We start from the raw sequence: 55,647 nt of genomic DNA on the forward strand, positions 1-55,647 counted from the left end.
CCTGCTCACCAATCGCGTTCCGCCCGGCGTCGATGAGGCCGCCTACGTCAAGGCCGGCTTCCTGACCGCCATCGCCAAGGGCGAGGCCGAGTCGCCGCTGATCGACCGGATCCACGCGGTGAAGCTGCTGGGCACCATGCAGGGCGGCTACAACATCGTCTCGCTGGTCGAGCTGCTGGATGATGCCGATCTGGCAAAAGAAGTCGGCGAGCAGCTCAAGCACACCCTGCTGATGTTCGATGCCTTCCACGACGTGGAAGAGCGCGCCAAGGCGGGCAACGCCGTGGCCAAGGACGTCATCCAGTCCTGGGCCGAGGCCGAGTGGTTCCTCTCCAAGCCGGCGCTGGACGAGAAGATCACCCTCACCGTCTTCAAGGTACCGGGCGAGACCAACACCGACGACCTCTCCCCCGCTCCGGATGCCTGGTCACGCCCGGACATCCCGCTGCATGCCAACGCCATGCTCAAGAACGAGCGCGACGGCATCGAGCCGGAAGTGCCCGGCACCACCGGTCCGCTCAAGCAGATCGAAGCGGTGAAGGCCAAGGGCTTCCCGGTCGCCTACGTGGGCGACGTGGTCGGCACCGGCTCCTCGCGCAAGTCCGCGACCAACTCCGTGCTGTGGTTCTTCGGTGACGACATTCCCAACGTGCCGAACAAGCGCGCCGGCGGCTTCTGCTTCGGCGGCAAGATCGCCCCGATCTTCTTCAACACCATGGAAGATTCCGGCGCCCTGCCCGTCGAGATGGACGTCGAGAAGCTCGAGATGGGCGACGTGATCGACGTCTACCCGTACGAGGGCAAGGTGTGCAAGCACGGCACCGAAGAGGTGCTCACCACCTTCGAGCTCAAGACCCAGCTGATCCTCGACGAGGTGCGTGCTGGCGGGCGCATCCCGCTGATCATCGGCCGCGGCCTCACCGCCAAGGCGCGCGAGTCCCTGGGCCTCGCCCCCTCCGACGTCTTCCGCCTGCCCGAGCAGCCGGCCGACACCGGCAAGGGCTTCACGCTGGCCCAGAAGATGGTCGGCAAGGCCTGCGGCATGGACGGCGTGCGTCCCGGCATGTACTGCGAGCCGAAGATGACCACCGTCGGCTCCCAGGACACCACCGGCCCGATGACCCGCGATGAGCTCAAGGACCTGGCGTGCCTGGGCTTCCAGGCAGACCTGGTGATGCAGTCCTTCTGCCACACCGCGGCCTACCCGAAGCCGGTCGACGTGGACACCCACCACACCCTGCCCGACTTCATCATGAACCGCGGCGGCGTCTCGCTGCGCCCGGGCGACGGCATCATCCACAGCTGGCTCAACCGCATGCTGCTGCCCGACACCGTGGGCACCGGCGGCGACTCCCACACGCGCTTCCCGCTGGGCATCTCCTTCCCGGCCGGTTCGGGCCTGGTCGCCTTCGCCGCCGCCACCGGCGTGATGCCGCTGGACATGCCGGAATCCGTGCTGGTGCGCTTCAAGGGCAAGCGCCAGCCCGGCGTCACCCTGCGTGACCTGGTCCACGCGATCCCCTACTACGCCATCCAGCAGGGCCTGCTGACCGTCGAGAAGTCGGGCAAGAAGAACGCCTTCTCCGGCCGCGTGCTGGAGATCGAGGGCCTCGAGGACCTCACCGTCGAGCAGGCCTTCGAGCTCTCCGACGCCTCGGCCGAGCGCTCCGCCGCGGGCTGCACCATCACCCTGGGTGATGACTCCGTCGCCGACTACCTGAAGTCCAACATCACCCTGCTCAAGTGGATGATCGCCAACGGCTACGGCGACCGCCGTACCATCGAGCGTCGCATCCAGGGCATGGAGGAGTGGCTGGCCAACCCGAGCATGATGCGCGCCGACAAGGACGCCGAGTACGCCGAGGTCATCGAGATCGACCTGGAGCAGCTCAAGGAACCGGTGCTGTGCGCCCCGAACGATCCGGACGACGCCCGCCTGCTCTCCGAGGTCGCCGGCGAGAAGATCGACGAGGTCTTCATCGGCTCGTGCATGACCAACATCGGCCACTTCCGCGCCGCGGGCAAGCTGCTCGAGAAGCAGCCGGCCGGCAGCCTGAAGACCAAGCTGTGGCTGGCGCCGCCGACCAAGATGGACCAGCACCAGCTGACCGAGGAAGGCTACTACGGCATCTACGGCCGCGCCGGCGCGCGCATGGAGATGCCGGGCTGCTCGCTGTGCATGGGTAACCAGGCGCGTGTAGCCGCCAAGAGCACCGTGGTCTCCACCTCGACCCGCAACTTCCCCAACCGCCTGGGCGACGGCGCCAACGTCTACCTGGCCTCCGCGGAGCTCGCGGCCGTGGCCGCGGTCGAGGGTCGCCTGCCGAGCGTCGACGAGTATCGCCGCTACATGGGCGAGTTCGATGCCATGGCCGGCGAGATCTATCGCTACATGAACTTCCACGAGATCGAGGAGTATCAGAACGCCGCTTCCAACGTGATTCCCGTCGCCCAGGAAGCCTGATACCCTCACAGTCGACTCCGATGCTCGCAACATCGAAGGCCGCCGCTCGCGGTGGCCGGAGCCGATGACAGAAGCGCCCCTCCGGGGCGCTTTTTTTGTGTCAGGATGAATTCGCCACTCAAAGGTCAAAATCGACTTCGAGTGCTTCGTTCTCGGTCTGTCGCCTGCGCTCATCGGCCAAGGCAGCCATGCGCACCGGATTTGCTATCGCCTGACGCAAGCTTAATATCCTGGCATCGTCGCCAAAGGTGGCACCGATAACCAACACTTCGCTAACTGGACAGTCATCAAGGCCACCGAAAAGACCCGGCAGCGAATACGTGCTGGCCAGAGAGGACACAGCCATAACGTCCTGCTCATCAAACCAGGCCGCCCGACTGTCATTTGGCCTCAGATAACCATTCTCCCGCGCCTTCTGCCCCAAGCCAAATTGAGATTGAGAGACGCGAGCACGGGCACTCAAACCGCGCATGCAGGCCGCCGTCTTCGGGTCCAGCGGCACTGCCGCCGGAGAGGGTTGGGTATCTTGCGACCACAGCGTCAGCACAATCGACGACTGCTGTTCGATGCCGCCCAGTCTCTCTGGATCAACGGTTGGATAAGTCTCGATGAGCTTTTGTCTCAACAGCGGCCAGGATGGTCCCTTGCCGGGGGGGAACAGCTTCGTACGAGAGACTGCCGTAACCGTGTCTTGGAGAATTGGAGGCTCATGGTAAATCGCCACAAGTTCATGACGATGCGTCGACTCGAGCAGCACACCGTTATGGAAAGCTGCCCAGTCGTTGATCGGCTCTACTCCGGTCTCGCGCACGACACGCTGCCTTGATTCAACGCTGGCCTGATAACGCTGATCCGCATCGATGGCGTCGGCAAGCCTGTCGACAGCAGAGGCGAAGTCTTCACCCAGTCTTATCCCCTTGATAGAAAACTCACCCGGGGTTTCGGCATGCTCATCATCTTCCGGCCGAGACGAGAGTGCCTGCCCTTCGGCGCCGCTCTCTGCCTGCTTCGAAAACACATGCCGGAGGCGCACGCTGTTGTCGTTGATGATGACCTGTCCGCGGCCGGCGTCGAAGAGGATCACCTCTTCAGGCTCATAGCGCAGCCTCATACCGGCGGCAAGCGTCGCTCCCCTGCCGTAGCGAGTGTCCACACCGGAAACCCGCAAAGCGAGCAGAGCATCGAACGCTGGATAGTTTTCGCTGGCCTCCTGAAACTCCCGGGCACGCTCCGGCGACATGGCAAGGAAGAAGCCGCGTCCAGAAGGGCCCGAACTCAACTGTACGTTAAGCACCCGATCAGCCTCGGGTGCACTAGCGCTAAACTCGGGGGAAAGGCCGGTGACAGGCCAGCCCTGACGCTCGAAATCATAGGGGGCTAGTCTTATGCTCGCCTTTACCCAGCGCCGGTCACGGTCGTCCAATCTCGCCCTGATGCCATCAGCCAATGTCTCGACAGCTTCCCTTCTAGCGAAGGCGTCCGACCTCGCAAAGGAGCTGCTTGCCAGCTGCCGACGAATAATCTCCTCCGGGTCCTGTCCTGCAAGCCTGGCTCCCTGCCAGAGCAGCTCCCCTCTCCATGCCAAATCGATACGCTCATGCTTGACGAGAGCCTGCCGCTTGAAGTCGACACTGGCAATTTTCGGTGCTTCCTGCCATGCCAGACGGGAGGAGCTGCGCCGCACTACCAGGCGGGCCGGATGCCCCGCCAGTAACAGTCGCTGCTTTCCATCCGGCAGCCGCACGACCTTCTCCGCCGTCACGGCGACCTCGACAGCGGCAAAGGGGTGATCACCGTCTTGGGGGTTATGGTCGGGTAGCTGCTGGCCGACGTCGTAGGTCTGTGCGTCCCGCGGCAATACTAGCGTCGCCTGGTTGATGTCATGACGCCTCCCCCCCAGGGGAAGCGAGATGACCAGCAGGTTTTCGACAGGCAGGCCGAGTGCCTGCGAGAGCTCGAAGACATCGCCCCGATGGCGCTCCTCCAGAAAGTCCTGCAGACTTCGTTCCCCTGTCGTCAGGCCTTCGCCGTAACTTGCCCTGAAGGAGAACGTCAAACCTGTTTCTTCACCGAAAAGATCTGTAGCCGATAGCTCATCCAGCGCTATTGCCTGGGCGCGGCTCACGATTCTCTCCACTTCGTCGTCACTATCCAGCCACCATGGGCGGTCGAAGTCCTCGAGTTTGCGCGTCTCTGGGGTATAGCGGGCGTCGCTTAGATCCTCATCACGGTAGCGATAGAGCACTTCGGAAAGGTCGCGGCCGGATCGAACCTCCAAGGCGTCCGAGGGATTCGCCACGTAGCTCAGCAGAGGATGGCCGCGATCGTCTTGGGCAACGCTGGCGGTCACCGTGGCCGGAACCGCCAGAGCAAAGCGCGCCCCCCCCAGCCGATTCACCCATTCCTCGGCCATCGAGGGACTCACCGGAATGGCGTCGGGCCGCAGCGGGCTCTCGATAATTACGCGGGCTCGATGACCGCGAACATTCTTGATGGTCTCTCCTCCGCCGCTGAAACATCTCTCTATCGATTGCTCGCTGATGGGAAAACGCCCGTTCTGAAAGTCATAGCTTTCCATGCTTAAGCCACAAATTAGCGTCATCGTGGCGGAGGGCGCCTGGGCCTCTCGCAGCACGGCAGCTCGCGCCTTGACACGCAGCGCTTCCTGGAGGCGTGCAGCTTCAAACTGATTCATGCGCACCGTGTGGGTAAGCATGCCCAATGACTGTTGCGAAGGGGAAACTTTCACTCCGTTCCGGAATAGTCTCTCGACGCGCTCGAAGCGCGAAGCGTCAATACCTGCGTCAGTGAATGCCTGCCGCACCTCCACCAGGGTAAGCGGCTGGCTGCTAACAAAGCGCTGCTCCAGTTCTGTACCCAGCGTCTGATCGGCTACCATTGCGGCTAGCCGTTGCCGCTGACGCTCCTGCCAGTCGCCATCGTCTCTCCATTCTTTGGGTAAGCTTCCCCATGACCCGACGTTCACCAGAAGAAGGCTCTCATCGGCGGCTTGATCCCGGCTGTTTTCCTGTAGAGCGCTTGCTGGAAGACCAGACGAGTCGACGGAAGTCTGCTCGTTGACCATGCTGGTGCGGTGCAGCTGATTCGTGGTGGCCCTTCGCTGCAGCACGGACTGCAGAGACAGCACTAGAGAGCCACTCGGCTGCCCAGTTTGGCGTACCCCTTGATCGGCTTGAAAGGCGCGAATCGCCCGCGCTGTTTTGCTGCCCATCAGACCATCAACAGGCCCGGCGGGATAGCCCAGCCGATTGAGCATCTCCTGGACTCGAGAGATTGTTTCCCTCGACTCTCCGGTTGCATAAACAGAGCGCTGCTGGCGGCCTGCTCGACTAGCTTGCGAGGGCCTGGAACTGGCCTCCTGATGGCTGCTTTGCGCGCGATGTCGCTGTTGCTCCAGAATCCGTTGCTGGTGCTGTCGCTCCACCTGCTGCCTGTACGCCTCTTGGCGCCTAAGCTCTGCTTCCCGCCGCCTGGCCTCCTGGCGGCGGTACTCCTCTTGTTTTCGGGCATTGTCTTCTTGAATAATCGCCCTTCCGACCCCTTCGATCACTCCTCTCAACAGGTCTTCCTGCGCGTGGGCAGGAAAAGAAGCAGTAATGACCAAGATGGAATGAATGAAAAATATCGACATCGATTTCGCGAATATTTCTTTAGCGGACATCGCCCTCACCCCGCACTCTTATCGTTTTTTCCACATCGACCTGCCAGGCCGCTATAGTCGGCATATTTCACGAAAGTCTTGCATCGCCCTAGCCGACCCGGCCAAGCCTGTGTTAAAGAAGACTCCGGCCTGAGCCGAGCTAATCGAAATTTCCACACCTTGAGCAAAGAATCGCTTACCCTCCTTTCCTAGCACCAGCCTTCCAACCAATGCATTGTCAAGTCCACCTAGGTATTCTGTATCGATGGCATAACGCCCCGTACGCCTGTCGGGCAAGGTGATCCAGACGATAAGCGAAGGTTGATGGTGCAGGCTTTCATGCAGAGGAACCGCTCCACCTATCAGCGTAAAGGAAAGATCCGTCTCACCTCTAAAGCAGCCCAACATCAACGACTTTTCGCCGCTTTTCGCCTGATAGAAAACGCGGTCGTCTCGCGCTGATGGCAACTTACTCCAGTCTTGCCCCCACAGCGGAAGCGACAGAAGTAGGGCACATATACCGCACACAAGCTTATAATGCATCGTTTCTCCCTCATGCTGTCTCTAACCGGCTATTGTGATTCCTAAATTCATCACCCCCTTCTGGATTATTCAGCATCAGAAAAATCATTGGAACTAGCATCAGGAAAATAAAACCTACTTCTTAAAACCTGTAAAACAAAGTAATGTAATATTAAACTGGCATTAGGAAGCAAATAAAACAGCATATCCCCCATCAGGCGCCACTGCTAAAAGCAATCTTTTAGCAATCAGAAAACGTTCAATCACACCTTTAAATAAACGGTAGACACAGCCCGTTTGTTGTCAACCCACATCGACCATTAGCTTGGCCTGAAAGCAACGATAGTGGATAATATTTTCTTGAGAATTCAGAGCGTTCTGCCAGAAAACTGATTCCAGCGGGCCATCCGCCAGGCGTAAAAGGTTCTCTCCTATCACTTCGCCCTGAAAGAGCCCATCCGAGTTGAGCTTGAACTCAGGAACGACAGCGTTGCCTTGCGTCTGTGAGAAACCCTCGACAACAGTTGGGTTGATTGAAGCACTCGAAGACAACCCGGTCGCCCAGGAAGCCTGATACCCTCACAGTCGACTCCGATGCTCGCAACATCGAAGGCCGCCGCTCGCGGTGGCCGGAGCCGATGACAGAAGCGCCCCTCCGGGGGCGCTTTTTTTTGGTGCCAGTTCCCTGGCGCCTTCGCCACGGTGCCGTCCCGTGAGAAGCGTCTGCCACCAAAGGGGGCCTGTCGTTGCGATTCGAGCGTGGCATCATCGATGCTTCTCGATAGCAGGACCGACACCACCAGGAGCCATCACCATGAGCCAGATCGTTACCCCGGATATCTGCGACGCCTACCCCGACGTGCGAGTACTCGAGCCGATCTTCGTCAACGCCGGCGGCCTGGAGGCCTTCTATGGCCCGGTTCGCACCGTCAAGTGCTTCGAGGACAACTCCAAGGTCAAGGAGGCCGTGGCCGAGCCCGGCGACGGCGCCGTGCTGGTGGTCGATGCCGGGGGCTCGACCCGCTGTGCCATGCTCGGCGACATGCTCGCCGAGCAGGCCGCCGGCAACGGCTGGGCGGGCGTGGTGATGTACGGCTGCGTGCGCGACGTCGACGTGCTGGCCGAGACCGAGCTCGGCATCCAGGCGCTGGGCGCCCACCCGCGCAAGAGCGAGAAGCGCGGCGAGGGGCAGCGCGACCTGCCCGTGACCTTCGCCGGGGTGACCATCGCGCCCGGCCAGTGGCTCTACGCCGACAACAACGGCATCCTGATCGCCGACGAGCGGCTGGACCTGGAGCGCTGACACTCGCCGAATCATCCCGGCCCCGCGCGCGTGCGCGGGGTCCCCGGCCCTGCCCCGCGTCCCCGGGGGACTCGTGGTGGCGAATGCCCCACCCATTGCCCAGGCGGCAGGCGCGATGCCACCCTGACGGCATCGCAGTCACCCTGGCGCTTCCATGCTGGCCCTGTCACGACTGAGCGGCGACGTGCTGCGCACCCTGCGCGAGCACCTGCGACCGCTGATCGCCTACCACCTCTTCTTCACCCTGCTGGCCTCGAGCCTGCTGCTGCCGGCCGTGGGCTGGACGCTGTCGAGCCTGCTCGGCGAGTTCGGCCGACCGGTGATCACCAACGGTGAGCTGATCGCCCTGTTGATGAGCCCACAGGGCCTCCTGTGGCTGCTCGCCGCGGTGGGCCTGACCTTCCTGGTGCTCTACCTGCAGCAGTCCGGCATGATCCTCGTCGCGGTGCGCCCTCACGGGCAGCACGTGCGCCTGGCCTTCGAGGCGCTCTGGGCGACCCTGCGCCGATTGCCGGCGATCGGCGGCCTGGTCGTGATGCAGGTCGGCACCCAGCTGCTGCTGCTTATTCCCCTGGCCGTCGCCCTGAGCGGGCTGCACGAGCTCTTCCTCGCAGACCTGGACCCCTACTTCGTGCAGCGCGTGCGTCCTCCGGCCTTCTGGGCCTTCCTCGCCAGCGCCCTGGTGCCCGTGCTCGCCTGGACCCTGCTGGCGGGCGGCCTCTACGTGCGCTGGCACCTGGCGCTGACCGTGCTGACCCTGGAGGCGCTGCCTCCCCGGGCGGCCCTCGCCCGCAGCATGCGGCTGACCCGGGGCCAGGGACGCCACATCGCCGCGGCGGTGCTGCTGTTGCTGCTCGGCATCGTCGGCCTGCCGCTGCTCGCCACCGCCCTGTTCGACCGCGTCGTCACGCCGCTGCTGTGGTGGCTGCCCGAGCGCCACGCGGTGCTGATCCCGGCCATGCTCGCCTACCTCACCGCCTACCTGCTCATCACCCTGGCCATCGCCTTCGGCGGCATCGCCGCCAATGCCCTGCAGGCCACCTGCCTGTATCTGCGCCTGGCACACCGCGAGCCACGCCCCGAGCCTCCCCCGCCCGGCAGCCATCCGCGCCGCCTGGCCTGGGCCGTGGAACTCGCCGTGGTGCTGTTCGCCATCGGCCAGGCCTGGCTGATCGTCAACCGCTTCGAGATCCGCGACGAGGTCGAGATCATCGCCCACCGCGGCAGCTCGCTGAAGGCGCCGGAGAACACCCTGGCGGCGCTGGAGCAGGCCATCGACGACGGGGCCGACGGCATCGAGATCGACGTGCGCCTGACCGCCGACGACCGTGTGGTGCTCTATCACGACGCGAGCCTTGAGCGACTCACCGGCGACGAGCGGCGACTCGGCACGCTGCCACGGGCGTCCCTCGACGCCTTCGACGTCGGCAGCTGGTTCGGCGACCCCTTCATCGGCGAGCGGATTCCGGGGCTGGACGAGGCGCTGGCGACGGTGCGGGGACACGCCTGGCTGATGATCGAGCTCAAGCCCGATCCCGGCCGCGAGCTCGACCTGCTCGAGGCGGTGCTCGACGAGTTGCGGCGGGAAGGGGCGCAGCGCCGGGCCTGCCGAGCGCGCGCCGAGGACCGGATCAGCGCCCGGGCCTGTGGCGATCCCGACATCATGAGCGAGATGCGCGTCGCCACCCGTTCGCCCTGGCTGCTGCGCGAGGTGGCGGGGCGCGAGCCTCACCTGGGCACCACGCTGCTGGCGCAGCTGGTGCTGCCGGGCAGCCTGGAGCGTCGCGGCTTCGATGCCCTGGCGCTTCGCCACAACCGCATCGACGAGGAGGAGATCCGCCTGGCCGGCCACTACGGCTACGCGGTGCACGCCTGGACCCTGAATGATCGCAACGCCATGTCGCGACTGATCGACCTGGGCGTGGACGGCATCATCACCGACCGTCCGGCCCTGCTGGCGGCGCTGATCGCCGAGCGTCGACGCCTGGGGGACGGCGCCCTGCTGCTGGTCAAGCTGCGCAACTGGCTGAGGAGCTAGCGGGCCCGCACCGGCCACGCGGGCGGCTTCTCACTCTCCCCGCACGACGCCCTCGCCGCCTGAGGCGGTGGCACCGACGAGGCCCTCCTCGGTGCGCCGGATCGCCTGCAGGCCGCCGGTCGCATCGCGCTCCTCCACCTCGTGACCGAGCTCGCGCAGCGCCTTCAGGGTCGCGGCAGGAAAGCGGTCGGCCTCCAAGAAGACCGCCCCGCCCGTGGTGGAGGCATGCGGCAGATCCAGGGCCTGCTGAACGCCCAGGCCCCAGTCGAGCATCGCCACCAGAGAGCGGGCGGTGTCATGGATGATGGCCGCGCCCCCTCGCGAGCCGAGGCTCGCCACCAGCGCCTCGCCGTCGCGCCCGACGACCAACGTCGGGGTCATGCTGGAGCGCGGGCGCTTGCCGGGCTCCACCCGATTGGCGATGGGCGTGCCCTGATCGTCCGTCGGCGTGAAGGAGAAGTCGGTCAGGGCATTGTTGAGCAGGAAGCCGCCCGGCATGCCGGTGCCCCCGTTGGAGAGAATGCGCGCGCCGAAGGCCTGACCGAGGGAGCTGGTCATGGCCAGCGCATTGCCGTGCTCATCGACGATGCTGATGTGGCTGGTGCCCGCCTCCGGCTGGGCCGGCTGCACGGCCCAGGCGGTGGCCACGACGCCGGGGTTGCCCGGGCTCGCGCCACCGCTGCCCAGGCTCTGCGTGGCCTCGATCAGGGCGGCGCGCTCCTCCAGGTAATCCGGCGCCACCATCAGCGACCAGTCCCCCCCGGGGGCCTCGACGAAGGCCGGGTCGGCGATGTAGCGCCCGCGATCGGCGAAGGCCAGCCGCGAGGCCTCGAGGTAGCGATGCAGCCACTCGACGCCGGGGAGCTCGTCCTCCAGGCCGGCCTTCGAGGGCGGCAGCTGCGCCAGGGTACCGAGGATCTGCATCACGGTCAGGTGCCCCGAGGCGGGCGGCGGAAACCCGCAGACGCGATGGTCCTGCCAGTCGGTACAGAGCGGTTCGCGCTCCTTCGCCGTGTAGGTGGCGAGATCCTCGAGACTCAGATCGCCCGGGATGGTGGGATGGTGCTGCACCCGTCCCACGATGTCCCGGGCGACATCGCCGGTATGCAACACCGAGCTGTCCTGCTCGGCGACTCGCTGGAGGATCACGGCCAGCGCCGGGTTCTTGAGCCGGTGCCCTTCCGGCAGGGGCTCCCCCTGCTCGGTGAAGAAGAACCCCGAGGCCTGGGCATCGTCGCGCAGGGCCTCGGCGTCGGCCAGGCGTCGGTGCAGGGCGGCGCCGACCGCAACGCCGTCATCCGCCAGGGTGATCGCCGGCTCGAAGAGCACGGCCCAGGGCAGGCGCCCGTGTTCGCCGTGGGCTACCTCCAGCATGCGCAGGGTGCCGGGCACGCCGACCGAGCGGCCGCTGGCCACGGCCTTCATGAGCGCCAGCGACTCGCCATCCTGATCCAGGAAGAGCCCCTCCTTGACCGAGGAGGGTGCGGTCTCTCGCCCGTCGTACGCCCTGACCTCCTCGCCGTCGTGATGCATCAGAAAAGAGCCGCCGCCGATGCCGCTGGCGTGGGGCTCGACCACCGTGAGCACCATCTGCGCGGCGATGGCGGCATCGATCGCCGAACCTCCCGCCTCGAGGATCTGGTAGCCGGCGTCGGTGGCCAGGGGGTGCGAGGTGGTCACCGCGAAGCGCTGGAAGGGCCCCGTGGGCGCCGCCTCGCCCTCGGCTTGCGCCGGCGGCATGGCGTCGGGGCGCTGGTACTGGAACGCCGTCTCGGCGCGCACCGTCGGCACCAGCAGCAGCGGGAAGAGGGTCAGCAGCAGCGTCGCCGCATACCAACGGACGCTAGGAATGACCATGGTCATGGCTCCTTGTCTCGACTCGGGGCCATGACAGCATAGGTGAGACCGGCTCGGGCGTCGCGACGCCTAGCGGCGACAGCGCCAGGCCGCCAGCAGGCTCACGGTGGCCAGTGCCAGCAGCACGGCGGCGCTCCAGCCCAGGGCCTCGACCAGGCGATGAAACTCCCCGGGAACCTCGTGGGGGCGAAAGGCCATGCCGTACTCGGCCAGACGGCTGCCGCCATAGAGGAGCAGGGCCAGCAGGCCCAGCGGCAGCGACGAACGCCGCCGGGCCAGCCAGCGGGTCAGGCGCCAGGGCTCCGAGGGGGGGGTGGCCATGGTGGACCGACGGTTTCCCGTGTCCGAGGCCTTGGTCCTGGCCTTGGGGGGTGTCTTGGCGGAGGGCCTGGCGGCGGCCTTGGGCCGATTCGGTGCCCGCCGCGCCTTCTGCCGGGACGCCGCACCGCCCCCGCCGGGCAGGCGGCGAGCCAGCCAGCGGCCCATGCCGACCATCCCCCAGCCCAGGGTAAAGCAGACGGAGAGCGCGAGCCCCCCCATCACCAGCAAGTATGTCATCCCGATCGCTTCCCGCGTCGCCTGTTCAGGGGGCGCCATCTTGCCAAATTCTCGTGGCCCTGTGGGGAGGTATCGTTGCACTCGATCGCTCGGGACCGGGCCGCCTCGCTCAAGGCACCACGATCACGGGGATCGACAGCCGCGCCAGCAGGTCGGGATCCTGCTCGGCCAGCCGCACGAGCCGAGGGCGATGGAGCAGCAGCGCGCCGCTGGTCACCCGCCGGAGCCGGTGCTCGAGATCCCGCGCATCGCTCGCCTCCAGGACCTCCTCGCCCTCGAACAGCCGAGCCAGGCCCTCGGGAATCACCAGGGGAGATTCCGCCCGGGCGTCCGGCTCGGCCAGGGTGCGAAGGGGGCCACGGGCCAGCGGCAACCGCTCGTCCCAGATGATCACCGTGCAGGGCGCCTCGAGCATCAGGGCGCGGCTGGTGGAGCCCAGGCGCACGCCCCAGTGCCCCGAGAAGCCGGCCTTGCCCAGCATCAGGACATCCCCCGGCCCGGCCAGGGCCTGCGCCTCGCTGACGATCCTGCCGTGACTGACCCTGAGTTCATGGCGCAGCTCCCGCCCGGCCACCGCGGCCTCCAGCGCCTCGGTCACGCGGCGGGCCTGGCGCGCCTGGCCGGCCATTAGCTCGTCGCGGGAGAGCCGGCGCGCCCGCCCGGAGACCGCCCCGATCTCACAGGCAAAGGGAAAGCCGGCGCTGCTCAGGAGCTCCTGGTCCTCGACGAACAGCGCCACCAGCTCGGCGTGGCGCGCCGACGCCAGATCCACCGCGGCGGCGAGTGCCGCCAGGCTGTGGCGCGACGCATCGAGCAGGGTCAGCACCCGCACGATCCTGACCTCCTTGCCGGTCGTCCCGGCGCTCGGCTCGTGGCGAAGTGGCCGACGCGGCGAGTCAGGGAGCATCGTCATCCTCCTCGTCCGCCTCCGCGGCCTCACCGTCGGCGAGGCCGCGCTCCGCCTGCCGGGCATGCTTCACCGCCTCACGGAACTGCGCCAGCCGATCGGCCACCCGGGCGTCGAGGCTGCCCTCGGGGAAGCGCCCCCGGGCATAGGGTTCACCGATGGGCAGCTCGGTGAGCAGCGCCAGGGCCTCGTCCACCCGAGTGATCGCGAAGACCCGAAAGCGCCCCTGCTCGATCGCCTCGCGCACCTCGCCCTTGAGCATCAGGTGCTCGACATTGGTGCTCGGCAGGATCACCGCCTGGCCCGAGAGCTCGCCGCGTGAGCGGCAGACATCGAAGAAGCCCTCGACCTTCTCGTTCACCCCGCCCACCGCCTGGACCCTGCCGTGCTGATCGATGGAGCCGGTCACGGCGAAGGCCTGGTCGAGCCCCACGCCGGCGATGGCCGAGACCAGGGCACACACCTCGGCCACCGAGGCGCTGTCGCCCTCGACGCCGCCGTAGGACTGCTCGAAGGCGAGACTCGCCGAGAGCGACAGCGGTTCCAGGGCGGCGTAGCGGCTGGCCAGATAGCGGGAAAGGATCATCACCGCCTTGGCATGGATCCGCCCGCCGGTGCGCGCCTCGCGTTCGATATCGACCACCCGCCCTTCGCCGGGGCGGGCCGTGGCGGTGATGCGCGAGGGCTGGCCGAAGGCGGTCTCACCCAGCTGCATCACCGAAAGGCCGTTGACCTGGCCGACCACGCGCCCCTCGGTGGCGACCATCAGGGTGCCGCGGGTAAACAGCTCGTGGCTGCGCTCACGAACGCGCCCCGCTCGCCAGAGCTGCTGCGCTACCGCCTTCTCGACCTGGGCCCGACCCACCACCCGCTCCCCCGCTTCGCCGGCCCAGTGATCGGCCTCCAGCAGCAGGTCGTGGAGGTCTCGGTGGCGCGCCGTCAGCTTGCCCTGATCGTCGGCCAGGCGGCTGGCGCGCTCGATCACCGCGGCCACGCCCTCCCGGTCCAGGGGACGCAGCGCCGCGGTACGCGCCAGGGTCGCCACCATGCGGGCGTAGAAGGCTTCATGCTCCGGGTCGCGATCGAGCTCGTCCTCGAGGTCGGCCTGCACCTTGAACAGCTCCAGGAACTCGGGGTCGTGCTCGCAGAGCAGGTAGTAGAGCAGCCGGTCGCCGAGCAGCACGATCTTGACGTCCAGCGGTATCGGCTGCGGCTCCAGGGTCACGGTGCTGATCAGGCCGTAGGCCTGCTCGAGGGACTCGGTACGGATCTCGCCGGCCCGCAGCACCCGCTTGAGAGTCTCCCAGGCCCCCGGCTGGGTGAGCACGCCGCGCACGTCCAGCACCAGGTAGCCCCCGTTGGCGCGATGCAGGGCGCCGGCACGGATCAGCAGGAAGTCGGTTAGCAGGGTGCCGTTGTGCACGTGGTGCTCGATGCGCCCCACCAGGTGCTGATGGCTGGGCAGATCCTGGTGGATCACCGGCGCCCCCTCGGCCTCGGCGTTATCCACCAGCAGGTTGATCTGGATGCGGCTGAAGAGCGCCTCCGCGGGAATCTCGGGGTCCTCCTCGATGAACGACTCGGCATTGAAGAGGATCGCCTCGCGGATCGCCTCGAGGTGGGTGATGACCCCTTGCTGTTCGGCGTAGCGCTGCTTGAGCTCGTCGAGCGGCGCGTCGATGGCCGATTCGAGCATCTCGGTGTTCAGCGCGCTGGCCTGCTCACGCAGCTGCTTGGCCAGCCGCGGCATCTGGCGGATCGCCTGGGTGAGCGTGCGCTGCAGCTCCTCGACCTTGTGCTCGATGCGCGCGCGCTCCTCGGACGACAGTTTCTCGAAGGCCTCCGGGGGCATCATCTTGTCGCCCTCGGCCGGCGCGAAGGTGAAGCCGTTGGGCGTGGAGAGCAGCAGGATGCCGTGCTCGCGTGCCTCGCGCCGCACGGCCTCGACGGCATCGCGCTGACGCTCGCCCATCGCCTGCTTCAGCTCATGGAGGCGATTCTGGTACTCCTCGCTCTCGAAGACCGCGGGGATGGCGCTGCGCAGCTCCTCGATCAGGGCGTCCAGATCCTCGCGCAGGGTGCGCCCCATGCCGGCCGGCAGGGAGAGCACCAGCGGCACCGCCGGATCATCGAAGTTGTAGCGATAGCACCAGTCGCCGGGTGGGGGGGTGCGCTTGGCCTGCTCGGCGAGAAAGCGTCCCACCAGGCTCTCTCGATCGTGCCCGGGTGCCCCCAGCACGAAGAGGTTGAAGCCGTCGCTGCGCATCGCGGTGCCGAAACTCAAGGCGTCCCGGGCCCGTTCATGCCCGCTCAGCAGGTCCAGCGATTCGAGCTCGCTGGTGATCTCGAAGGTGAACGAGGCGCTGTCACAGCGTCGATACACCTGGCTGACATCCAGGGGCTCCAGCATGGGGCTCTCCTCTCTACCACATCCACCTCTCCCGCTACCGGCTCGCCGCCGTCGCGAGTCGCTCAGCGCAGGATGTCGTGAATCACCTCGTGGATGATGTCGTTGGTGATATCGACCAGCACGGCATCGGCGCCCACGCGGCGCCACTCGTACCCCTCGTAGTGCGGCAGATCACGGCGCAGGCGGGGATCGAAGTTCTTGGCGATCCCCGGCGGCAGTGGCTTGCCGCGCTCCAGGTTCATGCGGATGCCGGGCGGCAGGCGGTCGCGATCATCAACGTGAAGATAGTCCTGCCCGCGGTGGAAGATATCGCGAATCTCGCGCTCATCGATGCGCAGGCGGCGGTCGTCCCAGTCGTCGTGATCGCGGTCGCGATCCCGGTATCGATCGTCGTCGCGCGTCACCTGGCGATGGCGCTCGCTCTCGCCGGACGCGCCCTGACCCCGCTGGCCCTGGCTGTGCTGCTTCTGGCCCTGCTTGCCCTGGACCATCTCCTGACCGCCCTTGCCGACACCCTGTCCGTTGCCGGGCTGCGCCAGCAGCGGCGGCGCGGCGGCCAGCGCCAGTCCCAGCGCAGCGCCCAGCACCAGCGAAGAGGAGTAACCGGTACGCTTCATGACGACCTCCTTGATGGGGAAACGTACCCGCAGTCTAGTCAGACAACGTGCAGGGCATGTGCAAGAACGGCTTCGCCATCGCGCCAGAATGCGTATCATGGGGCCGTCCGAAATTGCTTACCCCCTGCTGGAGATGTTTGAGATGACCTTGCGTTCGCTGCTCGCTTCCACCGGCCTGCTGCTCGGCGCCGTCAGCCCGCTGGCCCAGGCCGACACCCTGCGCCTGGGCATCGGCGAGTGGGCCACCGGCCAGGCCAGCACCTATGTGCTCAAGGCGGTCCTCGAGGACGCCGGCCATGAAGTGGAGATCCGTTCGGTGAGCCTGGCCGCGATCTGGCAGGGCCTCTCCGCCGGCGAGCTGGATGCCTTCACCGGCGCCTGGCTGCCGGTCACCCAGGCCAGCTACTACGAGGCGGTGGCCGACAGGGTCGACGATCTGGGCCCCAACCTCGACGACGCTCGCGTCGGCCTGGCCGTGCCCGACTACGCCGAGGCGACCTCGATCGCCGACCTGGCCGACGCCGGCGAGGCCTTCGGCGAGCGCATCCACGGCATCGACCCGGGCGCCGGCATCATGGCGCTGACCGAGCGGGCCATGGAGGCCTACGGCCTCGACGACTGGCGGCTGATCGCCGGCAGCGATGCGGCCATGAGCAAGACCCTGGAGACCGCGATGGGCCGCGAGGAGCCGATCGTCGTCACCGCCTGGGCCCCGCATCCGGTGTTCTCGGGGCAGTCGCTGCGCTACCTGGAGGATCCCGAGGGCCTCTATTCCCAGGACGAGCGCATCCACACCGTGACGCGCCAGGGGCTCGACGAGGAGCAGCCGGAAATCACCGCCATCCTGGATCGCTTCGCCTGGAGTGCCGACGACGTCCAGGGCCTGATGGAGGCCAACCAGGCCAACGGCGACTACGAGGCCAACGCCCGCGCCTGGGTCGAGGCGCATCCCGAACTCGTCGCGCAGTGGCTGGGCGAGGCGGACTGATCTGCCGACGGCAGCCCTGCCAGACGACAACGGCACGCTCGACGTGAACGCCCGGCCACTGAACTGGCCGGGCGTTGTCGTCTCTGGCGGCAAGCGGCGAACGACTCGCCTCGAGCCACGCAGGGAGCGCCGCGCCCACGAAAAACCCCGCCTCGAGAGGCGGGGTCGATGACCGCAGGGAGCGGACGCTAGCCTAGCCGAGGGTTTCGCCGGCCAGCATGAACCAGGTCTCGAGTACCGCGTCCGGGTTCAGGGAGACCGAGTCGATGCCCTGCTCCATCAGCCACTTGGCGAGATCCGGATGATCCGAGGGGCCCTGGCCGCAGATGCCGATGTACTTGCCCTGGGCGCGGCAGGCCTGGATGGCCATGGAGAGCAGCTTCTTGACGGCCGGGTTCCGCTCGTCGAAGAGGTGCGCGACGATGCCGGAGTCGCGATCCAGCCCCAGGGTCAGCTGGGTCAGGTCGTTGGAGCCGATGGAGAAGCCGTCGAAGTGCTCGAGGAACTCGTCGGCCAGCAGGGCGTTGGCCGGCAGCTCGCACATCATGATGACCTTGAGGCCGTTCTCGCCCCGGGTCAGACCGTTGGCGGCCAGCAGCTCCACCACCTCGCGGGCCTCGTCGGGGGTGCGCACGAAGGGCACCATGATCTCGACGTTGTCCAGGCCCATCACCTCGCGGACCCGCTTCAGCGCCCGGCACTCCAGCTCGAAGCAGGGACGGAAGGACTCGGAGATGTAGCGCGACGCGCCACGGAACCCGAGCATGGGGTTCTCCTCGCCGGGCTCGTAGAGCTTGCCGCCGATCAGGTTCTCGTACTCGTTGGACTTGAAGTCCGACAGGCGCACGATGACCCGCTGCGGGTAGAAGGAGGCGGCCAGGGTGGAGATCCCCTCGACCAGCTTCTCGACGTAGAACTCGACCGGATCGGGGTAGCCGGCGGTGCGCAGGTCGATGGTCTGCTGCAGGTCCGCGGGCAGGGTGTCGTACTCGAGCAGCGCCTTGGGGTGCACGCCGATCATGCGGTTGATGATGAACTCGAGGCGCGCCAGGCCGACGCCGGCGCTGGGCAGGCTGGCGAAGCTGAAGGCGCGGTCCGGGTTGCCGACGTTCATCATGATCTTGAAGGGGATCTCGGGCATGGCATCGACGCTGGTCACGCGGCGATCGAAGTCCAGCAGGCCCTCGTAGACGTGGCCGGTGTCACCCTCGGCGCAGGAGACGGTGACGTCGCGGCCGTCGGCCAGCGCCTCGGTGGCATCGCCACAGCCGACCACGGCGGGAATGCCCAGCTCGCGGGCGATGATCGCCGCGTGGCAGGTGCGCCCGCCGCGGTTGGTGACGATGGCCGAGGCCCGCTTCATGATCGGCTCCCAGTCCGGGTCGGTCATGTCGGTGACCAGCACGTCGCCGGGGTGGACCTTCTCCATGTCATCCGGGGAGAAGACCACCTTCACCGCGCCGCTGCCGATGCGCTGGCCGATGGCCCGGCCGGCGACCAGGGTGCGGCCCTTCTCCTTGAGCTGGAAGCGCTCGAGCTTGCCGCCCTCCTGCTGGGAGACCACGGTCTCGGGACGCGCCTGGACGATGTAGAGCTTGCCGTCGTCGCCATCCAGCGCCCACTCGATGTCCATGGGACGCTGGTAGTGCTGCTCGATGGTCACCGCCTGGCGCGCCAGGTCCATGATCTGCTCGTCGTTGATGCAGAAGCGCCCGCGGTCGGCCAGCGGCACGTCGACGGTCTCGACCGACTTGCCGGCGCTGGTGTCGTCGGTGTAGATCATCTTGATCAGCTTGGAGCCGAGGTTGCGACGCAGCACCGCCGGCCGCCCCGCCGCCAGGGTCGACTTGTGCACGTAGAACTCGTCGGGGTTCACGGCGCCCTGCACCACCGTCTCACCCAGGCCCCAGGAGGCGGTGACGAAGACCGCGTCGCGGTAGCCGGATTCGGTGTCCAGGGTGAACATCACGCCCGAGGCACCGGTCTCGGAACGCACCATCTTCTGGATGCCCGCCGACAGCGCCACGTTCTCGTGGGCGTAGCCGCGGTGCACGCGGTAGGAGATCGCCCGGTCGTTGAAGAGCGAAGCGAACACCTCGTGCACGGCGCGCTTGATGTTGTCGAAGCCCTCGATGTTGAGGAAGGTCTCCTGCTGGCCGGCGAAGGAGGCGTCCGGCAGGTCCTCGGCCGTGGCCGAGCTGCGCACCGCCACCTTGAGGTTGGGGTGCATGGCGAGGAGCTTCTCGTAGCTCTCGCGCAGGTACTGCTCGAAGGTCGGCGGCAGCGGGGTATCGATGACCCACTGGCGAATCTGGGCGCCGACGCGGGCGAGCTCGTTGACGTCGTCGACGTCCAGGGTCGCGAGGGCCTGGTTGATGCGATCGTTCAGCCCCTCGTGGGAGAGGAATTCCCGGTAGGCGTGCGCCGTGGTGGCGAAGCCGCCGGGCACCGTGACGCCGGCCCCGGCCAGGTTGGAGATCATCTCACCGAGGGAGGCATTCTTGCCACCGACCCGTTCGACGTCCGCCATGCCCAACTGATCGAACCACTGAATGTAATCGTCCATGAGACCTCCCAGAAAAATCGTCGACGAGTGCATCACGCCGGTGGGCCTCGCTCGCGTGGCTCACTCACGGATCTCCCTCGAGAGACCAGGGCATGATGGGATGCTGGCGACTCTACCAGCGACCTTCCATATTCGCCATTGGTCTAACATCGAAGTCACTGGAGGATTTTTACAACAGCTACGGCCTGGGCCCGTTTCCTGTAGTGACAGGCCCGCCACGCCGGCGCCTGACCCTTGTCGCGGCCGCGACCAGCACCGACAATGGGGCTCCACTCGACCGGACGACAACGACCCGCCATGACGCGCACTGCCTTCTTCATCTCCGACGGGACCGGCATCACCGCCGAGAGTCTCGGCCGCAGCCTGCTGGCCCAGTTCGAGAGCGTCGAGATCCGCATGCTCACCAAGCCCTACATCGACTCCCTCGACAAGGCCCGCACCCTGGTGGCGATCATCGAGGCCACGGCGGTGCGCGACGGCGCGCAGCCGATCATCATCGACACCGTGGTCGACGAGGGGATCCGCGCGGTGATTCGCGAGGCACCGGGGTTCAAGGTCGATATCTTCTCGACCTTCCTCAAGCCCCTCGAGGAGGAGCTGGAGGCCCACTCCTCCTACAGCGTCGGCCGCACCCATTCCATCGGCCGCGACGACGTCTACATGGACCGGATCCACTCGGTGCACTTCGCGCTGGACAACGACGACGGGGCGCGCACCCACCAGTACGACCAGGCCGACATCATCCTGGTGGGGGTCTCGCGCTGCGGCAAGACGCCGACCTCGCTCTACCTGGCGCTGCAGTTCGGCATCCGCGCCGCCAACTACCCGCTCACCGAGGACGACCAGGACGAGAACGGCAGCCTCAAGCTGCCCAAGGTGCTGGCGCCGCATCGCCACAAGCTGTTCGGCCTGACCATCGATCCCAGGCGGCTGGCGGCGATCCGCCACGAGCGGCGACCCAACAGCCGCTACAGCTCGATGGATCAGTGCGTCCAGGAGGTCGAGCAGGCCGAGGGGCTCTATCGCCAGCTGCACGTGCCCTACATCGACACCACGCGCTTCTCGGTGGAGGAGATCTCCACGCGGATGATCGCCGAGACCGGCCTCACGCGGCGCTTCTCGCCGCGCTAGCGGATCACCCCTTCCCGCCGCAGCCGGGCGATGTCCTCCCCCGAGAGTCCCATCTCGGCGAGGATGGCATCGCTGTCCTGGCCGAGCCGGGGCGGCGCGACCTCGCTGGTCAGTGCCTCGCCGTCGAAGCGCAGCGGACTCGCCACCTGGGGCACCGCGTGATCGCCCTGGTCGAGGGTCCGCTGCAGGCCGCGATGGCGCACCTGGGGGTCATCGAACACCTCGGTCAGAGTATTGATGGGTCCCGCCGGAATGCCGCGAACCTCCAGCTCGTCGAGCCAGGCATCGCGCTCGCGGCCGAGCAGCCGCGACTGGATCATCGCCACCAGCACCTCCCGATTACCGACCCGAGCGGCATTGGTGGCATAGGCGGGATCCTCCGCCCACTCGGGGTGCCCGAGCAGAGTGGCCAGGCGCGCGAACTGGGCATCGTTGCCTACGGTGAGCACCAGGTGGCCGTCGGCGCAGGCAAAGGCCTGATAGGGCACGATGTTGGGATGGGCGTTGCCATGACGCTCTGGAGATGACCCGCTGGTCAGGGCATTGAGGGCCTGGTTGGCCAGCGTCGCGACCTGGACATCGAGGAGCGCGACGTCGATGTGGCGCCCCCGTCCGGTGCGTTCGCGCTCGTGAAGGGCCGCCAGCACCCCGACCGTGGCATAGAGCCCGGTCATCACGTCGGTGATCGCCACGCCGGTCTTCATGGGCATGCCGTCGGGCTCGCCGGTGAGGCTCATCAGGCCGCCCATGGCCTGGATCATGAAGTCGTAGCCGGCGCGGTGCGCGTAGGGCCCGTCCTGACCGAAGCCGGTGATCGAGCAGCCGATCAGCCGCGGGTTGAGCGCCTTCAGGCTCGGGTAATCCAGGCCGTACTTCGCAAGCCCCCCGACCTTGAAGTTTTCGAGCAGGATGTCGGCCCCCTTGGCCAGTTCCCTGACCAGGGCCTGGCCGCCCTCGCTGGCGATGTCGACCGCCAGCGACTGCTTGCCGCGGTTGGCACACAGGTAGTAGGCCGCCTGGCGCTCGGCCCCGTGATCGCCATCGAGCCAGGGAGGGCCCCAGCCGCGGGTATCGTCGCCGCGCGTGGGATGCTCGATCTTGATCACCCGGGCCCCCAGATCGGCCAGCTGCTGGCCGGCCCAGGGGCCGGCCAGCACCCGCGAAAGATCCAGCACCACGACTCCGTCGAGGGGTCGACTCATCACGGACTCCTTGGCAAGAGAGAGGTCGCGAGCGGCATGATCAGCCGGTGAAGGCCTGGATACCGGTCTGGGCGCGCCCGAGGATCAGGGCGTGGACGTCGTGGGTGCCCTCGTAGGTGTTCACCGCCTCGAGGTTCATGACGTGACGGATGACGTGGTACTCGTCGCTGATGCCGTTGCCGCCGTGCATGTCGCGAGCCACGCGGGCGATATCCAGCGCCTTGCCGCAGTTGTTGCGCTTGATCAGCGAGATCGCCTCAGGCACCAATTGCTCCTCATCGATCATCCGCCCCACCCGCAGCGCGGCCTGCAGCCCCAGGGCGATCTCGGTCTGCATGTCGGCGAGCTTCTTCTGGATCAGCTGGTTGGCGGCCAGCGGGCGGCCGAACTGCTTGCGCTCCAGGGTATAGTCGCGGGCGGCGTGCCAGCAGGCCTCGGCGGCGCCCATGGTGCCCCAGGCGATCCCGTAGCGCGCCCGGTTGAGGCACGAGAACGGCCCCTTGAGCCCCTTCACCCCGGGCAGGCGGGCCTCGTCGGTGACCTCCACGTCCTGCATGGCGATCTGGCCGGTGATGGAGGCGCGCAGGCTGAACTTGCCCTCGATCTTGGGCGCGGAGAGCCCCTGCATGCCCTTCTCGAGGATGAAGCCGTTGACCACGCCCTCCTCGTCCCTGGCCCAGACCACGAAGACGTCGGCGATCGGCGAGTTGGTGATCCAGGTCTTGGTGCCGTTCAGCCGCCAGCCGCCGTCGATGCGCGTGGCGCGGGTGCTCATGCCGCCGGGGTCGGAGCCGTGGTCCGGCTCGGTGAGGCCGAACGCCCCCACCCACTCGCCGCTGGCCAGCTTCGGCAGGTACTTCTCGCGCTGGGCCTCGCTGCCGAAGGCATGGATCGGGTACATCACCAGGCTAGACTGCACGCTCATCGCGCTGCGGTAGCCGGAGTCGACCCGCTCCACCTCGCGGGCGATCAGGCCGTAGCTGACGTAGTTGAGCCCCGCACCGCCGTAGCCGTCGATGGTGGCGCCGAGCAGGCCCAGCTCCCCCATCTCGTTCATGATCTCGCGGTCGAAGCGCTCATGACGGTTGGCTTCCAGCACCCGCGGCAGCAGCTTCTCCTGGCAGTAGTCGTGGGCCGTCTGGCGGACCATGCGCTCCTCTTCGCTGAGCTGGTCGATCAGGCGGAAGGGGTCGTCCCAGGTGACGGGGGTGATCTGGCTCATGGGGCATCCTCGAGTGGCGTGTCTTAATTTCTACATTTTGAACAAATGTAGACCAATAGCGCCTCACTGCCAAGCCTGATGCTCCCTGACCGCCTGCCGTCGTGACCGCGATGGGGCCCGGCAGGCACCGCTGTCAGGCGGCCCGAGGCCCGAGCTGGCGGCGGATCTGCCACCAGGCCAGCAGCCCGACCAGCAGGTTGGCCGCCAGCAGGCCGGCAAACACCCCGCTGCTGCCGGCCAGGCGACCGCCCAGCCAGGCCAGCGGCACGGTGAGCACGAACAGCCGAACCACCGACAGGCGCATGGCCAGCGCCGGGCGATGCAGGGCATTGAGCGACGAGACCGCGAGGATCACCACCCCCTGGGCGCCCAGCCCCAGGGGCACCCACCACAGGAAGCTGCGCAGCACCCCGGCCACCGCGTCGCTCTCGGCATAGCCCGCCACCAGCCAGGGCGCCAGCCCCTGCAGCGCCCCCCAGACCAGCAGCTGCCAGGCCAGCACGAAGACGAAGCAGCCGAAGATCGCCCGGCGTACCCGGTCGTGCTGGCCGGCCCCGGCGTTCTGGCTGACCAGCGGTGACAGGGTCATCGAGAGCGCCAGCACGACGATCTGGGAAATCGCCTCGATCCGGCTGCCGACGCCGTAGCCCGCCACGGCGGGATGGCCATGACCGGCGATGATGCGGGTCACCATCCCCAGGGCGATGGGCGTGAAGACGCTGGTGAGCGCCGCCGGCCCGGCGATGCGACCGAGCTCCCGCCAGGAGGCGACCAGTCCCTCGAGATCGACACCGGCCAGGTCGAAGAGCGCGCGCAGTTCGCGATGACAGGCCACCACCATCGCCATCAGGCCCCAGCTGATCACGGTGGCGAGTGCCGCCCCGCTGACGCCGAGGGCCGGGAAGGGCCCGGCCCCGAAGATCAGCCACCAGTCGAGCAGCACGTTGATGCCGGCGGCCAGCGCCATCATCAGCCCCTGGGTGGCGGTGTTGCCATGGGCGCGCAGGATGCTGTTGAGCACCCGCGGGACGATCATCGCGGCCGCGCCCAGGTACCAGATGCCCATGTAGTCGCGGATATGCGGCATCAGCACGTCGTCGGCGCCCATCAGGCGAAACAGCGGCTCCAGGGTCGCGAGTCCCAGCAGCGTCATGATCACCCCCACCACTACGGCCAGCAGGGCCGCATCGGTGGCGCGTCGGCGCACCGTCTCGGGCTCGCCCTGCCCCAGCCGACGGGCGACCACCGCCGAGGTGCCGATGCCCAGGCCAATGGCCAGGCTGATGACCGTGAAGACCACCGGGAAGGTGAAGGAGACCGCCGCCAGTTCCTCGGTGCCGAGCCGGGAGATGAACCAGGCATCCACCAGGTTGAAGCTCATCATGGCGAGCATGCCGACCACCACCGGCAGGCTCTTGCGCAGCAGGGTGGCGGCGATGGGCCCCTCGAGCAGGTCGCGACGCGCGGGGCGCGACGACTGGGGAGCGGAGGACGGGGAGGGGCTGGAAGGCGGTGCGCTCATGGGGACTCTCGACGAGAAACGGGCACGAAAGTGTGCCCGTTTTCGCCATGACCGTGTAGGCATGGGGCGCGGAACGCGCCTCGCGGTGTGACCCGCGAGTGCTACTTCTTGCCCTGCTCCTCACCCTGGCGATAGAGGGTCTGGATGCTGGAGAAGTCGCGCTGGCCACTGCCCTGGGCGCTGTGCAGGGCGAAGAGATTGCGCGCCTGGGAACCCATCGGCACGCTGGACTTCGAGCCCAGCGCCAGCTCCCAGGCGAGCCCCAGGTCCTTGGCCATCAGGTCGGTCAGGAAGCCGCCCTGGTAGTCCCGGGAGGCCGCCGAGCCCTCCATCACCCCGGGCCAGGGGTTGTAGACGTTGAGCGCCCAGTTGCCACCGCTGCTCTGCTTCATGATCTCGGAGAGCACCGCCGGATCCATGCCGTTCTTCACGCCCAGGGCCAGCGCCTCGGCGGTGCCCGACATCAGGATACCCAGCAGCATGTTGTTGCAGATCTTGGCCACCTGGCCGGCGCCGATCTCGCCGGCATGGAAGATGTTCTTGCCCATCGCCTCGAGCAGGGGCTTGCCCTGCTCGAAGCCGGCCGCATCGCCGCCGACGATGAAGGTCAGGGTGCCGGCCTTGGCGCCCCCCACCCCGCCGGAGACCGGGGCGTCCAGGTAGGTGAAGCCGCGCTCGGCGGCGGCGGCACCGACCAGGCGGGCATCGTCCGGTGCGATGGTCGAGGAATCGATCAGCAGCGGCCTGCCGTCCAGGGCGTCGAGCAGGCCCGGCGCGCCGTCGCGCCCGAGATAGAGGCTCTGCACGTGGGCGCCGGCCGGCAGCATGGAGATGACCACCTCGGCGCCCGAGGCGGCGGCCGGGGCGCTGTCCGCGCGGCTCGCGCCCTCGGCTTCGAGGGCCTGGATGGCCTCCTCCACCAGGTCGAAGACGGTCACATCGTGCCCGGCCTTGAGCAGGTTGATGGCCATGGGAGAGCCCATGTTACCGAGGCCGATAAAGGCGATGTTCATTGGCGTGGTTCCTGTGTCGTTGTGAGTTGTTCAGGGCAAGCGGGCATGACGGCCCGCGCGACGCTCTCAGCCCACGCGATGACCGAGGCCCAGGTCGCGCAGCGGGTGTGTCTCGGCGGACCAGCGTGAGCTCATCAGCGCCTGGATATCGCCCTCGGGCACCTCGGCCACCGCCGCGTGGGACCAGCGTGGCGACTTGTCCTTGTCGATCAGCAGGGCGCGCACCCCCTCGACGAAATCCCCCTCCCGGCAGCACTGCACGGAGAGGCTGAGCTCCTCGCGGAAGGCGTCGGCGAGGCTCGAGTGGGCGTGGCGCTCGAGCATCCGCCACACCAGCTGGGCACTCACCGGGCAGCCGGCCTCGAGCCGCGCCCGGTTGGCGGCGAGCCAGGCGTCCTCGGTGGTGTCACGCAGGATGCGCTTGACGGCGCTCGCGGCATCGACGCGCCCAACCAGCGACTGGAGATGGTCGAGGTGTGGCCACACCTGCGCCGGCGGGGCCGCCCCGCGATCCTCATGATCATCGAGCACCGACTGCACGCCGGCACGCAGGGCCCGCGGGGCACGATCCCCGTAGTCGGCTTCCTGCAGCGCGCCGAGCAGCGCCTCGCGCCGTTCGCGGGGAATGAAGCGATCGGCCATGCCCAGGTCGAGGGCGTCCCTGGCATTGAGCTGGGCGCCGGTCAGGCCCAGGTAGGCGCCAATGCCTGACGGCATGCGCCCCAGGAACCAGCTCGCGCCGATATCGGGATAGAGACCGATGGTGATCTCGGGCATGGCGATGCGGGTGGTTTCGGTCACCAGGCGCTGGAAGCCGCCGGCCATCAGGCCCAGCCCCCCGCCCATGACGATGCCGTCACCCCACACCATCAGCGGCTTGGGATAGGTGTGGATGCGGTGGTCGAGGCGATACTCCGCGGTGAAGTAGGTCTCGGCGAAGAGGCCGTCACGCCCGGCACCGCGGTTCTCACCCTCCTCGGTCAGCGAGCGGTAGAGGGCCACCACGTCGCCGCCGGCGCAGAAGGCCTTGTCGCCGCTGCCCTCGAGCCACACGGCTACCACGCTGCGGTCGACCGCCCAGGCGTCGAGCTTGGCCTCGAGCTGGCGGATCATCTCCAACGACAGGGCGTTGAGGGACTTCGGGGCATTCAGGGTGGCCACGCCGATACGGCCGCCATCGCGGGTGGGCAACTCGTCGAAGAGCACTGCGAGGTCCGACATCCGGGGATCTCCTGGATCTGATAAAGGGGGGTAACGGTTACTGGAGCGACTCGATGACACCGTCGGCCAGCAGGCGGCGGGCGACGATCAGGCGCATGATCTCGTTGGTCCCCTCTAGGATCTGGTGCACTCGGGTGTCGCGCACCAGCCGCTCCAGGGGGTATTCACGAATGTAACCATAGCCGCCATGCAGTTGCAGGGCCTCGTTGCAGACGTTGAAGCCCATGTCGGTGGCGAAGCGCTTGGCCATGGCGCAGTGGGCGGTGGCCTCGGGGTCATTCTGGTCGAGACGCCAGGCGGCGTGGCGGACCATCAGCCTGGCCGCGGTGAGCTCGCTGGCCATGTCGGCGAGCTTGAACTGCAGGGCCTGGAAGCTCGCGAGGTCGCGACCGAACTGCTTGCGCTCGGCCATATAGTCCCGCGACAGGGTCAGGGCCTGCTGAGCGGCGCCCAGCGAGCAGCTGGCGATGTTCAGCCGCCCGCCGTCGAGCCCCTTCATGGCGAACTTGAAGCCCTCGCCTTCGGCGCCGAGGCGGTTGGTGACCGGCACCCGCACGCCATCGAAGCTCACCAGGCGGGTCGGCTGGCTCTTCCAGCCCATCTTCTCCTCGTTCTTGCCGTACTCGATGCCCGCGGCATCCGCCGGCACCACGATCGCCGAGACGCCGCCAGCGCCGCTGTCGGACTCGCCGGTACGGGCCATCACCACCAGCACCTCGGTGGCACCCGCCCCGGAGATGAACATCTTGCTGCCCGAGATGACGTACTCGTCGCCGTCGCGAACCGCCTTGGTGCGCAGGCTCGCCGCGTCGGAGCCGGCACCGGGTTCGGTCAGGCAGTAGGAGCCCAGCGCCTCACCGGCTACCATGGCGGGCACCCAGGCCTCGCGCAAGGCATCATCGCCCCAGCTGGCGATCATCCAGGTGACCATGTTGTGGATGGTCAGGAAGGCGGTGGTGGCGATGCAGCCCTGGGAGAGCTGTTCGAAGATCAGCGAGGCCTCGAGCCGCGAGAGGCCCAGGCCGCCGTGCTCCTCGGGGGTATAGATGCCGAGAAAGCCCGCCTCACCCGCCCGGCGGATGACATCCACCGGGAAGTGGGAGGTCGCGTCCCAGTCGGCCGCATGGTCGGCAAGCTCGGCGCGGGCGAAGTCGGCGGCGGCCGCGGCCAGCGCCTTCTGATCATCGGTCAGGGAGAAGTCCATGGGGGTATCCCTCTTGTTCGGCTATGGGTGTGTGTGACATATCGAGGTGGGGGCCGCGCCGTAACGCCCGAGGGCCGGCCGTCGCGACGCCCGGCAGGCGCCATTGACCACTCCGGCCGGCGGAGCCCCAACCTAGCACTTGCTAGGTTTATCCCATATCACCCCATGGTCGAACAAGCACTTTACGTTAACGTCAACCTCGTCTAGTGTTGCCAGACGAGGTGGGAAACCGCCGGTTCACCACCCGGTCACAGGATCAACGTCATGACACAGCCAACCTCCCCGGACACCGCGAGCGGCCAGGACGCCCTGCCGCGCCAGCACCGCCAGTACACCATCGGTGAGCTGGCGAGAATGTTCGAGGTCACGCCACGCACCATCCGCTTCTATGAGCAGGAGGGCCTGCTGGCCCCGCGCCGCGAGGGGCAGAAGCGCATCTATCACGAGAAGGATCGGGTGCGCCTGAAGCTGACCCTGCGCGGCAAGCGCCTGGGCTTCTCGCTGGGCGAGATCCGCGAAGTGGTGATGATGTATGACGCCATGCCCGACGGTAATGCGCGCCAGCTGCGCCGGCTGCTGGAGATACTGGCCGACAAGCGCGCCAACCTCGAGCGCCAGCTTGAGGACATCCGCCTGATGCGCATGGAGCTCGACGACGTGGATCACCGCGCCCGGGAGGTCCTGCGCGGCCTCGGCCACGAGGCCTGAGCGCCCGCCTCGATCGACCACCGACAACGACGTCATCCTGCGTTTCACGTACACCGCCACAGGCCAACAACAAGACGAGAAACTCCATGACACGCCAACACCCTTCGATCAGCTACGTCAGCGGTATCAGCGACACTCCCCTCAAGGGCCAGACCATCGGTGACTGCTTCGACGACACCGTGGCGCGCTTCGCCGAGCGCGACGCCCTGATCAGCCGTCACCAGGGGCTGCGCTACAGCTGGAAGGAGCTTCAGCAGGCGGTCGACCAAGCGGCTCGCGCCCTGCTCGCCCTGGGGGTCAAGCAGGGCGAGCGCGTCGGCATCTGGTCGCCCAACTGCGCCGAATGGGCGATCACCCAGTTCGCCACCGCGAAGATCGGCGCCATCCTGGTCAATATCAATCCCAGCTACCGCACCCATGAGCTCGAATATGCGCTCAAGCAGTCCGGCGCCACGACGCTGATCCTGCAGGGCGCCTTCAAGAGCTCCGACTACGTGGCGACGCTGGCCGAGCTGGCACCGGAGCTGCGCGACGGCAGTCCCGACACCTTCAAGAGCGCCAGGCTCCCCGCGCTCGAGCGGGTGGTGTGCCTGGACGCCGACCGCGCCCTGACCGGCATGTTCAGCTGGCAGTCGATGCTGGCCCACGCCGACGAGGTCTCCGCGGAGCGGCTCGCCGAGGTCCAGGCCGGCCTGCAGTTCGACGACCCGATCAACATCCAGTACACCTCGGGCACCACCGGTGCGCCCAAGGGCGCCACCCTCTCCCACCACAACATCCTGAACAACGGCTTCTTCGTGGCGCGCACCATGAACCTCGACGAGACCGATCGCATGGTGATCCCGGTGCCGCTCTATCACTGCTTTGGCATGGTGATGGGCAACCTCGGCTGCGTGACCCACGGCGCCACCATGATCTATCCCGGCGACGGCTTCGAGGCGGGCGAGACGCTGCGTGCGGTGGCCGAGGAGCGCGCCACCACCCTCTACGGGGTGCCGACGATGTTCATCGCCGAGCTGGAGCACCCGGAGTTCGAGAGCTTCGACCTCTCCTCCCTGCGCACCGGCATCATGGCCGGCTCCATCTGCCCCATCGAGGTGATGCGCAAGGTCATCGACAAGATGCACATGCAGGACGTGACCATCTGCTACGGCATGACCGAGACCAGCCCGGTCAGCTTCCAGACCCAGACCGATGCCCCGCTGGAGAAGCGCGTCACCACGGTCGGCACCATCCACCCGCACCTCGAGGTCAAGCTGGTCAGCCCGGACACCGGCGCCGTGGTGCCCCGCGGCGGCACCGGCGAGCTCTGCACGCGCGGCTACAGCGTGATGCTCGGCTACTGGGAGAACGAGGAGGCCACCGCCAAGGCCATCGATGCGGCGGGCTGGATGCACACCGGCGACCTCGCCACCATGGACGACGAGGGCTATGTGGCGATCGTCGGGCGCATCAAGGACATGATCATCCGCGGCGGCGAGAACATCTACCCGCGCGAGATCGAGGACTTCCTCTATACCCATCCGGCCATCTCCGACGTGCAGGTGATCGGCGTGCCCGACGAGAAGTACGGCGAAGAGGTGATGGCCTGGGTCAAGCTCAGCGAGGGCGAGAGCCTGGACGAGGAGGGCCTCAAGGCCTTCTGCAAGGGCCAGATCGCCCACTACAAGGTGCCGCGCTACGTGAAGTTCGTCGACGCCTTCCCGATGACCGTCACCGGCAAGATCCAGAAGTTCAAGATGCGCGAGGAAGCCACCCACGAGCTGGGCCTGGCCTGAGTCTCGATGCCATGAACCGCTGAGCGGCACGAAAAAACCCCGCGGCCCGATGGTCCGCGGGGTTTTTCATGTGACGCGCGACGTGTGGTTCAGCGCATCCGCAGCGGCCGGATCAGAGCCCCTTGGGCGCGTAGATCCCCGGCGCGTTGCGCCAGTAACCCTTGTAGTCCATGCCGAAGCCGAACACGTAGCGGTCGGCGACCTCCAGGCTGCAGTAGTCCGCCTTGAGCCCCGGCACCGCCTTGCGCTCGTGCTGCTTGTCGACCAGCACCGCGGTGGAGATGCTCGCCGCCCCGGCCTCGCGGCAGTAGTCGAGGATGGCGGCGAGGGTCGCCCCCTCGTCGAGGATGTCGTCGACGATCACCACGTGGCGCCCGGCCATGGGCACCTCCGGGGAGACGCGCCAGAACAGCTCGCCGCCGCGGATGCCGCCGCGATAGCGCGTGGCATGGAGATAGTCGACCTCGACCGGAAAGCCCAGGCGGGTCAGCAGGTGGCCGGTGGTGATCAGCCCGCCGTTCATCACGCAGTAGAAGACCGGCAGCTTGTCACCCAGGTCGCGGGTGATCTCGTCGGCCATGCGGTCCAGGGCGAGCTCGACCTCGGACTGCGAGATCAGGCAGTCGGCGTTGTCCATGAGCTCGCGCATGTCGTCCAGCGACGGGTGGAAGGTATCGAGTGTGGGCATCGGTTAGCGACTCGTCATCGGCAAGTGAAATCGGTGTAGAGCGGCGGACAGGCGTCAGCTGGCCGCCAGGGCTTCCAGGTGGGCGTGGACGCGGCGCCAGCGCGACAGCGCGCCCAGCGCCTGCAGGTCGGGGCGAGCGCGGGCATAGCGCAGTCGGGAGAGGCGCCGTGCCTGGTGGCCGTGACAGGCCTCGACGACCTCGAGGGCCGCGGCGCGATCGTTGCAGACCAGCAGCATGTCACAGCCCGCCGCCAGCGCCGCCCGGGCCCGCTCTCCCGGCGTCCCGGCGGAGGCCGCGCCGGCCATGCTCAGGTCGTCGGAGAAGATCGCGCCCTTGAACCCCAGGCTCTCGCGCAGCATCCCCAGCCACGCCGGCGAGAAGCCGGCCGGGCGATGATCGAAGGCGGAGTAGACGACATGCGCCGGCATCACCGCGTCGAGGCGCGGGGCCAGCCGGGCGAAAGGCACCAGGTCATGGTCATGCAGCGCCTCCAGCGGCCGCGCATCCACCGGCAGCTCGTGATGGGAGTCGGCCGCGACGCCACCGTGGCCGGGGAAGTGCTTGCCGACGCCGACCATGCCCGCCTCATGCAGGCCGTCGAGGAAGGCGCGCCCCATGCGTGCCACGGCCTCGGGGTCGGCGGAGAAACTGCGATCCCCGATCACGCTGGAGGTGCCGCCGTCGACGTCGAGCACCGGTGCGAAGGAGAGATCCAGGCCGCAGGCGGCCATCTCCATGCCCAGCAGCCAGCCGGCATCCTGACAGAGCCGCAGGGTGACCTCGGGCTGCTCGGCGAAGCCACGGCCCAGGCGCCCCATGGCCGGCAGCCGCGTCACGCCCTCGCGCAGGCGCTGGACACGACCGCCCTCCTGGTCGACCGCCAGCAGCAGGTCGGGGCGGATGCGGCGGATCTCGTCGCTCAGGGCGCGGACCTGGGCCGCCGAGGCGATGTTACGGGCGAACAGGATCACCCCGCCGACCTCGGGACGCGCCAGCAGCTCGCCCTCTTCGGGGGTCAGGCTCTGGCCCTCCAGATCCAGCATCACCGGTCCGAGCATCTGGGTCATGATCGTGCCCCTGGAAGTAGAAAGGGAGCAGATTCTAGACCAAAGCCGGACGCCAGGACAGCCCGTGAGGCAACGCGCAGAAGCCGGGCAATCGCGATCGTCCCCCGATACAATGGCGCTTTGGAACCGACCGGACAGGAGTCACCCTTGCTCGCCGACCTCCCCCCCTCGCTGCTCTGGCCACTCGCGGCCGTCCTGGGCCTGTGCCTGGGCAGTTTCCTCAACGTGGTGATCACGCGACTGCCGGTGATGCTAATGCTGGGCTGGCGCGCCGAGGCCCGAGACGCGCTGGAGCTCGAACCGGAAGCGACGCCACGCTTCAACCTGTTGACGCCCCGTTCGCTCTGCCCTCGCTGCGAGGCCCCCATCGCCTGGCACGACAACATCCCGCTGCTGGGCTGGTTCAAGCGCCGCGGGCGCTGCGCCAGCTGCGAGGCGCGCATCAGCCCCCAGTACCCGCTGGTCGAGCTGGCCGGCGGCGTGCTGGCGCTGACGGTGCTGGCACTCTTCGGCCCCACGCTGCAGGCCCTGTTCATCCTCGGCGCCTGCCTGGTGCTGCTGGCCATGGCGGTCATCGACCTGCGCACCCAGCTGCTGCCCGACGTGCTTACCCTGCCGCTGCTGTGGGCGGGCCTGCTCTATCAGCTGCTGTTCCAGCCGCTGCTGCTGCCCTCGGCGGTGATCGGCGCCATGGCCGGCTATCTGGTGCTGTGGAGTTTCTACTGGCTGTTCAAGCTGGTCACCGGCAAGGAGGGCATGGGCTATGGCGACTTCAAGCTGCTGGCGGCCCTCGGCGCCTGGCTGGGCTGGCAGACCCTGCCGCTGGTGCTGATCCTCTCCGCCGGGGCCGGGGCGCTGGTGGGCATCCTCATCCAGCTCGCGGTACCGCGTCTGCGCGGCGCCCCGCTACCCTTCGGGCCCTGGCTGGTGATGGCCGGCTGGCTCGCCCTGCTGGCGGGCGAGCCGCTGATGGCACTTTATACCGGGCTGCTCTATTGACCCCTCGAGATCCATGACACCGCACAGGAGACGACGATGATCATTGGCGTGACGGGCGGCATCGCCTCGGGAAAGTCCACGGTGGCGCGCGCCTTCGCGGCGCTGGGCATTCCCTGGGTGGATGCCGACGACGTGGCCCGCGAGATCGTCGAGCCCGGCGAGCCGGCCCTGGCCGAGATCGCCGACCATTTCGGCGCCGCGGTGATCACCCCGGACGGTCGCCTCGATCGTCGCGCGCTGCGCGAGATCGTCTTCGCCGACGAGGCCCAGCGTCGCCGCCTGGAGGCGATCACCCACCCGCGCGTTCGCGAGCGACTCACCGCCCACCTGGCGAGGCTCGAGGCCCAGTCGGCGCCCTATGTGCTGCTGGTCTCGCCGCTACTCTTCGAGTCGGGCCAGGCGGCGCTGGTCGACCGCTGCCTGGTCATCGATGTCCCCGAGTCGGTGCAGATCGCGCGCACCGCGGCGCGGGACGACGTGGACGAGGCCCAGGCACGCGCCATCGTGGCCGCCCAGATGCCGCGCCCGGCACGCCTGGCGCGCGCCGACGACGTGATCGACAATGCCGCAGGCGAGGACGCCCTGGCGCGTCAGGTGGCCGAGCTCGACCGACGCTACCGGGACGCCACCGACTTGCCTCCCGCGCCCTGAATCCCCATCCTTTCCCGACATTCCGTCCAGGACGATATCGCATGAGCCCGCACGACACCGCACGCCCCCTGGAAGTCGCCTGCCCACAGTGCCGCAAGAAGGTAGTGTGGCGCGAGGACAACGCCTACCGACCCTTCTGCAGCAAGCGCTGCCGCCTGCTCGACCTCGGCGCCTGGGCCGACGAGTCTCACCGCATCGCTGGCGAGCCGGCCATGGACGAGACCGATCTCGACGCCCTGCTGGCACGCGCCGACCGGGACGGTGACGCCTCGTGACACATGGCGGCCAACGCCCCGAATACCGGCTGCTGGCCGAGCTGGAGGCCGTATTCGATCGCCTTCTTGAGCAGATCGACGCCCTGGTGGTGCACTGGGAGGCCTCCCGCGGGGTGGCCTGGTCCTTCGACCACGAGACGGCCGACGCCGCCTGGCTGCGCCGGAGCCTGCTGGATGTCTGGTATCAGGATGGCCAGGACGGCCGGGCGACCCGCGCCCATGTCGGCCTGGTGGCCGCCGACGAGCGGGTGATGGAGGCAGCCCACGAGGTCAATGCCACCAAGCAGGCGTTCGCCGCGCTGCTCGCCGAGATCCGCCGCGAGGTGCCCTCGCTGATTCCGGAGATCAAGGCGGTGCTGCCGTTCAGGCACCCTGCCCTGCACGACCACCTGCGCGGCACGGGCCTGGCGCGGCTGCACCTCAAGCAGTGCTGGCGGTCGATTCCCCTCGCCGAGGCGCCGCTGGCTCGCGTTCGGCTCGCCTGGTACTCGAGCGGACGCTCGATCAAGCGGCTGACGGTGCGCGAGGCGGAGCGGAAGCTGCTGGCACTGGACAGCGACGCGCCCCATATTCGCATCCAGCTGCGCCAGCTCGCCGGCATCCCCGACGGCGAACCGCTGGCCCAGGTGCAGACGCAGGCCCCGCTGATGCGCGCCAATCTCTTCTACCGCGAACCGCTCGAGGATGGCCGCTCCCGGCGGGCCATGAACGTCGCCCTGCCGCTGTTCGTGCCGAGCCCCGAGGGTCGCCTGCCCGACCACAACTGCCCCCCGCCGACCCCGCCCGCTTCGCGGACCCGGGCGCGTCGCCGCGACGAGCGGCTGGAAGACGAGGCGTTCCTGCCGAGCCTGAGGGTCTATCGCTACCGGTGAGGTATCCGCCTCGCCTCAGGCGAGGTGTCCGAGGGACTTCAACGTCTGCAGCAGTCGACTCACCTCGTCGGCCGACTGAGTGTACTCGCTCATCAGCGCCGTCAGGCGCTCTTCGAAGAGGCGCTGGCGCGCCGTCTCATCCTGCGGCTCGACTGCCACACCCTGCGTCTGGCCTTCTGAAAGCTCGGTTGCGCCGCTGGGACCCTTCGGCTTGCTGTCGGCAGCATCGAGACCGCGCAATGCTTCGGCGAAGGCATCGTCGAGTTCGCGGAACTTGCGCAACTTTTCACGCTCGTCCACGGGCTGTCGGGAGTTATGCTGTTTCATGTGTTTCCAATAGCGTCGAGGCGACGGCCGGGCGGGAAGACGGTGTTACGGGCCCTCGCCGTTAATCGGGGATAAAATAATTATACCGCCTAAGACAGAGCGAATCACCTTCCCGGTCTCCAGCAATGCCTATAAGGCACTCGATGACACCGCGGCCCGAAACGACGACGCCGCCCCGAGGGGCGGCGTCGTGAAGGCGATGGTGACGAGGATCACTCCTCGACGCGCACCAGCCAGGACTCGACGGCGTCGGAGCCGTGCTCGTCCTTCCACGCCTTGAGCGTCTTCTGGTTACCGCCGCGGGTTTCCACCACTTCGCCGGTATGGGGGTTCTTGTAGATCTTCAGCTTGCGCTTGCGACGGGTGCCGCCGCTGGCCGGAGACGCCGCGCTGGCCTGGGCGGCCGGCTTGGGATTGAGCAGCGCGATGACGTCGGCGGCGCTCTTGTCGAACTCGCGCATCAGCGCTTCGAGCTTTTCCTTGAACTCGAGTTCGGCCTTGAGGCGATCATCATTCTGCAGCTTGTCCAGTTCGGACTGGATTTGCTTCAGTTGCTGTTCCATCTGCATGTAGTTGCTGAGCAGCGATGACATCTAAAAATTCCTTATTAGACATTAGGGGATGCAGGGCATTATTGCCTGTTTAAACTTCTTTGGCAAGAGTATGAACATTCATTCCCAGTTCAGCAAATAATAGTCTCAAATACTGCGAATCAACATGCAGGCACCTTGCCCGACAACTTGAAGATAGCCCTATTTAATAAGGAACGCTGAATGTTTTGTGGCGATTTAGACGACGCGAAGCCCCCACCGACGATACCTCACAACACCCAGCATCGAGGCCACAAACAGAAGACGCCGCCCCGAGGGGCGGCGTCTTGTCGACCGATAGGCGGGACGTATCCCGCGGGAATCAGTCCTGACCCATCTGCTGCTTGATGAGGTCACCGATGGTGGTGGCACCGGACTCGGTGCTCTCTTCACGCAGCTTCTTGAGGTTCTGACGGGTGTCGTCCTGATCCTTGGCCTTGATGGACAGGGCGATCTGGCGGTTCTTGCGATCGACACCGATGATACGGGCCTCGACGCTGTCGCCTTCGTTCAGCGCATTGCGAGCATCCTCGACGCGGTCGGCACTGATCTCGGACGCCTTGAGTACGGCGACGACATCGGTGGCCAGCTCGACCTGGGCTTCCTTGGCATCGACCTCGACCACGCGGCCGGTGACGATGGAGCCCTTGTCGTTGACGGCCAGGAACTCGGAGACCGGGTCGGTATCGAGCTGCTTGATGCCCAGCGAGATGCGCTCACGCTCCGGATCGATGGAGAGGATGACGGCTTCCGCCTCGTCGCCCTTCTTGAAGGAGCGAACGGCTTCCTCGCCGGTGTCGGTCCAGGAGATGTCGGACAGGTGCACCAGGCCGTCGATACCGCCTTCCAGGCCGATGAAGATACCGAAGTCGGTGATCGACTTGATGGTACCGGTGACGCGGTCGCCCTTGTTGTAGCGCGCGTTGAAGTCTTCCCACGGGTTGGTGGTGCACTGCTTGATACCCAGGGAGATACGACGACGCTCCTCGTCGATGTCCAGCACCATGACGTCCACATCGTCGCCGACCTGCACGACCTTGGACGGATGGATGTTCTTGTTGGTCCAGTCCATCTCGGACACGTGGACCAGGCCCTCGACACCCTCTTCCAGCTCGGCGAAGCAGCCGTAGTCGGTGAGATTGGTGACGGTGGCGTGCACCTTGGTGCCTTCCGGGTAACGATCCTTGATGTTGACCCACGGATCTTCGCCCAGCTGCTTCAGACCCAGGGAGACACGGTTACGCTCGCGATCGAACTTGAGCACCTTGACGGTGATCTCGTCGCCCACGGCCACGATCTCGCTCGGATGCTTGATGCGCTTCCAGGCCATGTCGGTGATGTGCAGCAGGCCGTCGACGCCACCGAGGTCGACGAAGGCGCCGTAGTCGGTGAGGTTCTTGACGATACCGATGATCTGCTGACCTTCCTGCAGAGTGGCCAGGAGGGCCTCACGCTCGGCGCTGTTCTCGGCTTCGAGCACGGCGCGACGAGAAACGACAACGTTGTTGCGCTTCGGGTCGAGCTTGATGACCTTGAAGTCGAGTTCCTTGTTCTCCAGGTGGGTGGTGTCGCGCACGGGGCGGACGTCCACCAGGGAACCCGGCAGGAAGGCACGGATGGAGTCGACGTCGACGGTGAAGCCGCCCTTGACCTTGCCGTTGATCACGCCCTTGACGATCTCTTCCTTCTCGAAGGCGGCTTCCAGCACCTTCCACGCTTCGGCACGCTTGGCCTTCTCGCGGGACAGGCGGGTCTCGCCGAAACCGTCTTCGACGGCTTCCAGGGCGACATGCACCTCGTCACCGACGGCGATGGAGAGCTCGCCGTTCTCGTCGCGGAACTGAGCCGCGGGGATCTGGCCTTCAGATTTCAGGCCGGCATTGACGGTGACCCAGTCGCCGTCGATGTCGACGATGGTAGCCGCGACGATGGCGCCCGGCTCCATGTTGATGTCCTGGAGAGACTGTTCAAACAGTTCAGCAAAGCTTTCGCTCATGATGTTCCTACGTGATCAACGTTGAGTACGGCGTTTCCGCCATCTCCGCACCACCAGCGAGTGCGGGCCTTATTTACCAAACCCCCGGGGATGTTGGCGCTGGTTCGACCTGGCCCGGCTTTCGGCACATGAGAGTGCCGGACCACGTCATCACATCTTCCCGGGGACGCCGCAAGGGAGTTTCAGGTGGCGGATGCCAGACCACGCTCGGTCAGCAGTTCCGTCAGCCGATCCACCACTTCCGGTATCGTCAGGCGCGTGGTGTCAAGCGTAATGGCGTCATCGGCCGGCTTGAGCGGTGCCACGCTGCGCTGCATGTCGCGTGCATCGCGCGCCTGAATCTCCTTCAAAAGACTCGATAGACTAGCATCGCCCCCCGCTTCCTGCAACTGACGCTGACGGCGGTGGGCCCGCTCCTCCGCGCTCGCGGTGAGGAAAATCTTGAGGGGGGCCCCGGTGAAGACCACGGTGCCCATGTCCCGCCCGTCGGCGACCAGCCCCGGGGGCTTGCGAAAGTCGTGCTGCCGCTGCAGCAGGGCCTGGCGCACCGCCGGCAGGGCCGCGACCCGGGAGGCCGCATCACCCACCTGCTCGGTGCGAATGGTCGTGGTGGCCTCCTCGCCCTCCAGCAGCACGCGGGTCGTGTCTGGCTCGGCGACGAAGACCACGTCGAGGCCGCGGGCGACCTCGGCGATCCGCGCCTCGTCATCCAGCGGGACCTCGTGCTTGACCGCCGCCAGGGCGGTCAGGCGATAGAGCGCGCCGCTGTCCAGCAGGTGCCAGCCCAGGCGCTCGGCGACCAGGCGACTGATGGTGCCCTTGCCGGCCCCGCCGGGGCCATCGATGGTGAGAACCGGTGCCGCGCTGCTCATGATGCCTCCTGCTCCTCGAGGGTCAGCCCGACGCGACGCGCCAGGTCGATGAAGCCGGGGAAGGAGGTGGCGACGTTGGCACAGTCGTCGATCTCGATCGGCTCGCCGGCGCGCAGCGCCGCGATGGCAAACGACATGGCGATGCGGTGATCCCCCAGGCTATCGATGCGCCCGCCGCCGTAGTTGGCGCCTTCCGGACGACCTCCGCCGACGATGTCGATGCCGTCCTCGAGCAGGCTATGCTCGACCCCGATGATGGCCAGGCCATCGGCCATGGCCTTCAGGCGGTCGGACTCCTTGACGCGCAGCTCCTCGGCCCCGCGCAGCCGGGTCGTGCCCGTGGCGTTGGCGGCGGCGATGAACAGCGCCGGGAATTCGTCGATGGCGAGCGGCACCTGATCCAGGGGAATGTCGATGCCCTCGAGCGGCGCATGGCGAATGTGCAGGTCGGCGACCGGCTCGCCGCCCACCTCATGCTCGTTCTCGAGGCGCAGATCGGCGCCCATCAGCCGCAGGATATTGATCACCCCGACGCGGGTCGGGTTGATGCCGACGTGCTCGAGCACCAGGTCCGAGCCCGGCGTGATCGCCGCCGCGACCAGGAAGAAGGTCGCCGAGGAGATGTCCGAGGGCACGTCGATGGGCGCGGCGCTGAGCCGGCCTCCCCCCTGCAGCCAGCAGGTGTCTCCCTGGCGCTCGACCGCGTAGCCGAAGCCGGCCAGCATCCGCTCGGTGTGGTCGCGGGTCGGTGCCGGCTCGCGCACCCGGGTCTCGCCCTCGGCGTAGAGACCGGCGAGCAGCAGGCAGGACTTCACCTGGGCGCTGGCCATGGGCATGTCATAGGTGATGCCGGTGAGCGACTCGCCGCCGTGAATGTGCAGCGGCGGACGGCCGCCCTCGGCGGTATCGATCCGGGCCCCCATCAGGCGCAGCGGATCGGCGACCCGCCCCATGGGCCGCTTGGTCAACGAGGCGTCGCCGGTGAGCTCGGTATCGAAGGCCTGGCCGGCCAGCAGCCCCGCGAACAGGCGCATGGCGGTGCCGGCGTTGCCGACGTAGAGTGGACCGGCGGGCGCCTTGAGGCCATGCATGCCGACGCCGTGTACGGTCACGCGCCCCTGGTGGGGCCCCTCGATGGCCACGCCCATCTCACGAAAGGCCTGCAGCGTGGCCAGGCTGTCCTCGCCCTCGAGGAAGCCCTTGACCTCGGTGACCCCCTCGGCCAGCGCCCCGAGCATGATGGCGCGATGGGAGATCGACTTGTCGCCGGGCACGCGAATCCGCCCGGCGACGGTGCCGCCGGGACTCGCCCGGAAGCACAGCTTGCCGTGTTGTTGCATCTGATACTCCGCCTGATAACTGGTCTGGTTGAGCAGGGATTCGAAATAGTGCCGGGCATGGCTGGCGCGATCGAAGGTCGCCAGCATGGCGTCGCCGTCGCCGCTCTCCACGGCGCGGCGCAGGCGCGCCACCCCCGCCTCGAAGTCGTCCAGGGAGGCGAGCACCGCGTCGCGATTGGCGATGAAGATGTCCCGCCACATCACCGGATCGCTGCCGGCGATGCGGGTGAAGTCGCGAAAGCCGCCGGCGGCATAGCGGAAGATCTCCAGCCGCTCGTCCTGGCGGGCCAGGGTGTCGACCAGCGAGAAGGCCAGCAGGTGCGGCAGGTGGCTGGTGCGGGCCAGCACCTGGTCGTGACGCTCCACCGCCATCTCCAGCACCTCGGCCTGGCAGCACGCCCAGAGCCGCCGCACCCGGGCGATGGCGGCCGGGTCGGTATCGGGCTCGGGGGTCAGGATCACCTTGTGGCGGGCATAGAGGGCCGGATCGGCGGCGGCCACACCGCTCTTCTCGGAACCGGCGATGGGGTGGCCCAGCACCAGGTTGGTCGGCATCCGCCCTAAGGCGGCGATGGCCGAGCGGCGAATCGCCGCCTTGGCGCTGCCCACGTCGGTGACCACGACATCGGGCGCGGCCCTCTCCAGGCAGCCGGCGAGCTCGCGCATCACGCCACCCATGGCCATCACGGGCACCGCCAGCACCACCAGCGACGCCCCCTCGACGAGCGCTTCGAGGCGAGTGTCGCCGCGATCGATCAAACCCATCTCGATGCCGCGGGCGATCTCCCCGGCGTCGGGATCGCAGGCCACAAGCTCGCCCTGACCGCCGGCCCCGTAGCCGGCGGCGCCCTCTTTTGCCGCCCCGTCGCCGGCGGCGGCTTCTTTCGCCGCCCCGTAACCGGCGGCACGGAGAGCGGCGGCCAGCGAGCCGCCGATCAGGCCGAGCCCGACGATCAGGATCCGCGCCTCGCGCACCTCACCCGCCATGCCTAGAGCACGCCGACCGGGTAGGAGCCCAGCACCTTCACTTCGGCGGCCCGCAGCTTGACCTCTTCGAGCATGGCCGCGACCTGGGGCTCCTCGCGGTGGCCCTTGAAGTCGATGAAGAAGACGTAGTTCCACACGCCGCTGCGCGACGGGCGCGTCTCGAGACGCGTCATGTCGATATGGTGGCGATGGAAGGGCTCGAGCAGGTCGTGCAGCGCGCCGGGCTGGTTGCGCATCGCCACCACCAACGAGGTCTTGTCCTCGCCGGAGATCGGCACGTCCTGGTTGCCGATGATCAGGAAACGCGTGGAGTTGTCCGGGCGATCCTCGATCTTCTCGGCCAGCTTGGAGAGGCCGTAGAGCTTGGCCGCCATGTCGCCGGCGATGGCCGCGCTGTGCCACTCGGTCTTGACCAGGCGCGCCGCCTCGGCGTTGGAGGAGACCGGCACCCGCTCGGCGTGGGGGAAGTGGGCATCGAGCCACTTGCGGCACTGGGCGAAGGACTGGGGATGGGAGTAGACCCGCGACACCTTGTCCCGGCGCGTGGTCTCGCCCACCAGCAGGTGATGGTGGATGCGCAGCACCACCTCGCCGCAGATGCGCAGGCTGGAGTCCATGAAGGAGTCGAGGGTGTGGTTGATCACGCCCTCGGTGGAGTTCTCCACCGGCACCACGCCATAGTTGACGGCGCCGGCCTCCACCTCGCGGAACACCTCGTCGATGGCGGCCATCGGCAGGCTGATGGCGCTCTCGCCGAAGTGCTTGAGCGAGGCCTGCTGGGTGAAGGTACCCTCCGGCCCCAGGTAGGCGACCTTGACCGGCCGCTCGAGGGCGAGGCACGCCGACATGATCTCGCGAAACAGCCGCGCCATCTCCTCGCTGTCCAGGGGGCCACGGTTGAGCTCCATGACGCGACGCAACACCTGGGCCTCACGCTCGGGGCGGTAGAAGACGCCGCCGGGCTCGTGTTCGGCCTTGATCTCGGCGACCTCCTGGGCACAGGCGGCGCGCTCGCTGATCAGGCGCAGGATGTCGTTGTCCAGGGCATCGATGCGCTGCCTGAGCGCCTCGAGACTGACGGATGGCTCGGTCATGGAGTTATCCCTTGCGTTTCTCGAAATCGGCCATGAAGGCAATCAGCGCGTCGACGGCGGCCTCGGGCACGGCGTTGTAGAGACTCGCCCGCATGCCGCCGACGCTGCGATGCCCCTTGAGGTTGAGCAGCCCCGCCGCCTCGGCCTCGGCCAGGAAGGCCGCATCGAGGCTCGCGTCGGCCAGCACGAAGGGCAAGTTCATCCGCGAACGATTGCCGAGCGTGATGGGGTTGGCGTAGAGCGCGCTTTGATCGATCGCCGCATAGAGCTTGGCGGCCTTGCGTGCATTGAGGGCATCCATGGCGGCCAGCCCGCCGATATCGTGCTTCAGCCACTCGAACACCAGCCCGGCCAGGTACCAGCTGTAGGTCGCCGGAGTGTTGACCATGGAGCCGGCCTCGGCCAGCGCCCGGTAGCCAAGGAGCGACGGCATGTCGTCGCGGGCGCGATCCAGCAGGTCGTCACGCACGATCACCACCACCAGGCCGGCGGGCCCGATGTTCTTCTGGGCTCCGGCGTAGATCACCCCGAACCGGGAGACATCGAGCGGCCCCGAGAGGATGCTCGAGGACATGTCGCAGACCAGCGGCACCTCGGTGCCATCGGGGCGGCGCGCCTCGGGAATGTAGTCGAACTCGAGCCCGCCGATGGTCTCGTTGGCGGTGTAGTGCAGGTAGGCCGCGTCATCGGAGAGCACGATCTCCTCCTGGCGCGGCACCGCGCTATGACCGTTGCCCTCGCTGCTGGCGGCGACATGCACGTCGCCGACCAGGTGGCGGGCCTCGGCGATCGCCTTCTTGCCCCAGATCCCGGTATGCAGGAAGTTGGGGCGACCGCCACGGCCCAGCAGGTTGTAGGGCACCGCGGAGAACTGCAGGCTCGCGCCACCCTGGGTGAACAGCACCCGGTAGTTATCCGGGATGGCCAGCAGCTCGCGCAGGTCCGCCTCGGCCCGCTCGGCGATGGCCACGTACTCCGGCGAGCGGTGGCTCATCTCCATCACCGAGAGGCCGCGCCCCTGGTAATCCAGCATCTCGTCCCGGGCACGCTCCAGCACGGCGGACGGCAGGGCCGCCGGGCCGGCGCAGAAGTTGTAGTGACGTGTCATCAGCGTTGTGTGTCCTTATTCCTCGCCGGTCTCGCCGCCGGCATCCGCCTCACCGGCCGCGGACTCGTCGTCGCCCGTCGACACGGCGTCTTCCTCGACCTCCGCCTCAGGCGCTTCCTCGGGCTCGTCGACCCGCACGGTCTTGACCAGCTTCTCGTCGTTGCCCAGGCGGATCAGCATCACGCCCTGGGTGTTGCGCGAGGTGGTGGAGACCTCCTCGACGCGGGTGCGCACCAGGGTGCCGCGGTCGGTGATCAGCATCATCTCGTCCGCGGAGTACACCTGCATGGCCGCCACCAGGGCGCCGTTGCGCTCGCTGGTCTGCATGGCGATCACGCCCTGGCCGCCGCGGCCGCGCAGCGGGAACTCCTCGAGGCGGGTGCGCTTGCCATAGCCGTTCTCGCTGGCGGTGAGGATGTAGATCTGGCCGCCGTTACCAGCCTCGACGGTCGCGCCCTCCTCGCCTTCGACCTCGACATCGGCCTCGGCATCGATCTGCTGGCTCTGCGGGATGATCAGGCTGATCACCTCGGCGTCCTCGAGCAGGCGCATGCCGCGCACGCCGCGGGCGGTACGGCCCATGGCGCGCACGTTGCCTTCCTCGAAGCGGATCGCCTTGCCGTTGGACGACAGCAGCATCACGTGATCGGAACCCGAGGTGATGGCCGCGCCGACCAGGCGATCGTCCTCGTCGAGGTCGATGGCGATCAGGCCCACGCTGCGTGGCCGCGAGAACTGCTCGAGGCTGGTGCGCTTGACCGTGCCCTTGGCGGTGGCGAAGAAGATGTAGCTCTGGGGGTCGTAGTCGCGCACCGGCAGGATGGCGTTGATCGCCTCGCCCTCGTCCAGTGGCAGCAGGTTGACCAGCGGCTTGCCGCGGGAGCCGCGGCTGGCCACCGGCATCTCGTAGACCTTCAGCCAGTAGACCTTGCCGCGATTGGAGAACAGCAGCACGGTGTCGTGGGTCGAGGCCACCAGCAGGTGCTCGATGACGTCCTCGTCCTTCATGGCCGTGGCCGACTTGCCACGACCGCCACGGCGCTGGGCCTGGTAGTCGGAGAGCGGCTGGGTCTTGGCATAGCCCGTGCGGGACACGGTGACCACCATGTCCTCCTCGGCGATCAGGTCCTCGAGGCGCAGGTCCAGGTGGCTGGCCTGGATCTCGGTCTTGCGCGGATCGCCGAACTGGTCGCGCACCGCGATCAGCTCCTCGCGGATCACCTCGAGCAGGCGATCGGCGGAGGCCAGGATGGCGGTGAGTTCGGCGATCTTCTCGAGGATCGCGAGGTACTCGTCGAGGAGCTTCTCGGTCTCGAGCCCGGTCAGACGGTGCAGGCGCAGCTCGAGGATCGCCTGGGCCTGAGCCGGCGACAGGCGATAGTCGGTGCCGGTCTGGCTGAGGCCGAAACCCTCCTCCAGGTCCTCGGGCTTGCACGAGGTGGCCCCGGCCCGCTCGAGCATGCCGGTGACCTGCCCCGGCTGCCAGGAGGCGTCCAGCAGCTTCTCCTTGGCCTCGGAGGCGTTCGGCGAGGACTTGATCAGCTCGATCACCTCGTCGATGTTGGAGATGGCGACCGCCAGGCCCTCGAGGATATGGCCGCGCTCGCGCGCCTTCTTCAGCTCGAACAGGGTGCGCCGGGTGACCACTTCGCGGCGGTGGCGAATGAAGGCCTCGAGGATCTCCTTGAGGTTCATGATCTTCGGCTGGCCGTCCTCGATGGCGACCATGTTGATGCCGAAGACGGTCTGCAGCTGGGTCTGGGCGAACAGGTTGTTGACCACCACCTCGCCGGACTCGCCACGCTTGACCTCGATCACCACCCGCAGGCCGTCCTTGTCGGACTCGTCGCGCAGCTCGGCGATGCCCTCGATCTTCTTGTCCTTGACGAGTTCGGCGATCTTCTCGATCAGCCGCGCCTTGTTCACCTGGTAGGGCAGCTCGCTGACGATGATGTGGTCGCGACCGGTCTTGTCGTCATGCTCGATGGTGTGACAGGCGCGCACGTAGATGCGGCCGCGGCCCGTGCGGTAGGCCTCGAGGATGCCGGCGCGGCCGTTGATGATGCCGCCGGTGGGGAAGTCCGGGCCGGGGACATGCTCGATCAGGTCGTCGACGCTCAGGGTGTAGTCGTCGATCAGCGCCAGGCAGGCGTTGATGATCTCGCCCATGTTGTGGGGCGGGATGTTGGTCGCCATGCCCACCGCGATGCCCGACGAGCCGTTGATCAGCAGGTTGGGCACCTTGGTCGGCAGCACGTCGGGGATCCGCTCGGTGCCGTCGTAGTTGTCGACCCAGTCGACGGTATCCTTATCGAGGTCGGCCAGCAGCTCGTGGGAGAGCTTGGCCATGCGGACCTCGGTATAACGCATGGCGGCGGCGCTGTCGCCGTCGATGGAGCCGAAGTTGCCCTGGCCATCGACCAGCACGTGGCGCATCGAGAAGTCCTGGGCCATGCGCACGATGGTGTCGTAGACGGCACTGTCCCCGTGGGGATGGTACTTACCGATGACATCGCCCACCACGCGGGCGGACTTCTTGTATGGCTTGTTCCAGTCGTTGCCGAGCTCGTGCATGGCGAACAGCACGCGCCGATGCACCGGCTTCAAGCCATCGCGCACGTCAGGCAGCGCACGGCCGATGATCACGCTCATCGCGTAATCGAGGTACGACTGCTTGAGCTCGTCCTCGATATTGACTGGCAGAATCTCTCTGGCGATGTCACCCATGGGTCGTCGAATCCTTTGCACTGCAACAGGTTGGCGCGTCACGTGGCCGTGACATGGCGCGCAATAACAGCCTTACATCATACCATCCCGGATGCTGATAAGGGAGCTAGGCGAGCACCAGCTGCGCCATGGCCTCACGGATCTCGCCATCGATAGTCACCGCCCTGCCGGTCGCCACATCGAGCAGCACGAAGGTGATGTCGGCACTGGCCACCGCCTTGCCGTCGGCCACGCGACGGATCTCCTGATGGATGCGGGCACGGCGCGTGCCGATCTCGGAGAGTCGGGTCAGCACCTCCAGGTCGTCACCGGCCACCGCCGCGCGCCGGTAGTCGATGTTGAGGTTGACCGCGACGAAGGCCAGATCCCCGCGGGCCAGGAAGCTCGCCAGGCGGGGGCGCTCATCGAAGTAGGCCCAGCGCCCTTCCTCCAGGAATTCCAGATAGCGCGCGTTGTTGACGTGGCCATAGCCATCCAGGTGATAGCCCCTGACGCGCAGGGTGGTACGGGAGAGGCGAGAATCCATGCAGACGGCTCCTGGGCTTGAAAATTTATCGGCGAGCAAGGCGTCGATTCTAGCCAGCCGGGCCATCGACGTTCAAACCACCGTTTGAACACGCCGTGGCGGCGATGGCCTCGAGTGCTGGCACCCACGCCGCCCTTTGGCCATAATGTGCCCCCTTTTCTCCCGGGAAATGCGCCATGTGGTTCAAGCACTTGCATCTCTACCGCCTGCACGACGCCCCCGAGCTGGATGCCACCAGCCTGGAAACCGCCCTCGGTGAGCAGGCCTTTCGTCCGCTGGGCGGCAGCGAGGCCCGCCGCCTGGGCTGGTCCGCGCCGGCCGGACGCGCCGGCACGCAGCTGCTCCACGAGCTGCAGGGTCAGCGACTGCTGACCGCGCTGCGCCAGGAGCGCATCCTGCCCGCCTCGGTGGTCCGCGAGGAGGTCGAGGAGCGCAGCGAGGCGATCGAGGCCAGCGAGGGCCGCAAGCTGCGTCGCCAGGAGAAGCTCACCATCAAGGAGCAGGTCTACGAGGAGCTGCTGCCCCGCGCCTTCGTGCGCAGCCAGAAGGTCGACCTGTGGTGGGACAGCCGCCGCCAGTTGATCGCCATCAACTCAAGCTCGCGCACCCGCGCCGAAGAGCTGCTCGACCTGCTGCGCGAGACCCTGGGCAGCCTCAAGGTGACCCCGCTGGCCAGCCAGACGCTGCCCATGCGCGCCATGACCACCTGGCTCGGCGACCCCGGCTCGCGACCGGCCGACCTGGTGCTCGGCGACCAGGTGGAGCTAAAGGCCAAGGGCGACGACGGCGTGCTGCGTGCCCGCCAGGTCGACCTGGATAGCGACGAGATCCAGCAGCTGCTGGAGAGCGGCCGCCAGGCCAGCAAGCTGGCCCTGTCGATCGAGGGCCGGCTAAGCTTCGTGCTGCATGACGACCTGGCGATCAAGTCGCTGCGCTTCGACGATGCCCTCATCGACGAGGCCTCCCAGGCCGACGACGGCGATGATGCGCTGGTGCGGCTGGAGACCGACTTCATCCTGATGACACAGGCGCTGGCCGAGAATATCGAGCGCCTGATCGAGTGGCTGGGTGGCGAGGCCGGCAGTGCCGGCGACGCCCCGAGCGCCTGATCGCCCACGACCACAGCCTGGAACACATGACCGAGACACAAGACACCCCCGCAGCCGATCCCTGGGCCGAGATTCGCCCCTATCAGGACGCCGAGGTGGCCGAGGTGCTCGAGCGCCTCGTCCACGATGGCGAACTGCTGGACGCCCTGACCCGCTATCGGCTGCCGCGCCTCGCTCGCTTCCTGCCGCGGCTGTCGCGGACGCTGGCGAGCTTCGCCATCCGCCGTGAGACCCGCGACGTGAGCAGCGTGCACGACTTCCAGATGCGCATCGCCAGCTACATGCAGCGCATGCTCAGGAACTCCACCGACGACTTCCGGGTGGAGGGGCTGGAGCGGCTGGACCCGAACACCGGCTATCTCTTCATCGGCAACCATCGTGACATCTCGATGGATCCCGCCTTCGTGAACTACGCGCTCTATCTCGCCGGGCGAGACACCGTGCGCATCGCCATCGGCGACAACCTGCTCAAGAAGCCCTACGTCAACGACCTGATGCGGCTCAACAAGAGCTTCATCGTGCCGCGCAGCGCCCGGGGCAAGCGCGCCATGCTGGCCGCCTACCAGCAGCTCTCCGCCTATATCCGCCATTCCATCCTCGAAGACAACCACTCGATCTGGATGGCCCAGCGCGAGGGGCGTGCCAAGGACGGCATCGACCGGACCGACCCGGCAATCATCAAGATGCTGACCATGGCCCGGCGCGGCGAGGATCGCCAGGCCGGCATCGGCGAGGCCGTCGCCGAGCTGCGCCTGGTGCCCGTGTCGATCAGCTACGAGTACGATCCCTGCGATCTGCAGAAGGCCCGCGAGCTGCAGGCCCTCGAGGACAGCGGCAACTACGAGAAGAGCGAGTTCGAGGACATCAGCTCGATCGTCGCCGGCATTACCGGCCACAAGGGCCGCGTGCAGCTCACCTTCGGCACCCCGCTCTCGGCCGATCTCGCGGGCCCCGAGGAGGTAGCCGCCGAGGTCGATCGCCAGGTGCTCGCCGGCTACCACCTCTTCCCCAGCCACTACCTGGCCCTCGAGGCGCTGGGCGAGGCCCCGGAGCTGCTCGCGATGAGTGAGGTCAGCGACGCCGACCGCGCGCGCTTCCAGGCGAGACTGCAGACGGTGCCCGAGCAACTGCGTCACTGGTGGCTGACGCAGTACGCCAATCCGGTGCTCAACAAGGCCGGACGCTGCCCGTGAGCCCCGCGGCATGAGGAACGAGTCATCGCACGCGAGTAACGCGCCGATGCACGGGCACGGCGGCGCGCCGGACCGCGCCGCCCAGACCCGCGAGGCCCATCGTGTCACGCTGATCGGCGCCGTCATCGACTTCGCCGTGGGCGTCGCCAAGATGGTCGCTGGTTTCATGGTGGGCTCGGCGGCACTGGTGGCCGATGGCATCCACTCCTTCTCCGACATCCTGACCGACCTCTTCGTGGTCGCCGCCATGCATTTCGGCCGCCAGGAGCCCGACAGCAACCACCCCTACGGTCACGGCCGCATCGAGACCCTGGCGACGCTGTGGCTCGGCAGCGTGCTGATCTTCGTCGCCGGCGGCATTGCCTGGGCGAGCATCGGCCGGCTGCTCGAGGGCGAGCCGATCCCCGCCCCGGGGTTCTGGGCCATCGGCATCGCCGTGATCGCCCTGCTCGCCAAGGAGTGGATCTTTCGCTACACCATGCGGGTCGCCCGGCGCGTCAATTCGCGGCTGCTCGAGGCCAATGCCTGGCACTCACGCTCCGATGCGCTCTCCACCGTGGTGGTGCTGGTCGGCCTGGTGGCGGCTCAGGTCGGCGTGGGCTGGATGGATGCCCTCGCCGCCATCGTGGTGGGCATCATGGTCGGCCAGGTCGGCGGACGACTGCTCTGGGAGTCCGGCCGCGAGCTGATCGACACCGCGCTGCCCGCCGAGGAGCGTGACGCCATGCAGCGCGCGGCCGAAGAGGTATCGGGCGTGCGCAGCGTACACGACCTGCGCGCCCGCAAGCTCGGCAGCGACATCCTGCTCGACCTGCATATCGTGGTGCCCCCGCGGGTCACGGTGTCCGAGGCTCACGAGATCGGCAACGAGGCCAGTCGCCGACTGCGCGAGGCCTTCCCCAACCTGCACGACGTGACCTTCCATATCGATCCCGAGGACGATGCGGGGGAAACCGAACACAGCCTGCGCCCGGGCCCGCCGCTGCGCGCCGACGTCGAGGGCGTGCTCGACCAGGCCTGGCACGACCTGCCGATCTGGCACGCCCGCGTCGATCTGGATCTCCATTACCTGGACAATCAGGTCGACGTCTCGCTCTACGTCGACGCCCTGCCGCCGGGGCAGGATCTCGACGCGGCGGCGACGGCGCTGCGCCAGGCCGCCAGCCGGCTCGACTGGGTCGGCCGCCTGCGGGTCTGGCTCGGTCCCGGCAAGGGGTAGGCCCGGCGCCTCCCCCACTCGCATTAGGCGCCTGCTCCCCCTAGACTTGAGCAAGTGCTCATTCAGGCCAACCCCATGTCTCCCCCGTCATACCGGACACTCGACTCGCCCGGGCGTCGCCGTTTTGTGGCGGGGCTGGGTGGCCTGTGGCTGCTCGCGGGCCTAGGGCTTGGGCCGTCGCCGGCTTCGGCCAGGCTCGCGCCACAACGGCTGCGCCGCACCATGCAGGCCGAGTACGGCGCGCCGGGTGTCGCGTCCCTCGAGGCGTGGTTCGCGCTGCTCGACCGGTTGCGTCCGGCCAACCTGGAAGAGCAACTGCGCGGGGTCAACGACTTCTTCAACCGGCGCGTTCGCTGGCTCGATGACATCGACATCTGGCGCCAGGAAGACTACTGGGCCACGCCGCTGGAGACCCTGGGTCGCGGCCAGGGCGACTGCGAGGACTTCACCATCGCCAAGTACGTCACCCTCAAGGAGCTGGATGTACCGGAGGACGAGCTGCGCCTGATCTACGTGCGCGCGCGCATCGGCCGCAGCAGCGCCACCCAGGCGCACATGGTGCTGGGCTACTACGAGACGCCCGCGGCAGACCCGTTGGTGCTGGACAATCTGGTGCCCTCGATCACCCGCGGCTCGCAGCGCACCGATCTCGATCCGCTGTTCAGCTTCAACGGTCGCGGCCTGTGGGCGGCCGGCTCGTCGCAGTCCCGCGCCGACCCGGTCGCCCGACTGTCGCGCTGGCGACGCGTGATCGATCGCATGCAGCAGCAGGGATTCATTCAAGGGGAGTAGGACATGTCACTCATCAAGCAGCTCTGGCTGATCGTCGTGGTACTGCTGCTGCTCGCCTTCGGGGGCAGCCTGTTCATCGGGGTCAACGCCAGCCGGGCCTACATCGAGCAGGAAGTGCTGATCAAGAATGCCGACAATGCCAGCGCCCTGGCGTTGACGATGAGCCAGATGCCCAAGGACGAGGTCACCCTGGAGCTGCTGGTCTCGGCCCAGTTCGACACCGGACACTACCGGCGGGTGGAGCTGCGCTCCCCGGAAGGCGAGATCATCGAGCAGCGCATCGGAGCGGAAGCCATCAGCGACGTGCCGGCCTGGTTCGTGGACCTGGTGCATATCGAGGTCCCGCCCGGCCGCGCCGTGGTCCAGGACGGCTGGCGACAGCTCGGCACCCTAGTGCTGGAAAGCCAGCACAGCTTCGCCTACCGCTCGCTGTGGCAGAGCACCCTGAACCTGGTGGGCTGGTTCGGGCTCGCCGCGGTGATCAGCCTGCTGCTCGCCTGGTGGATCGTGCGCCAGATTCGCCGGCCTCTGGGTGCCGTGGTCCAGCAGGCCCGGCAGATCGGCGCGCGTCGCTTCACCACCCTTCCCGCCCCGCGCACCCGCGAGCTGCGAGAGGTGGTCGAGGCCATGAACCATCTCTCCGGTGCGGTACGCACCATGCTCAGCGAGGAGAGCAAGAAGCTCGACCAGCTACGCCAGCAGCTGCAGCACGACCCGGTGACCGGTGTGCTGCAGCGCGAGGCGTTTCTCTCCCAGCTGCAGTTCCACCTGGATAGCCAGGATGCGCGGGCCAGCGGCGCTCTGGCACTCGTGCGACTGGCCCACCTGGCCGAGATCAACGAACGACTGGGGCGCGCCGAGACCGATGCCCTCCTCCATGAGGTGGCCCATGGCCTGGAGCAGTTCGCCATGGCGCACGGCGGCGGCATCGTGGGCCGGCTCAATGGCAGCGACTTCGTCATGCTGCTCCCCGGAAAGGTCGACCTGGAACGGCTACGCCACGATCTCGGCAGACGCCTCACCGCGATGCGCGAACACGCCCGGAGCCCGGTGGACCTGCCCGGCGCGCTGATCGACTATGCCCAGGGCGATCAGCGCGGCATGCTGCTGGCCAGCCTCGATGGCACGCTATCGGCGGCCGAAGCGCGCAGCGACGCGGGGCTGATGATCGCCGAGGGCCCGCAGCGGCGCAGCCTCTTCACCAGCCACGACGAATGGCGACGCGCCCTCCAGGTCGCCATGGCCAAGGGCGTCTACCTGGCCCACTATCCGGTACTGGGTGCGACGGGCGAGCTCCTGCACTTCGAGTGCCCCTCGCGCCTGCGCCTCGCCAGCGAATGGCAGCCCGCCGGCGTCTTCATGCCGTGGATCTCGCGCCTGGGACTCGACAGCCAGCTCGACCTGGCGGTGATCGATGAAGCCATTCGCGACATCACCCAGCGCGGCAAGCCGCTGGGCATCAACCTGTCGGCGGCATCGATCCGGGACGTTCACTTCGTCATGGAACTGCAGGCCCGACTCAAGGCGCGGCCCGACGTCGCCGAACTCCTGTGGCTGGAGCTTCCCGAAGCCATGGCCATCCACGACCTGACGAGCTTTCGCAGCCTGTGCCACGCCCTGCAGCCGCTGGGCTGTCGGATCGGCCTGGAGCACGTGGGCGCCTCCTTCACCCGGATCGCCGACCTGCAGGACCTGGGCCTCGCCTACCTCAAGCTCGACCGGACCCTGGTCAGGGGCATCGACCGGGTCGCCGAGCAGCAGACCATCCTGCGCGGCATGGCCACGCTCTGCCATTCGCTGGGCATCCTGGCCATCGGCGAGGGCGTCGAGCACCGGGAAGAGGCCCGCGTGCTCTTCGAACTGGGCCTGGATGGCGCCACCGGACCGGGCATTCGCCAGCACGAGAAGCCGGCGGATTGACCATAAAAAAAGAGCCGGCGTCCTCATGGACGCCGGCCCTTCTTGTGGTCGAGCGATACGCAACAGGATCAGATCACGCCACTCTCGTCATCACTGCCGGAGACCAACTGCAGGCCATTGAGGCGGCGTCGCAGGGTCTGGCGCTCCATCACCTTCTCCTGGGCCGGCTCCGGCAGGTCGGTGAAGCTGATCACCCCCTTGTCCATCAGCAGCTCGATCACGTCCTCCAGCACCCGCACGAAGGCGAGATCCGAGGCCTGGAAACGCGCCGCACTCTTGCCGACATCACCCTCCATCAGGAAGGCCAGCAGCTCCGGCGAATCCGCCGCCAGGAATTCCGGGCACTCCGGCGTCTCCTCCCGGCTGACCAGCTCGATGCGCTCGTCACTGTCTCGCTTGATGTACATGAACAGCTCCTGGAACGTCCAGTTCTTAAGCCTACACGGCAGCGCTGAAGGGGATAAACCATCGCCCAGCCAAGGCCGGGCGATGGGATTTGGAAGCAACACTAAGATCAATCGATGTCTAGCTGACCATTTTCGATCATATTTTGAATGATGGCAGCAGGATCGTCAAAGCCAGTTACAAGATCCACATCTTGCAGGACAATGGTCTGATCAACCTCGTTTCCATCACTGGGGGTTCCCTTGAAATCACCAGAAGAACTGACCTCGATCACTGTGTTGTCACCATCCAGTGAAACCTTGAGATAGCTGGTAAGATCGACATCTTCAGATTCCTCACCCTGCAGGAGCTCGCGCAGATCCAGGAAGTCACTGCCATTGTCACCAAAGCCTATGATGGTTGTCAGCTCACTTACACCAGCATCCGCCAGTGTGAAGGCGAATACGTCGTCACCCTCCGTGGAAAGGAGTGGTGTTTCCCCATCGGACTCTTCTGTTGCTTGCACATCAGGCTCAGTCTGTTGAAAAGATTGCTGATCAGATGGAGCATTGAGCTCCTGTGGGGCCTCTGGGCTCACCTGAACATGAATAGTTCCAGAAATCGCATCACCATCACCATCGACGGCATTTACCGAGAAAGGAAGTTCCTGCCCAGGAGCTGCCACTAGGTCAATGGTTTGCAATGACGTAATTTTCAACGATGCTGGACTACTGACGACAGTCAGCTCAATTGCTGTAAATGGCGCAGTCGGACTTATCACAAGCTCTGGCGCAGCGTTTGAGGAAACCGTATCAGACTCTAATAGAGTAGTTCCATTGTAGAATTGATAGTCGAAAGTAGCTCCCTGAGGAGCCTTAAGACCAAAAACAAGTTGGTCTACATCTTGGGCATTGTCAAAAGTAAACGTGATGGCTTCGTTAACTGTCAGACTGTTGGAATCGCCAGCCAAGCCCGTAGTACTGGGATTAATATCCGCATTTGTGCCAGTAGGTGTCGCAACTACGTCACCAAAGTCATAGCCTGAGCCTGGGGAACCCGCAACAACTCTATCAAAAGCTACATCAGTTTCAACAGTTCCAGCCTCCGCGTCCAGAAGCACGAATTTGTACTGGCCATCCTCACTGAGAGAGAGCGTAAAGATATCGTTCACGCCATCATTGGCTGTAAGTACCACAGTGCCGTCAGCAAGTGTCGTGGAAGTATAAGTTATACCAGTAAGCACAGGTCCGGTTAGAGTGATGCCACCCCAGCCATCGGCACCTGGTAGGAAACCAGTGTTCTGATAACTGTCAGTCGCATCATCAACATTCAATACCACGAGACCGGCAAAGGTACTCATTGATGGCTCATCGTCATCGAAGCTGACAATAAGACTATTTGACGCTGTGCTGTTGTCGGAGTCCGTCACCGTGTAAGTGAGCACGGCATTGGGATCCGTCTCATTCTCGTTGTTAGGGCCCTCAGCATGGAGCACGTTGCGGGCTAGCGCTACCGTGTAGGCGCCGGTGGTCGCATTGTCGACGGTGACCGTGAACAGCGTCTCGCCAACGCGGCCAGTGTCGGGGCTGTCGGTGATCGTCGCGGTCAGGACACCACTGGCCCAGCCGTAGAGGACGTCTTCCTGGCCAATGGTGCCCGCTTCTCCATCCATGACGGCAAAGTCCACCATCACCGGCACATCACCGCCTGTGGTGATCGGCAGCAGGTCGCTAAAGGTCGCCGACGCCGTCGTGGGATCGTCGAAGGTGCCGCCGACAATGCCGCTATCAAGACCCTCATCGTCCAGCGCCGCCGAACCCTGGCTCGCCGTAGGAGCATCATCATCATTGTCCACGATCGTCGCCGTACCGGTGTCGCTGACCGTGCTTGTGCCGTCGCTCAGCTCGGCGGTCAGCTGGTAGGTCTCGTTCGGCTCGTCGACGTTGTCGTCGAGGGTCTGAGTACGGACCTGCACTTGCTGATCGCCGCCCTGCGGCAGGCTGATCGGCGCACTGTAG

The 55,647-nt window shown here is 66.9% G+C and carries 43 protein-coding genes (1 of these 43 only partly in view); 16 read left to right on the forward strand and 27 right to left on the reverse strand.

Translation table 11 applies throughout. The features are described 5' to 3' along the window. Positions 1 to 2,464, forward strand: partial view of a bifunctional aconitate hydratase 2/2-methylisocitrate dehydratase gene (gene acnB / locus ACGTNG_RS14875; RefSeq protein ID WP_394797527.1) — the 3' portion only. Its footprint begins 140 nt before the window's first position; only the last 2,464 of its 2,604 coding nucleotides appear in the window; its start codon lies off the left edge, out of view; the stop codon is at positions 2,462 to 2,464. Positions 2,465 to 2,582: 118 nt separating this feature from the next. Here acnB and ACGTNG_RS14880 read toward each other — a convergent pair whose 3' ends face one another. Together ACGTNG_RS14880 and ACGTNG_RS14885 are read right to left on the reverse strand one after the other, a co-directional pair. Beyond that, positions 2,583 to 6,146 carry a peptidoglycan-binding domain-containing protein gene (locus ACGTNG_RS14880; protein WP_394797307.1) on the reverse strand — a complete coding sequence of 1,188 codons (3,564 nt, stop codon included), beginning with the start codon at positions 6,144 to 6,146 and terminating at the stop codon, positions 2,583 to 2,585. 51 nt (positions 6,147 to 6,197) lie between these two features. Continuing rightward, positions 6,198 to 6,668 (reverse strand): hypothetical protein, encoded by a 471-nt coding sequence (locus tag ACGTNG_RS14885; protein WP_394797308.1) that lies wholly within the window; start codon positions 6,666 to 6,668, stop codon positions 6,198 to 6,200. 793 nt (positions 6,669 to 7,461) lie between these two features. Between ACGTNG_RS14885 and rraA the strand changes: the two genes are divergently transcribed. After that, a complete protein-coding gene (rraA, locus tag ACGTNG_RS14890; protein WP_394797309.1) occupies positions 7,462 to 7,950 on the forward strand; it encodes a ribonuclease E activity regulator RraA in 489 nt (162 codons plus the stop codon). Between the two features lie 154 nt (positions 7,951 to 8,104). Further along, positions 8,105 to 9,988, forward strand: coding sequence for a glycerophosphodiester phosphodiesterase (locus ACGTNG_RS14895; RefSeq protein WP_394797310.1), 1,884 nt, complete (start codon positions 8,105 to 8,107; stop codon positions 9,986 to 9,988). Between the two features lie 30 nt (positions 9,989 to 10,018). Here the strand turns inward: ACGTNG_RS14895 and ACGTNG_RS14900 are convergent, their stop codons facing one another. The 5 genes from ACGTNG_RS14900 to ACGTNG_RS14920 form a co-directional block, all read right to left on the reverse strand. Continuing rightward, entirely contained in the window at positions 10,019 to 11,845 is a 1,827-nt protein-coding gene (locus tag ACGTNG_RS14900; RefSeq protein WP_394797311.1) for a gamma-glutamyltransferase family protein, read from the reverse strand. A gap of 69 nt (positions 11,846 to 11,914) precedes the next feature. Next, positions 11,915 to 12,403, reverse strand: coding sequence for a hypothetical protein (locus ACGTNG_RS14905; RefSeq protein WP_394797312.1), 489 nt, complete (start codon positions 12,401 to 12,403; stop codon positions 11,915 to 11,917). 109 nt (positions 12,404 to 12,512) lie between these two features. After that, positions 12,513 to 13,310 (reverse strand): universal stress protein, encoded by a 798-nt coding sequence (locus ACGTNG_RS14910; protein ID WP_394797313.1) that lies wholly within the window; start codon positions 13,308 to 13,310, stop codon positions 12,513 to 12,515. Then, positions 13,300 to 15,720, reverse strand: coding sequence for a Lon protease family protein (locus ACGTNG_RS14915; RefSeq protein ID WP_394797314.1), 2,421 nt, complete (start codon positions 15,718 to 15,720; stop codon positions 13,300 to 13,302). Before ACGTNG_RS14915 ends, ACGTNG_RS14910 begins: the two co-directional genes overlap by 11 nt. Before the next feature lie 62 nt (positions 15,721 to 15,782). Further along, positions 15,783 to 16,337: an anti-virulence regulator CigR family protein gene (locus tag ACGTNG_RS14920; RefSeq protein ID WP_394797315.1), complete on the reverse strand. Its 555-nt coding sequence runs from the start codon at positions 16,335 to 16,337 to the stop codon at positions 15,783 to 15,785. A gap of 142 nt (positions 16,338 to 16,479) precedes the next feature. Between ACGTNG_RS14920 and ACGTNG_RS14925 the strand changes: the two genes are divergently transcribed. Further along, complete coding sequence (locus tag ACGTNG_RS14925; RefSeq protein ID WP_394797316.1) at positions 16,480 to 17,325, forward strand: glycine betaine ABC transporter substrate-binding protein; 846 nt, start codon at positions 16,480 to 16,482, stop codon at positions 17,323 to 17,325. 193 nt (positions 17,326 to 17,518) lie between these two features. On the opposite strand, the gene ppsA is transcribed toward ACGTNG_RS14925, so the two are convergent. Further along, on the reverse strand, positions 17,519 to 19,891 hold the full coding sequence (gene ppsA / locus ACGTNG_RS14930; protein WP_394797317.1) for a phosphoenolpyruvate synthase: 2,373 nt from the start codon (positions 19,889 to 19,891) through the stop codon (positions 17,519 to 17,521). 297 nt (positions 19,892 to 20,188) lie between these two features. Between ppsA and ppsR the strand changes: the two genes are divergently transcribed. Further along, positions 20,189 to 21,022 (forward strand): posphoenolpyruvate synthetase regulatory kinase/phosphorylase PpsR, encoded by an 834-nt coding sequence (gene ppsR / locus ACGTNG_RS14935; RefSeq protein ID WP_394797318.1) that lies wholly within the window; start codon positions 20,189 to 20,191, stop codon positions 21,020 to 21,022. Here ppsR and ACGTNG_RS14940 read toward each other — a convergent pair. The 6 genes from ACGTNG_RS14940 to ACGTNG_RS14965 all read right to left on the reverse strand — a co-directional run bounded on the left by ACGTNG_RS14940 (position 21,019) and on the right by ACGTNG_RS14965 (position 28,406). After that, complete coding sequence (locus ACGTNG_RS14940; RefSeq protein ID WP_394797319.1) at positions 21,019 to 22,224, reverse strand: CaiB/BaiF CoA transferase family protein; 1,206 nt, start codon at positions 22,222 to 22,224, stop codon at positions 21,019 to 21,021. The two genes, ppsR and ACGTNG_RS14940, sit on opposite strands and share 4 nt — an antisense overlap. Before the next feature lie 40 nt (positions 22,225 to 22,264). Further along, the gene (locus ACGTNG_RS14945; protein WP_394797320.1) at positions 22,265 to 23,446 is read right to left on the reverse strand and encodes an acyl-CoA dehydrogenase; all 1,182 of its coding nucleotides are present in this window, start codon (positions 23,444 to 23,446) and stop codon (positions 22,265 to 22,267) included. Positions 23,447 to 23,579: 133 nt separating this feature from the next. Beyond that, positions 23,580 to 24,968, reverse strand: a complete 1,389-nt coding sequence (locus ACGTNG_RS14950; RefSeq protein ID WP_394797321.1) for an MATE family efflux transporter — start codon at positions 24,966 to 24,968, stop codon at positions 23,580 to 23,582. A gap of 101 nt (positions 24,969 to 25,069) precedes the next feature. Beyond that, entirely contained in the window at positions 25,070 to 25,981 is a 912-nt protein-coding gene (gene mmsB, locus ACGTNG_RS14955) for a 3-hydroxyisobutyrate dehydrogenase (protein WP_394797322.1), read from the reverse strand. A gap of 66 nt (positions 25,982 to 26,047) precedes the next feature. After that, entirely contained in the window at positions 26,048 to 27,202 is a 1,155-nt protein-coding gene (locus tag ACGTNG_RS14960; RefSeq protein WP_394797323.1) for an enoyl-CoA hydratase/isomerase family protein, read from the reverse strand. 37 nt (positions 27,203 to 27,239) lie between these two features. Beyond that, entirely contained in the window at positions 27,240 to 28,406 is a 1,167-nt protein-coding gene (locus tag ACGTNG_RS14965) for an acyl-CoA dehydrogenase family protein (protein WP_394797324.1), read from the reverse strand. 264 nt (positions 28,407 to 28,670) lie between these two features. On the opposite strand from ACGTNG_RS14965, the gene ACGTNG_RS14970 reads away from it, so the two are divergent. Continuing rightward, the gene (locus ACGTNG_RS14970; protein ID WP_138179698.1) at positions 28,671 to 29,114 is read left to right on the forward strand and encodes a MerR family transcriptional regulator; all 444 of its coding nucleotides are present in this window, start codon (positions 28,671 to 28,673) and stop codon (positions 29,112 to 29,114) included. 86 nt (positions 29,115 to 29,200) lie between these two features. Then, positions 29,201 to 30,892: an AMP-binding protein gene (locus ACGTNG_RS14975; protein WP_394797325.1), complete on the forward strand. Its 1,692-nt coding sequence runs from the start codon at positions 29,201 to 29,203 to the stop codon at positions 30,890 to 30,892. A 112-nt stretch (positions 30,893 to 31,004) separates the two neighbouring features. Here ACGTNG_RS14975 and ACGTNG_RS14980 read toward each other — a convergent pair whose 3' ends face one another. Next, positions 31,005 to 31,580 carry a hypoxanthine-guanine phosphoribosyltransferase gene (locus ACGTNG_RS14980; RefSeq protein ID WP_394797326.1) on the reverse strand — a complete coding sequence of 192 codons (576 nt, stop codon included), beginning with the start codon at positions 31,578 to 31,580 and terminating at the stop codon, positions 31,005 to 31,007. A gap of 54 nt (positions 31,581 to 31,634) precedes the next feature. Then, positions 31,635 to 32,648, reverse strand: a complete 1,014-nt coding sequence (nagZ, locus tag ACGTNG_RS14985) for a beta-N-acetylhexosaminidase (protein ID WP_394797327.1) — start codon at positions 32,646 to 32,648, stop codon at positions 31,635 to 31,637. Between the two features lie 147 nt (positions 32,649 to 32,795). Here nagZ and ACGTNG_RS14990 point away from each other — a divergent pair, with 147 nt between their 5' ends. From ACGTNG_RS14990 to ACGTNG_RS15005, 4 genes are read left to right on the forward strand one after another with little or no spacing between them, the layout of a single operon-like run. After that, positions 32,796 to 33,647 (forward strand): prepilin peptidase, encoded by an 852-nt coding sequence (locus ACGTNG_RS14990; protein ID WP_394797328.1) that lies wholly within the window; start codon positions 32,796 to 32,798, stop codon positions 33,645 to 33,647. Between the two features lie 36 nt (positions 33,648 to 33,683). Continuing rightward, entirely contained in the window at positions 33,684 to 34,298 is a 615-nt protein-coding gene (gene coaE, locus ACGTNG_RS14995) for a dephospho-CoA kinase (RefSeq protein ID WP_394797329.1), read from the forward strand. Positions 34,299 to 34,339: 41 nt separating this feature from the next. After that, positions 34,340 to 34,573, forward strand: coding sequence for a DNA gyrase inhibitor YacG (gene yacG / locus ACGTNG_RS15000; protein ID WP_394797330.1), 234 nt, complete (start codon positions 34,340 to 34,342; stop codon positions 34,571 to 34,573). Beyond that, the gene (locus ACGTNG_RS15005) at positions 34,570 to 35,445 is read left to right on the forward strand and encodes a DNA replication terminus site-binding protein (protein WP_394797331.1); all 876 of its coding nucleotides are present in this window, start codon (positions 34,570 to 34,572) and stop codon (positions 35,443 to 35,445) included. Before yacG ends, ACGTNG_RS15005 begins: the two co-directional genes overlap by 4 nt. A gap of 15 nt (positions 35,446 to 35,460) precedes the next feature. Here ACGTNG_RS15005 and ACGTNG_RS15010 read toward each other — a convergent pair whose 3' ends face one another. From ACGTNG_RS15010 to ACGTNG_RS15050, 9 genes are all read right to left on the reverse strand, one after another. Beyond that, positions 35,461 to 35,772, reverse strand: coding sequence for a hypothetical protein (locus tag ACGTNG_RS15010; protein WP_394797332.1), 312 nt, complete (start codon positions 35,770 to 35,772; stop codon positions 35,461 to 35,463). A 212-nt stretch (positions 35,773 to 35,984) separates the two neighbouring features. Beyond that, positions 35,985 to 36,365 (reverse strand): histone-like nucleoid-structuring protein, MvaT/MvaU family, encoded by a 381-nt coding sequence (locus ACGTNG_RS15015; protein ID WP_394797333.1) that lies wholly within the window; start codon positions 36,363 to 36,365, stop codon positions 35,985 to 35,987. Positions 36,366 to 36,684: 319 nt separating this feature from the next. After that, positions 36,685 to 38,358, reverse strand: a complete 1,674-nt coding sequence (gene rpsA / locus ACGTNG_RS15020; RefSeq protein ID WP_394797334.1) for a 30S ribosomal protein S1 — start codon at positions 38,356 to 38,358, stop codon at positions 36,685 to 36,687. Positions 38,359 to 38,540: 182 nt separating this feature from the next. Beyond that, a complete protein-coding gene (cmk, locus tag ACGTNG_RS15025) occupies positions 38,541 to 39,230 on the reverse strand; it encodes a (d)CMP kinase (RefSeq protein WP_394797335.1) in 690 nt (229 codons plus the stop codon). After that, complete coding sequence (locus ACGTNG_RS15030; protein ID WP_394797336.1) at positions 39,227 to 41,557, reverse strand: bifunctional prephenate dehydrogenase/3-phosphoshikimate 1-carboxyvinyltransferase; 2,331 nt, start codon at positions 41,555 to 41,557, stop codon at positions 39,227 to 39,229. Before ACGTNG_RS15030 ends, cmk begins: the two co-directional genes overlap by 4 nt. Before the next feature lie 2 nt (positions 41,558 to 41,559). Then, positions 41,560 to 42,651, reverse strand: coding sequence for a prephenate dehydratase (pheA, locus tag ACGTNG_RS15035; protein WP_394797337.1), 1,092 nt, complete (start codon positions 42,649 to 42,651; stop codon positions 41,560 to 41,562). A gap of 4 nt (positions 42,652 to 42,655) precedes the next feature. Then, a complete protein-coding gene (serC, locus tag ACGTNG_RS15040; protein ID WP_394797338.1) occupies positions 42,656 to 43,759 on the reverse strand; it encodes a 3-phosphoserine/phosphohydroxythreonine transaminase in 1,104 nt (367 codons plus the stop codon). A 15-nt stretch (positions 43,760 to 43,774) separates the two neighbouring features. After that, the gene (gene gyrA, locus ACGTNG_RS15045) at positions 43,775 to 46,486 is read right to left on the reverse strand and encodes a DNA gyrase subunit A (RefSeq protein ID WP_394797339.1); all 2,712 of its coding nucleotides are present in this window, start codon (positions 46,484 to 46,486) and stop codon (positions 43,775 to 43,777) included. A 106-nt stretch (positions 46,487 to 46,592) separates the two neighbouring features. Continuing rightward, entirely contained in the window at positions 46,593 to 47,012 is a 420-nt protein-coding gene (locus ACGTNG_RS15050) for an acyl-CoA thioesterase (RefSeq protein ID WP_394797340.1), read from the reverse strand. Positions 47,013 to 47,188: 176 nt separating this feature from the next. Here ACGTNG_RS15050 and ACGTNG_RS15055 point away from each other — a divergent pair, with 176 nt between their 5' ends. The 5 genes from ACGTNG_RS15055 to ACGTNG_RS15075 all read left to right on the forward strand — a co-directional run bounded on the left by ACGTNG_RS15055 (position 47,189) and on the right by ACGTNG_RS15075 (position 53,245). Further along, entirely contained in the window at positions 47,189 to 48,121 is a 933-nt protein-coding gene (locus ACGTNG_RS15055) for a recombination-associated protein RdgC (protein ID WP_394797341.1), read from the forward strand. Positions 48,122 to 48,147: 26 nt separating this feature from the next. Next, positions 48,148 to 49,314 carry a 1-acyl-sn-glycerol-3-phosphate acyltransferase gene (locus ACGTNG_RS15060; protein ID WP_394797342.1) on the forward strand — a complete coding sequence of 389 codons (1,167 nt, stop codon included), beginning with the start codon at positions 48,148 to 48,150 and terminating at the stop codon, positions 49,312 to 49,314. A gap of 46 nt (positions 49,315 to 49,360) precedes the next feature. After that, positions 49,361 to 50,533: a cation diffusion facilitator family transporter gene (locus ACGTNG_RS15065; protein WP_394797343.1), complete on the forward strand. Its 1,173-nt coding sequence runs from the start codon at positions 49,361 to 49,363 to the stop codon at positions 50,531 to 50,533. A 75-nt stretch (positions 50,534 to 50,608) separates the two neighbouring features. Next, the gene (locus tag ACGTNG_RS15070) at positions 50,609 to 51,325 is read left to right on the forward strand and encodes a transglutaminase-like cysteine peptidase (protein WP_394797344.1); all 717 of its coding nucleotides are present in this window, start codon (positions 50,609 to 50,611) and stop codon (positions 51,323 to 51,325) included. A gap of 3 nt (positions 51,326 to 51,328) precedes the next feature. After that, positions 51,329 to 53,245 carry an EAL domain-containing protein gene (locus ACGTNG_RS15075; protein ID WP_394797345.1) on the forward strand — a complete coding sequence of 639 codons (1,917 nt, stop codon included), beginning with the start codon at positions 51,329 to 51,331 and terminating at the stop codon, positions 53,243 to 53,245. A gap of 68 nt (positions 53,246 to 53,313) precedes the next feature. On the opposite strand, the gene ACGTNG_RS15080 is transcribed toward ACGTNG_RS15075, so the two are convergent. Both ACGTNG_RS15080 and ACGTNG_RS15085 read right to left on the reverse strand, forming a co-directional pair. Beyond that, positions 53,314 to 53,652 (reverse strand): tryptophan synthase subunit beta like protein, encoded by a 339-nt coding sequence (locus tag ACGTNG_RS15080; RefSeq protein WP_394797346.1) that lies wholly within the window; start codon positions 53,650 to 53,652, stop codon positions 53,314 to 53,316. 107 nt (positions 53,653 to 53,759) lie between these two features. Then, positions 53,760 to 55,647, reverse strand: a 1,888-nt coding sequence (locus ACGTNG_RS15085; RefSeq protein WP_394797347.1) for a type I secretion C-terminal target domain-containing protein, incomplete at its 5' end; no start/stop codon positions are given.

This window comes from Halomonas sp. B23F22_3, assembly GCF_043496965.1.
GTDB lineage: Bacteria > Pseudomonadota > Gammaproteobacteria > Pseudomonadales > Halomonadaceae > Halomonas.

Bases quoted from the DNA above. Each gene is read 5' to 3' on its own strand.
- ACGTNG_RS14880 (WP_394797307.1), bottom strand. From the start codon at position 6,146: ATGTCCGCTAAAGAAATATTCGCGAAATCGATGTCGATATTTTTCATT.
- ACGTNG_RS14885 (WP_394797308.1), bottom strand. From the start codon at position 6,668: ATGCATTATAAGCTTGTGTGCGGTATATGTGCCCTACTTCTGTCGCTT.
- rraA (WP_394797309.1), top strand. From the start codon at position 7,462: ATGAGCCAGATCGTTACCCCGGATATCTGCGACGCCTACCCCGACGTG.
- ACGTNG_RS14895 (WP_394797310.1), top strand. From the start codon at position 8,105: ATGCTGGCCCTGTCACGACTGAGCGGCGACGTGCTGCGCACCCTGCGC.
- ACGTNG_RS14900 (WP_394797311.1), bottom strand. From the start codon at position 11,845: ATGGTCATTCCTAGCGTCCGTTGGTATGCGGCGACGCTGCTGCTGACC.
- ACGTNG_RS14905 (WP_394797312.1), bottom strand. From the start codon at position 12,403: ATGACATACTTGCTGGTGATGGGGGGGCTCGCGCTCTCCGTCTGCTTT.
- ACGTNG_RS14910 (WP_394797313.1), bottom strand. From the start codon at position 13,310: ATGCTCCCTGACTCGCCGCGTCGGCCACTTCGCCACGAGCCGAGCGCC.
- ACGTNG_RS14915 (WP_394797314.1), bottom strand. From the start codon at position 15,720: ATGCTGGAGCCCCTGGATGTCAGCCAGGTGTATCGACGCTGTGACAGC.
- ACGTNG_RS14920 (WP_394797315.1), bottom strand. From the start codon at position 16,337: ATGAAGCGTACCGGTTACTCCTCTTCGCTGGTGCTGGGCGCTGCGCTG.
- ACGTNG_RS14925 (WP_394797316.1), top strand. From the start codon at position 16,480: ATGACCTTGCGTTCGCTGCTCGCTTCCACCGGCCTGCTGCTCGGCGCC.
- ppsA (WP_394797317.1), bottom strand. From the start codon at position 19,891: ATGGACGATTACATTCAGTGGTTCGATCAGTTGGGCATGGCGGACGTC.
- ppsR (WP_394797318.1), top strand. From the start codon at position 20,189: ATGACGCGCACTGCCTTCTTCATCTCCGACGGGACCGGCATCACCGCC.
- ACGTNG_RS14940 (WP_394797319.1), bottom strand. From the start codon at position 22,224: ATGAGTCGACCCCTCGACGGAGTCGTGGTGCTGGATCTTTCGCGGGTG.
- ACGTNG_RS14945 (WP_394797320.1), bottom strand. From the start codon at position 23,446: ATGAGCCAGATCACCCCCGTCACCTGGGACGACCCCTTCCGCCTGATC.
- ACGTNG_RS14950 (WP_394797321.1), bottom strand. From the start codon at position 24,968: ATGAGCGCACCGCCTTCCAGCCCCTCCCCGTCCTCCGCTCCCCAGTCG.
- mmsB (WP_394797322.1), bottom strand. From the start codon at position 25,981: ATGAACATCGCCTTTATCGGCCTCGGTAACATGGGCTCTCCCATGGCC.
- ACGTNG_RS14960 (WP_394797323.1), bottom strand. From the start codon at position 27,202: ATGTCGGACCTCGCAGTGCTCTTCGACGAGTTGCCCACCCGCGATGGC.
- ACGTNG_RS14965 (WP_394797324.1), bottom strand. From the start codon at position 28,406: ATGGACTTCTCCCTGACCGATGATCAGAAGGCGCTGGCCGCGGCCGCC.
- ACGTNG_RS14970 (WP_138179698.1), top strand. From the start codon at position 28,671: ATGACACAGCCAACCTCCCCGGACACCGCGAGCGGCCAGGACGCCCTG.
- ACGTNG_RS14975 (WP_394797325.1), top strand. From the start codon at position 29,201: ATGACACGCCAACACCCTTCGATCAGCTACGTCAGCGGTATCAGCGAC.
- ACGTNG_RS14980 (WP_394797326.1), bottom strand. From the start codon at position 31,580: ATGCCCACACTCGATACCTTCCACCCGTCGCTGGACGACATGCGCGAG.
- nagZ (WP_394797327.1), bottom strand. From the start codon at position 32,648: ATGACCCAGATGCTCGGACCGGTGATGCTGGATCTGGAGGGCCAGAGC.
- coaE (WP_394797329.1), top strand. From the start codon at position 33,684: ATGATCATTGGCGTGACGGGCGGCATCGCCTCGGGAAAGTCCACGGTG.
- yacG (WP_394797330.1), top strand. From the start codon at position 34,340: ATGAGCCCGCACGACACCGCACGCCCCCTGGAAGTCGCCTGCCCACAG.
- ACGTNG_RS15010 (WP_394797332.1), bottom strand. From the start codon at position 35,772: ATGAAACAGCATAACTCCCGACAGCCCGTGGACGAGCGTGAAAAGTTG.
- ACGTNG_RS15015 (WP_394797333.1), bottom strand. From the start codon at position 36,365: ATGTCATCGCTGCTCAGCAACTACATGCAGATGGAACAGCAACTGAAG.
- rpsA (WP_394797334.1), bottom strand. From the start codon at position 38,358: ATGAGCGAAAGCTTTGCTGAACTGTTTGAACAGTCTCTCCAGGACATC.
- cmk (WP_394797335.1), bottom strand. From the start codon at position 39,230: ATGAGCAGCGCGGCACCGGTTCTCACCATCGATGGCCCCGGCGGGGCC.
- ACGTNG_RS15030 (WP_394797336.1), bottom strand. From the start codon at position 41,557: ATGGCGGGTGAGGTGCGCGAGGCGCGGATCCTGATCGTCGGGCTCGGC.
- pheA (WP_394797337.1), bottom strand. From the start codon at position 42,651: ATGACCGAGCCATCCGTCAGTCTCGAGGCGCTCAGGCAGCGCATCGAT.
- serC (WP_394797338.1), bottom strand. From the start codon at position 43,759: ATGACACGTCACTACAACTTCTGCGCCGGCCCGGCGGCCCTGCCGTCC.
- gyrA (WP_394797339.1), bottom strand. From the start codon at position 46,486: ATGGGTGACATCGCCAGAGAGATTCTGCCAGTCAATATCGAGGACGAG.
- ACGTNG_RS15050 (WP_394797340.1), bottom strand. From the start codon at position 47,012: ATGGATTCTCGCCTCTCCCGTACCACCCTGCGCGTCAGGGGCTATCAC.
- ACGTNG_RS15055 (WP_394797341.1), top strand. From the start codon at position 47,189: ATGTGGTTCAAGCACTTGCATCTCTACCGCCTGCACGACGCCCCCGAG.
- ACGTNG_RS15060 (WP_394797342.1), top strand. From the start codon at position 48,148: ATGACCGAGACACAAGACACCCCCGCAGCCGATCCCTGGGCCGAGATT.
- ACGTNG_RS15065 (WP_394797343.1), top strand. From the start codon at position 49,361: ATGCACGGGCACGGCGGCGCGCCGGACCGCGCCGCCCAGACCCGCGAG.
- ACGTNG_RS15070 (WP_394797344.1), top strand. From the start codon at position 50,609: ATGTCTCCCCCGTCATACCGGACACTCGACTCGCCCGGGCGTCGCCGT.
- ACGTNG_RS15075 (WP_394797345.1), top strand. From the start codon at position 51,329: ATGTCACTCATCAAGCAGCTCTGGCTGATCGTCGTGGTACTGCTGCTG.
- ACGTNG_RS15080 (WP_394797346.1), bottom strand. From the start codon at position 53,652: ATGTACATCAAGCGAGACAGTGACGAGCGCATCGAGCTGGTCAGCCGG.